The 57671-nt window shown below is 29.1% G+C and carries 44 protein-coding genes and 15 tRNA genes (1 of these 59 running past the window's edge); 55 read left to right on the forward strand and 4 right to left on the reverse strand.

The features are described 5' to 3' along the window. Positions 1-531 precede the first annotated feature (531 nt). The 19 genes from HMPREF9709_RS02015 (at position 532) to HMPREF9709_RS02105 (ending at position 28309) form a co-directional block, all read left to right on the forward strand. Positions 532-1440, forward strand: coding sequence for a class C sortase (locus HMPREF9709_RS02015; protein WP_005397461.1), 909 nt, complete (start codon positions 532-534; stop codon positions 1438-1440). Positions 1441-1607: 167 nt separating this feature from the next. Continuing rightward, positions 1608-2297: a cell division ATP-binding protein FtsE gene (ftsE, locus tag HMPREF9709_RS02020; RefSeq protein WP_005397463.1), complete on the forward strand. Its 690-nt coding sequence runs from the start codon at positions 1608-1610 to the stop codon at positions 2295-2297. Continuing rightward, complete coding sequence (gene ftsX, locus HMPREF9709_RS02025) at positions 2284-3210, forward strand: permease-like cell division protein FtsX (RefSeq protein ID WP_005397465.1); 927 nt, start codon at positions 2284-2286, stop codon at positions 3208-3210. Before ftsE ends, ftsX begins: the two co-directional genes overlap by 14 nt. Next, positions 3200-4639: a murein hydrolase activator EnvC family protein gene (locus tag HMPREF9709_RS09490; RefSeq protein WP_005397467.1), complete on the forward strand. Its 1440-nt coding sequence runs from the start codon at positions 3200-3202 to the stop codon at positions 4637-4639. Before ftsX ends, HMPREF9709_RS09490 begins: the two co-directional genes overlap by 11 nt. 211 nt (positions 4640-4850) lie before the next feature. Next, positions 4851-6101, forward strand: a complete 1251-nt coding sequence (locus HMPREF9709_RS02035; RefSeq protein WP_005397469.1) for a S41 family peptidase — start codon at positions 4851-4853, stop codon at positions 6099-6101. Positions 6102-6120: 19 nt separating this feature from the next. After that, positions 6121-8097: an excinuclease ABC subunit UvrB gene (gene uvrB / locus HMPREF9709_RS02040; RefSeq protein WP_005397471.1), complete on the forward strand. Its 1977-nt coding sequence runs from the start codon at positions 6121-6123 to the stop codon at positions 8095-8097. A gap of 8 nt (positions 8098-8105) precedes the next feature. Continuing rightward, entirely contained in the window at positions 8106-10931 is a 2826-nt protein-coding gene (uvrA, locus tag HMPREF9709_RS02045) for an excinuclease ABC subunit UvrA (protein WP_005397474.1), read from the forward strand. A 223-nt stretch (positions 10932-11154) separates the two neighbouring features. Further along, positions 11155-12090 (forward strand): metal ABC transporter solute-binding protein, Zn/Mn family, encoded by a 936-nt coding sequence (locus HMPREF9709_RS02050; protein WP_005397475.1) that lies wholly within the window; start codon positions 11155-11157, stop codon positions 12088-12090. Positions 12091-12105: 15 nt separating this feature from the next. Further along, the gene (locus tag HMPREF9709_RS02055; RefSeq protein ID WP_005397476.1) at positions 12106-12816 is read left to right on the forward strand and encodes a metal ABC transporter ATP-binding protein; all 711 of its coding nucleotides are present in this window, start codon (positions 12106-12108) and stop codon (positions 12814-12816) included. A 3-nt stretch (positions 12817-12819) separates the two neighbouring features. Further along, on the forward strand, positions 12820-13668 hold the full coding sequence (locus HMPREF9709_RS02060) for a metal ABC transporter permease (RefSeq protein ID WP_005397477.1): 849 nt from the start codon (positions 12820-12822) through the stop codon (positions 13666-13668). Further along, complete coding sequence (locus tag HMPREF9709_RS02065) at positions 13668-14498, forward strand: metal ABC transporter permease (protein ID WP_005397479.1); 831 nt, start codon at positions 13668-13670, stop codon at positions 14496-14498. Before HMPREF9709_RS02060 ends, HMPREF9709_RS02065 begins: the two co-directional genes overlap by 1 nt. A gap of 14 nt (positions 14499-14512) precedes the next feature. Further along, on the forward strand, positions 14513-15166 hold the full coding sequence (locus HMPREF9709_RS02070; protein WP_005397481.1) for a metal-dependent transcriptional regulator: 654 nt from the start codon (positions 14513-14515) through the stop codon (positions 15164-15166). Between the two features lie 314 nt (positions 15167-15480). Further along, positions 15481-19125 carry a DNA-directed RNA polymerase subunit beta gene (rpoB, locus tag HMPREF9709_RS02075; protein WP_005397486.1) on the forward strand — a complete coding sequence of 1215 codons (3645 nt, stop codon included), beginning with the start codon at positions 15481-15483 and terminating at the stop codon, positions 19123-19125. 24 nt (positions 19126-19149) lie between these two features. Next, positions 19150-22731 carry a DNA-directed RNA polymerase subunit beta' gene (gene rpoC / locus HMPREF9709_RS02080; protein ID WP_005397492.1) on the forward strand — a complete coding sequence of 1194 codons (3582 nt, stop codon included), beginning with the start codon at positions 19150-19152 and terminating at the stop codon, positions 22729-22731. A 138-nt stretch (positions 22732-22869) separates the two neighbouring features. Continuing rightward, positions 22870-23277, forward strand: coding sequence for a 30S ribosomal protein S12 (gene rpsL, locus HMPREF9709_RS02085; RefSeq protein WP_005397493.1), 408 nt, complete (start codon positions 22870-22872; stop codon positions 23275-23277). A 118-nt stretch (positions 23278-23395) separates the two neighbouring features. Continuing rightward, positions 23396-23866: a 30S ribosomal protein S7 gene (gene rpsG, locus HMPREF9709_RS02090; RefSeq protein ID WP_040463796.1), complete on the forward strand. Its 471-nt coding sequence runs from the start codon at positions 23396-23398 to the stop codon at positions 23864-23866. Positions 23867-23891: 25 nt separating this feature from the next. Further along, positions 23892-25985 carry an elongation factor G gene (gene fusA, locus HMPREF9709_RS02095; RefSeq protein WP_005397495.1) on the forward strand — a complete coding sequence of 698 codons (2094 nt, stop codon included), beginning with the start codon at positions 23892-23894 and terminating at the stop codon, positions 25983-25985. Positions 25986-26050: 65 nt separating this feature from the next. Beyond that, the gene (gene tuf / locus HMPREF9709_RS02100) at positions 26051-27244 is read left to right on the forward strand and encodes an elongation factor Tu (RefSeq protein ID WP_005397496.1); all 1194 of its coding nucleotides are present in this window, start codon (positions 26051-26053) and stop codon (positions 27242-27244) included. Between the two features lie 447 nt (positions 27245-27691). Then, the gene (locus tag HMPREF9709_RS02105) at positions 27692-28309 is read left to right on the forward strand and encodes a thymidine kinase (RefSeq protein WP_005397497.1); all 618 of its coding nucleotides are present in this window, start codon (positions 27692-27694) and stop codon (positions 28307-28309) included. A 268-nt stretch (positions 28310-28577) separates the two neighbouring features. Here HMPREF9709_RS02105 and rocF read toward each other — a convergent pair whose 3' ends face one another. After that, positions 28578-29486, reverse strand: a complete 909-nt coding sequence (rocF, locus tag HMPREF9709_RS02110; protein ID WP_005397498.1) for an arginase — start codon at positions 29484-29486, stop codon at positions 28578-28580. A gap of 129 nt (positions 29487-29615) precedes the next feature. Between rocF and HMPREF9709_RS02115 the strand changes: the two genes are divergently transcribed. The 28 genes from HMPREF9709_RS02115 to HMPREF9709_RS02250 all read left to right on the forward strand — a co-directional run bounded on the left by HMPREF9709_RS02115 (position 29616) and on the right by HMPREF9709_RS02250 (position 43820). Continuing rightward, positions 29616-31106 (forward strand): Mur ligase family protein, encoded by a 1491-nt coding sequence (locus HMPREF9709_RS02115; protein WP_005397499.1) that lies wholly within the window; start codon positions 29616-29618, stop codon positions 31104-31106. Between the two features lie 139 nt (positions 31107-31245). Continuing rightward, entirely contained in the window at positions 31246-32097 is an 852-nt protein-coding gene (locus tag HMPREF9709_RS02120; RefSeq protein ID WP_005397502.1) for a hypothetical protein, read from the forward strand. Next, positions 32081-33268 carry a TadA family conjugal transfer-associated ATPase gene (locus HMPREF9709_RS02125; RefSeq protein ID WP_005397504.1) on the forward strand — a complete coding sequence of 396 codons (1188 nt, stop codon included), beginning with the start codon at positions 32081-32083 and terminating at the stop codon, positions 33266-33268. The genes HMPREF9709_RS02120 and HMPREF9709_RS02125 overlap by 17 nt, the downstream gene beginning before the upstream one ends. Beyond that, on the forward strand, positions 33261-33965 hold the full coding sequence (locus HMPREF9709_RS02130) for a type II secretion system F family protein (RefSeq protein ID WP_005397506.1): 705 nt from the start codon (positions 33261-33263) through the stop codon (positions 33963-33965). The genes HMPREF9709_RS02125 and HMPREF9709_RS02130 overlap by 8 nt, the downstream gene beginning before the upstream one ends. Then, positions 33965-34825: a type II secretion system F family protein gene (locus HMPREF9709_RS02135; RefSeq protein WP_005397507.1), complete on the forward strand. Its 861-nt coding sequence runs from the start codon at positions 33965-33967 to the stop codon at positions 34823-34825. The genes HMPREF9709_RS02130 and HMPREF9709_RS02135 overlap by 1 nt, the downstream gene beginning before the upstream one ends. Positions 34826-34834: 9 nt before the next feature. Then, positions 34835-35023 (forward strand): Flp1 family type IVb pilin, encoded by a 189-nt coding sequence (locus HMPREF9709_RS02140; RefSeq protein ID WP_005397508.1) that lies wholly within the window; start codon positions 34835-34837, stop codon positions 35021-35023. Then, positions 35004-35510: a hypothetical protein gene (locus HMPREF9709_RS02145; RefSeq protein ID WP_005397509.1), complete on the forward strand. Its 507-nt coding sequence runs from the start codon at positions 35004-35006 to the stop codon at positions 35508-35510. Before HMPREF9709_RS02140 ends, HMPREF9709_RS02145 begins: the two co-directional genes overlap by 20 nt. Next, a complete protein-coding gene (locus HMPREF9709_RS02150) occupies positions 35507-38419 on the forward strand; it encodes a DUF5702 domain-containing protein (RefSeq protein WP_005397510.1) in 2913 nt (970 codons plus the stop codon). Before HMPREF9709_RS02145 ends, HMPREF9709_RS02150 begins: the two co-directional genes overlap by 4 nt. Continuing rightward, on the forward strand, positions 38420-38866 hold the full coding sequence (locus HMPREF9709_RS02155) for a hypothetical protein (RefSeq protein ID WP_005397511.1): 447 nt from the start codon (positions 38420-38422) through the stop codon (positions 38864-38866). Then, a complete protein-coding gene (locus HMPREF9709_RS02160) occupies positions 38838-39899 on the forward strand; it encodes a hypothetical protein (protein ID WP_005397512.1) in 1062 nt (353 codons plus the stop codon). The genes HMPREF9709_RS02155 and HMPREF9709_RS02160 overlap by 29 nt, the downstream gene beginning before the upstream one ends. Positions 39900-39930: 31 nt before the next feature. Beyond that, positions 39931-40389: a prepilin peptidase gene (locus HMPREF9709_RS10410; RefSeq protein WP_169311903.1), complete on the forward strand. Its 459-nt coding sequence runs from the start codon at positions 39931-39933 to the stop codon at positions 40387-40389. Between the two features lie 8 nt (positions 40390-40397). After that, positions 40398-41645, forward strand: coding sequence for a WG repeat-containing protein (locus HMPREF9709_RS02170; RefSeq protein ID WP_005397516.1), 1248 nt, complete (start codon positions 40398-40400; stop codon positions 41643-41645). After that, entirely contained in the window at positions 41638-42267 is a 630-nt protein-coding gene (locus HMPREF9709_RS02175) for a DUF6382 domain-containing protein (RefSeq protein ID WP_005397518.1), read from the forward strand. Before HMPREF9709_RS02170 ends, HMPREF9709_RS02175 begins: the two co-directional genes overlap by 8 nt. Before the next feature lie 147 nt (positions 42268-42414). Next, a tRNA-Glu gene (locus HMPREF9709_RS02180) sits at positions 42415-42489 on the forward strand. Between the two features lie 6 nt (positions 42490-42495). Continuing rightward, positions 42496-42571, forward strand: a tRNA-Val gene (locus tag HMPREF9709_RS02185). Positions 42572-42584: 13 nt separating this feature from the next. Next, positions 42585-42661, forward strand: a tRNA-Asp gene (locus HMPREF9709_RS02190). A gap of 45 nt (positions 42662-42706) precedes the next feature. After that, positions 42707-42782: transfer RNA gene (locus HMPREF9709_RS02195), tRNA-Thr, on the forward strand. 7 nt (positions 42783-42789) lie between these two features. Then, positions 42790-42875, forward strand: a tRNA-Tyr gene (locus HMPREF9709_RS02200). A gap of 32 nt (positions 42876-42907) precedes the next feature. Further along, positions 42908-42981, forward strand: a tRNA-Gly gene (locus HMPREF9709_RS02205). Between the two features lie 3 nt (positions 42982-42984). Further along, a tRNA-Arg gene (locus tag HMPREF9709_RS02210) sits at positions 42985-43061 on the forward strand. 7 nt (positions 43062-43068) lie between these two features. After that, positions 43069-43144 (forward strand) — tRNA-Gln (locus tag HMPREF9709_RS02215). Positions 43145-43149: 5 nt separating this feature from the next. Further along, a tRNA-Lys gene (locus HMPREF9709_RS02220) sits at positions 43150-43225 on the forward strand. A 23-nt stretch (positions 43226-43248) separates the two neighbouring features. Further along, positions 43249-43337, forward strand: a tRNA-Ser gene (locus tag HMPREF9709_RS02225). Between the two features lie 7 nt (positions 43338-43344). After that, positions 43345-43435, forward strand: a tRNA-Ser gene (locus HMPREF9709_RS02230). A 34-nt stretch (positions 43436-43469) separates the two neighbouring features. Next, a tRNA-Phe gene (locus HMPREF9709_RS02235) sits at positions 43470-43545 on the forward strand. Between the two features lie 24 nt (positions 43546-43569). Further along, positions 43570-43645, forward strand: a tRNA-Trp gene (locus tag HMPREF9709_RS02240). Positions 43646-43650: 5 nt separating this feature from the next. Beyond that, positions 43651-43727 (forward strand) — tRNA-Ile (locus HMPREF9709_RS02245). Between the two features lie 16 nt (positions 43728-43743). Next, positions 43744-43820 (forward strand) — tRNA-Ile (locus HMPREF9709_RS02250). Between the two features lie 1068 nt (positions 43821-44888). On the opposite strand, the gene HMPREF9709_RS02255 is transcribed toward HMPREF9709_RS02250, so the two are convergent. Both HMPREF9709_RS02255 and HMPREF9709_RS02260 read right to left on the reverse strand, forming a co-directional pair. Then, positions 44889-45281: a hypothetical protein gene (locus HMPREF9709_RS02255; protein ID WP_005397520.1), complete on the reverse strand. Its 393-nt coding sequence runs from the start codon at positions 45279-45281 to the stop codon at positions 44889-44891. A 5-nt stretch (positions 45282-45286) separates the two neighbouring features. After that, positions 45287-45568 carry a hypothetical protein gene (locus tag HMPREF9709_RS02260; protein ID WP_005397523.1) on the reverse strand — a complete coding sequence of 94 codons (282 nt, stop codon included), beginning with the start codon at positions 45566-45568 and terminating at the stop codon, positions 45287-45289. 333 nt (positions 45569-45901) lie between these two features. Here HMPREF9709_RS02260 and HMPREF9709_RS02265 point away from each other — a divergent pair, with 333 nt between their 5' ends. The 6 genes from HMPREF9709_RS02265 (at position 45902) to HMPREF9709_RS02290 (ending at position 53261) form a co-directional block, all read left to right on the forward strand. Further along, complete coding sequence (locus HMPREF9709_RS02265; RefSeq protein WP_005397524.1) at positions 45902-47824, forward strand: BglG family transcription antiterminator; 1923 nt, start codon at positions 45902-45904, stop codon at positions 47822-47824. A gap of 101 nt (positions 47825-47925) precedes the next feature. Next, on the forward strand, positions 47926-48360 hold the full coding sequence (locus HMPREF9709_RS02270; protein WP_005397525.1) for a PTS sugar transporter subunit IIA: 435 nt from the start codon (positions 47926-47928) through the stop codon (positions 48358-48360). Positions 48361-48370: 10 nt separating this feature from the next. Then, entirely contained in the window at positions 48371-48652 is a 282-nt protein-coding gene (locus HMPREF9709_RS02275) for a PTS sugar transporter subunit IIB (RefSeq protein ID WP_005397531.1), read from the forward strand. A 1-nt stretch (position 48653) separates the two neighbouring features. After that, on the forward strand, positions 48654-49928 hold the full coding sequence (locus HMPREF9709_RS02280; RefSeq protein WP_005397533.1) for a PTS ascorbate transporter subunit IIC: 1275 nt from the start codon (positions 48654-48656) through the stop codon (positions 49926-49928). A 1-nt stretch (position 49929) separates the two neighbouring features. Continuing rightward, complete coding sequence (locus HMPREF9709_RS02285; RefSeq protein WP_005397536.1) at positions 49930-50601, forward strand: tryptophan synthase subunit alpha; 672 nt, start codon at positions 49930-49932, stop codon at positions 50599-50601. Positions 50602-50798: 197 nt separating this feature from the next. Next, on the forward strand, positions 50799-53261 hold the full coding sequence (locus HMPREF9709_RS02290; RefSeq protein ID WP_005397538.1) for a glycoside hydrolase family 3 N-terminal domain-containing protein: 2463 nt from the start codon (positions 50799-50801) through the stop codon (positions 53259-53261). A 280-nt stretch (positions 53262-53541) separates the two neighbouring features. On the opposite strand, the gene HMPREF9709_RS02300 is transcribed toward HMPREF9709_RS02290, so the two are convergent. Then, positions 53542-54180 (reverse strand): hypothetical protein, encoded by a 639-nt coding sequence (locus HMPREF9709_RS02300; protein ID WP_005397545.1) that lies wholly within the window; start codon positions 54178-54180, stop codon positions 53542-53544. A gap of 406 nt (positions 54181-54586) precedes the next feature. Here HMPREF9709_RS02300 and HMPREF9709_RS09495 point away from each other — a divergent pair, with 406 nt between their 5' ends. Both HMPREF9709_RS09495 and HMPREF9709_RS02310 read left to right on the forward strand, forming a co-directional pair. Further along, positions 54587-56710: a serine hydrolase gene (locus tag HMPREF9709_RS09495; protein WP_005397546.1), complete on the forward strand. Its 2124-nt coding sequence runs from the start codon at positions 54587-54589 to the stop codon at positions 56708-56710. Positions 56711-57633: 923 nt separating this feature from the next. Next, positions 57634-57671 carry the start of a MurR/RpiR family transcriptional regulator gene (locus HMPREF9709_RS02310; protein WP_005397547.1) on the forward strand. 808 nt of this gene lie beyond the right edge of the window, so only the first 38 of its 846 coding nucleotides appear in the window; the start codon lies at positions 57634-57636; the stop codon falls past the right edge of the window.

The raw sequence follows: 57671 nt of genomic DNA on the forward strand, positions 1-57671 counted from the left end.
AAATTCTATATAAGAAGTGAAGTGGAATTTTTCATATACGCACAATGCTGCAAATATAACAGAAAATTCTATATAAAATAGTGTGGGTAAAGGGTGTGATGTGGGAAAAAGATTTACAAATTTTATGTAAGGAGTAGAGAGGAATTTTTAGATAAATACCGTTTAAATATTGGGTCAACTACGGAGCAAAATACAAATTTAGGGATAAGCTCTGTTTAAATATTGGGTCAACTACGGAGTAAAATACAAATTTAGGGATAAGCTCTGTTTAAATATTGAGTTTACTACGGAGCAAAATGCCGATTTACTTATATGCTCCGTATAAATAATTTTTATCTGCGTTTACAATTACAACTTACAGTTACAATTGTAAGATATTTCTAATAATAACATTCTATTTCTTTATTAAATTATCTAAAATTTATTTTTTTTTTGATATAATTAATACAAATAAAATTTGTTAGTGTAATATGTTTTAGATGCTATTTGGAAAATGAAAGATAATGTGATTCGGGTATTAAAGAGGATTATATGAAGAAGAGAAAAATTTTAGGATATTGTTTGATGATTGTGGCGTTAATTATTCCTATATATATGTTGACTAGTATGTCTATTGATAGGTTTGCGCCCAATAAAGAGTATTCTAATTATGCTGAGAGCAGTAAGAAAAATGTTCAGGAATATAAGATAATTAAGTCAAAAATCAAGGATTATAATAAAAAGTTGACCGAGGGAGATGCTAGTATAGTTGATCCATTTAGTACTGAGGATTATAAGCCTGCGTATGATTTTAGTGAGAATGATGAGGACTTTATTCTTGGGTATGTTAAGATTCCTAGGCTGGATATTAATTATCCTTTAAAACTTGGAACAACGGAACCTAATATAAGATATGGGTTTGGGCATGTGGATGGTACGTCCCTTCCAGATACTGGTCCAGGAACTAGGAGTGTGATTGCTTCACATAGGGTTACAAGGACAGCATTGATGTTGTATTATATCAATGAGATACAAGAAGGTGATGTATTGCTTTTGGACTTAGGTTATAAAGTGATTAAATATAAATATAAAAGTACTGAAGTGATAGATCCATCTGAATGGGAGAAACTTTTACCTGTTGAGAATGAAGAGTTGATTACAATTTTAACTTGTGATCCTCCTGTTCCACCTTTTAATAAGAGGATACTTGTAAGTTTTGAAAAAGAAGAGGAGCTAATTTCTAAGGAATCAAATATAAAAAAAGAGGAAAATAAAGTTAAGTCTGAAGTTGTTTCAAGGGAAGAGTTGACAAAATTTTATGATGAAGAGAAATTGCCGAAGGAACAAAATAATGCAAATGTGCAAGTTTTACCAAAAGTAATTTTAGCTGTTGCAATTATTTTATGGCTATTGTTATTTATTTTGATTGTTAGATTTATCAAGATTTTAAGAAAAAGATAGAGAATGTTATATATAAATCGAGATTTCAAGCTGATTTTCATAGTTTGAGGTCTCGATTTTTACAATTATTACAAAAATGTTAAAGTTTAAAATTTCCTAACGATTTTGAAATACTATTTTAACCTTTTTGTAACCTTTTGTGATATAATTCGTTCTAGGTGGTTAATATGATTGAATTTGAAAAAGTTACAAAACAATATTCTAAACAAATTGTTGGTATTAAAGATGCATCTTTTCACATTGAAAAAGGTGAATTTGTTTTTATAACTGGTCCAAGTGGTGCTGGAAAATCCACAATCACAAGGCTGTTATTAAAAGAAATTGATCCCGATTCTGGAAAGATTTACTTAGATGGTAAAGACATTACTAAAGTGTCTAGGAGAGAGATTCCAATAATTAGGACAAAAATTGGAGTTGTTTTTCAGGATTTTAGATTATTACAAAATAGATCAATTTACGAAAATATAGAATTTGTTTTAGATGTAAAAGGTTATTCCAGAAGTGAAAAACAAAAAACAATTGACAAAGTTTTAGATTTAGTTCATTTAAAACACAGAAAAAAGGCATTACCAAATGAATTGTCTGGTGGGGAAAAGCAAAGAGTTTCAATAGCTCGAGCATTATCTATTAGCCCTGAGGTTATCTTAGCGGATGAGCCTACAGGTAATCTTGATCCAGTGACAGCATGGGAAGTAATGCAATATTTTGAAGAAGTTAATAAATCTGAAGGTACTACTATTATAATTAATACCCATTCTAAAGAAATTGTAGACAGGATGAATAAACGTGTTATTACAGTTTCTAGTGGTCACATTATAAGGGATTCTGTAGGAGGTTATTTATATGAAAGCAATTAGAAGGCTTATAAATACTCTTAGAGAAGGTATCAAAGGTATATGGAAACATAGACAACTTGGATTGGTTTCAGTAACTTCTACATTTTTTACACTTTTTGTTATAGGGATTATTATAATAATTACTGTGAGCATAAATAGTATGGCTCTACAAGTACAAGGTAAAGTAAATGATGTAGAAATATTTATTAAAAACGGATCGACTGAAATACAAATTGAAGAGTTGAGACATAAAATTGAAAATGACGGTATAGAAAAAACTGTGAAATTTAGATCATCGGAAGAAGCTCTTAAACTTATGAAAGACAGTTGGGGAGAAAATTCTGAGTTGCTAGAAAACATACAATCTGATGGCTTATTGCCAGCTTCATTTGTTGTTCAATTATCTGATATTAGTCAAGCTGAAAAGTTTGTTAAATCTTTAGATGGAGAACCAATAATCGAAGATGTAAATTACTACAAGGATTTAGTAAATCAAGTATATAAACTATCAAATTATTCTAAAATATTCGGTTCAATACTTGTTCTTGTATTAATTTTTGTTTCACTATTTGTTATTTCTAATACAATAAAATTAACTGTAGTGTCGAGAGCACATGAAATTGGTGTAATGAAAAATGTAGGGGCTACAAACAATTATATTAGAATTCCTTTTATTATAGAGGGAGTTTTTTATAGTGTATTTGCATCGGCATTATCATTTTTAGCAGTATATTATCTATACGATTTTATTTATACAAAATTCGGTGTCAAAATAATTGAAAACTTTTCAATTATTAATTTAATTAAACCGGAATTATTAAAAACAAGTTTATTACAAATTTTCTTATCATTAGGATTTGGTATTGGAGTTTTAGGCTCAATATTTTCAATAAGAAAGTATTTGATTGATAGAGAGGTTAAATATGTCAAGTAAAAAAATAATAATTAAAATAGCATCATTTATTTTAGGCGTTACTTTTTATTTAGGAAGCGTTGCTTCAAGTTATGCTTCAAGCGATTTACAAAGAAAACTAGATGAATCTAGAAATAATCTACAAAACATTCAAGAAAATATTGATAAAAAAGATAATGAAATTAATTCATATAAAAACGAATTAAATACTAACAAAAATCAAAAAGTTAACGTTAATGAAGAACTTAAGAAATTAAAAGATGAAAAAGCTTCATTAGAAGAACAAATTAATTTCATTAATGCGCAAATTCAAAACACTTTAGATAAAATCTATGATATCAAAAGTGAAATTCAAGCGGTTGAATCAAATATTAGTTTGAAAGAAAAACAAATTAAAAAGCTTGAAAAAAGAATTGCGGATAATACAAAGCTACTAGAAGAAAGATTAATAGCTATGTATAAAATGGGTGATGCACAAAAAATTGAAATATTATTATCATCAAATGATATAAATGATTTCTTATCAAGAAATAAGATGATGACTACAATTACTCAGTATGATCAAAATTTAATTAATTCATTAAAAGAAGATAGAACAAAATTAAATAAATTAGTTACAGAGTTAAATGGTCAAAAGAAAGTTCTTGAAATTTCAAAGAAAAATGCTGAGAATGAAAAGAAAGAATTAGAAAATCAAAAATCCATTCAAGCTAAATTGTTAATACAAGTTAAAGAAAAAGAAAATCAAAATTTTGAAAGACTTTCAGAATTAGAATCAAAAATTTCAGAATATGAAGATTATCTAAATGAAAGATTGTCAAGTAAAGAAAAACTTGAAATGGATAAATCTGATTTAGAATTCGAAATTAAAAACCTAGAAATTGAAATTCAAAGAGAAATTGAAAGAAAACAAAGAGAAAAAGAAGAAGCTGAAAGAAAAGAAAGACTTGCAGCTGAAAGAAAAGCTAAAAGAGAACAAGATGCTAGATTAGCAGCACTTGCTGAGAAAAAGAAAGAATTAAAAGAAGTAGAAGAAAAAATCGATAACTATACTCCTCATTCTACAAGATTAGCTTGGCCAGCAGGAGTAAGATATATATCAAGCTATTATGGTTGGAGAACTGCTCCAATTTACAGTGGGGCACAATTCCATGCTGGAGTTGATATTGCGGGTCCACTTGGTACACCACTTTATGCAGCAGAAGAAGGTACAATTATCTATGCTGGATGGAGAGGAAATTATGGTAATTGTGTAATCATTGACCACGGAAATGGTATGACTACAAGATATGGACACTTAAATGCAATAACAGTAAGTGTAGGACAAAGAGTTTCAAGAGGAGAATACATAGGACCAATGGGAACTACAGGATATTCAACAGGCTCACATGTACACTTTGAAGTTAGAATTAATGGAGCTACAAGAAATCCATTAGATTATATAAGATAATATTTTTTATTAAAAGAGCTGTTGCAAAATAACTTTTTAGTTATTTAACAACAGCTCTACTTTTAGGTTTCAATATTTCAAAACATTTTAATATTCCAAAAAAATAATCATTCTAAAACAGTCCTTTTAATCCTAAAAATAAGTAAATTATAAATTTATTTTATATAGTGATATAATAAATAAGAATAATTTTAGCTTAAGGAAGGTAATTATGTCAAAAAAAATAAAAAATGTTGTAATTGCATCCCTTTTTGGTTTAGCAATTATCGTTAGTTATATGATGGGTACAAAGTCATCAAATCTTATGACTATTGGCAATCAAAATGAGACGGTTTCAATAGGTAATAAAGAAATAAAAGATATGCTTAATTTAAAAGGTGATTTAGATTATAAAAAGATAATAAAAAACATCGATGAATTAGAAAAAATCATTAACACATATTATTTAAATAAATATAGTAAAAAAGATTTAGAAGAAGGTATTTATAAAGGAATAATGGAATCACTTAAGGATCCATATTCCGTATATTATGATGCAAAAGAATTTAAAGCATTAAATGAACAAACCACAGGCGCATTTGGTGGGGTGGGTATACAAGTTAGCCCTACTGAAGATAATTATATAGAAGTTATTTCTCCATTAAAAGATACGCCAGCTGATAAAGCGGGTATAAGATCTGGAGATATTATAATGCAAATTAATAATCAAACTTATACAGGCTCGCAATTAGAAGATGCGGTTAAAGTGATGAGAGGAAATCCGGGTGAAGAAGTAAAACTTACCATTTTAAGAGGTAAGGGTGCATCTAGAAAAACACTTGAATTTGTAGTTAAGAGAGAAATAATTAAAATGGAATCTGTTCATGCAAAAATGATTAATGACAATATTGGGTATATATTATTAACAGGGTTCCAAGATGAAACAGATGAGGATTTTAAATCTGCAATTAAAGATTTAAAAGAAAAGGGAGCTAAGAAATTTATCCTTGATTTAAGAAATAATCCTGGTGGGTTATTAGATGTAGCTTTAAGTATTGCGGATGAATTAATGGACAAAGCAACTGTGATTTCTGTAAAAGATAAAAATGGAAATAAAGAAGACTATAAGACAGAAGATGGAAGTGAAAAATTTGAACTAGTAACATTAATTAATGAGGGCTCTGCTTCAGCATCAGAAGTATTATCTGCTGCATTGAAGGAAAATGGAAGAAGCAAAATAGTAGGTGCTAAATCATATGGTAAAGGTATTATTCAACAAATTTATCCTGTGAATAATATTAATCCAGGAGATGGACTAAAAATCACTATTGCTGAGTTTTTCACTCCAAATGGAAATAAAATACACGGAGCAGGTATCTCTCCAGATTATGAAGTAAAGATACCAGAAAGTGTGACAAATATAGGTGTTGAACATTTACAAGATGATACACAATTAAAGAAGGCGATCGAATTATTAAAATAGTAAATAGAAAAGAGAGATAATGGCAAATTTCAACTTACAATCAAAATTTAAGCCTATGGGAGATCAGCTAAATGCTATTAATAAATTGGTTGAAGGTTTAAATAAAGGGGACAAATATCAAACATTGAAGGGTGTAACTGGGTCAGGAAAAACTTTTACAATGGCAAATATCATTCAAAAAGTTAATAGACCAACACTTGTTTTAGCTCACAATAAAACATTGGCTTATCAGTTATATCAAGAATTTAAAGAGTTTTTTCCAAATGATTCAGTAGAATATTTTGTTTCATATTATGATTACTACCAACCAGAGGCTTATGTTTTTGCAACGGATACTTATATTGCAAAAGATTCATCTGTTAATGATGAGATAGATAAAATGAGACACTCTGCTACGGCAGCGTTATATGAAAATAGAAATGTAATAATTGTTTCTTCAGTTTCCTGTATTTATGGTTTAGGGGATCCGATTGATTATGAAAATTTAACGGTATCACTTCGACCAGGTATGGAAATTGAGAGAGATGAAGTGCTAAAAAAATTGGTCAATATCCAATTTACAAGAAACGATATTGATTTTTCAAGAGCAACATTTAGAGTTCGTGGGGATATAATTGATATTTTCCCTGCGAATGCTACTGAAAATATTTATCGCGTAGAATTTTTTGGCGATGAAATTGATAGAATTTCAGAAATAAATTATTTAACTGGGGAAATTATAAATCATTTAAAACATATTTTAATTTTCCCAGCTTCTCATTATGCGACTTCAAGAGATAAAATTTCAGCAGCGGTTAAGAGTATAGGTGAAGAGCTGCAAGATAGATTAAAATGGCTAAAAGATAATAATAAACTTGTTGAAGCTCAAAGATTAGAGCAAAGAACAATTTATGATATGGAAATGTTAACCGAAGTAGGTTTCTGCTCAGGTATTGAAAACTATTCAAGACATTTATCACAAAGACTAGCTGGTTCACGTCCATATACTTTGCTTGATTATTTTGACGAAGATTGGTTATTAATGGTTGATGAATCTCATGTTACTTTGCCGCAAGTTAGAGGTATGTATGAAGGGGATAGATCTAGAAAACAAAATCTTGTCGATTATGGCTTTAGATTACCATCTGCATTAGATAATAGGCCATTAAAGTTTCATGAATTTGAGAGCTTGATCAATCAAGCTATCTTTGTGTCTGCAACTCCGGGGCAATATGAAAAAGAACATCAAACTATAGAAGTTGAACAAATAATTAGACCAACAGGATTACTTGATCCTCTAATTGAAGTAAGACCAACAAAAAATCAAATTGATGATTTGATAAATGAAATCCAAGCAAATACAGAAAAAGGATATAGAACATTGGTTACAACTCTTACAAAAAGAATGGCAGAAGATTTAACCGATTTTATGAAAGATCATGGAATGAAAGTTACATATCTACATTCTGATGTTGACACAATTGAAAGAGTTGAGATACTTAGAGATTTAAGAATTGGTAAATTTGATGTACTTGTTGGTATTAACCTTTTAAGAGAGGGGCTTGATTTACCGGAAGTTTCACTGATTGCGATTATGGATGCAGATAAAGAAGGATTTTTACGTTCTGAGACATCGCTAATACAAACAATCGGTAGAGCGGCGCGAAATGTTGAAGGTAAGGTAATAATGTATGGTGATTCAATAACTAATTCAATGGAAAGAGCCATTGAAGAAACAAATAGAAGAAGAACCATTCAACAAAAATACAATAAGGATCATGGAATTGAGCCAAAGACAATTATTAAAGATATAACTGAAATTTCAACAATATCAATGGCAGCTGAAGATATGGATGAATACAATCTAGAAACATCTTCTATTGACTCAAACAAATTACATGATATTATTATTAATCTTGAACAAGAAATGATGAAAGCGGCAGAAATTTTAGATTTTGAAAAAGCAGCAAGTTTAAGAGATCAAATTAGAAAATTAAAAAATGAATACGGAATTTAGGGGTTAGAATGAGTTTAGAAAAAATAACGATTAAGGATGCCAGAGTAAATAATCTTAATCATATCAATCTAGAATTACCTAGAGATAAAATGATTGTATTTACGGGCTTATCAGGATCTGGAAAATCTTCTTTAGCCTTTGATACAATTTACGCAGAAGGGCAAAGAAGATATGTTGAATCTTTATCTTCTTATGCTAGACAATTTCTAGGTCAAATGGATAAACCTGATGTAGAATCGATTGAAGGTCTTTCTCCATCTATATCAATAGATCAAAAGACTACAAATAGAAATCCGAGATCTACAGTTGGTACAGTGACAGAAATATATGATTATTTAAGATTACTTTACGCGAAAATTGGTATACCACATTGTCCTGTGTGTGGAGAAGAGATTAAAGCTATGTCTATCGATCAAATGGTTGACAGAGTTATGGCATTAGAAGAAAAGAGCAGGATATTAATACTTTCACCTGTTGTAGTTGCAAAAAAAGGTGAACATAAAAAAATCATAGATAATATTCAAAAACAAGGTTTCACAAGAGTGAAAATAGATGGTGAAGTCATTGATTTATCTATTGATGAAGTAAAAATTGATAAGAATAAAAAACATGATATTGAAATTGTAGTAGATAGACTTGTAATAAAAGAGGGGATTGAATCAAGACTTTCTGGTTCATTAGAAACAGCACTTGAACTTTCTGAAGGTGGAAGAGTGCTTATAGATGTGGTTGGAAAAGAAACATTTATCATGTCTTCATCATTATCATGCCCAAATGGACATATGTCATTAGGTGAAATTTCTCCAAGAATATTTTCATTTAATGCACCATTCGGCGCATGTGAGGCGTGTGATGGTATAGGATATCACAAGTCAATTGATATAAACTTAGTGCTTCCAGATAAGTCACTAACATTAAATGAAGGTGCAATTAAACCTTTTGCTAATTCAAAAAAGGGGACATATTATTATGAAATCATAAAAGCGATAGCTAAAAGATATAATTTTGATATGGATACTCCTTTAGATAAAGCTCCAAAAGAAATGATTAATGAATTGCTTTATGGTTCTAAGAAAGAAGTCACATTTACTTTCAATTCTCATTTTAGACATCAAGGGAAATCTACAACAATTTTATGGGAAGGTGTTGTTGAAAATCTATCAAGACGACACAGTCAATCATTTTCAAATGCGATGAAGGAAAAAATTGAAGATTATATGGCTGAAGTGACATGTGAAAAATGTCATGGTCAAAAACTTAAAGATGAAGTTTTAGCCATCACGATAATGGGAAAAAACATAATTGAAATAACAGACTTATCAATAAAAGAAGCTTATGACTGGGTAAGTAATATTGATTTAGATAAATCATCAATGATTATTTCAGAACCTATAGTTAAAGAAATAAAGGCAAGATTAAATTTCTTAATAGAAGTTGGTTTAGATTATCTAACAATGTCAAGAGCTGCAGGAACTTTATCAGGTGGAGAATCTCAAAGGATCAGATTAGCTACTCAGATTGGAGCTGGACTAGTTGGTGTGGTTTATGTGTTAGATGAACCAAGTATTGGATTACATCAAAGAGATAATGAAAAGTTACTTAAATCTTTAAGAAATCTGACAAGTCTTGGAAATACATTGATAGTAGTAGAGCATGACGAAGATACTATGAAAGAATCAGATCTTATAGTAGATATTGGACCTGGTGCTGGTGTGCATGGTGGAAATGTCGTAGCCTATGGAACCTATGATGAAATAAAGAAAAATAAGGATTCAATAACAGGGCAATATCTTTCTGGGAAAAAATTTATTCCAGTTCCAGAAGAAAGAAGAAAACCAAAAGGATTTATTGAAGTTAAGGGTGCTAAACAAAATAACTTAAAGAATATTGATGTTAAATTTCCTTTAGGAGTATTGACTTTAATTACAGGAGTGTCAGGATCTGGGAAATCTTCATTGGTAAATCAAATTTTTTATAATGGATTAATGAAGAAGCTACATGGATCTAGATTAAAAGTTGGGGATCATAAAGAAATCATTGGAGGAGATCAAATTGATAAGATAATTCAAATTGATCAAAGCCCAATTGGTAGAACTCCACGTTCAAATCCTGTAACATATACCAAAACTTTTGATAATATAAGAGATGTATTTGCTCAAACAAATGAAGCAAAAATTAGAGGGTATGATAAAGGTCGATTTTCATTTAATGTTAAAGGTGGTAGATGTGAAAATTGTAGCGGTGATGGTGTAATTAAAGTAGAAATGCACTTTTTACCAGATGTCTACGTACCTTGTGAAGTATGTAATGGTAAGAGATATAATAGAGAAACATTACAAGTTAAGTATAAAGATAAAGACATTTCAGATGTATTAAATATGACGGTTGAAGAAGGTTTAGAATTTTTTAAAGCTCATGAACCGATACGAAGAAAACTTCAAACTCTATATGACGTTGGATTATCTTATATAAAATTAGGCCAACCTTCTACAGAATTATCTGGGGGGGAAGCTCAAAGAATAAAACTTGCGTCTGAGCTTGCAAAAGTTTCAACAGGTAATACTCTGTATGTGTTAGATGAACCGACCACAGGTCTTCATACTGCGGATATCCACAAACTTATAAAAGTATTAAATGAATTGGTCGAAGCTGGAAATACAGTTGTTGTAATAGAACATAATCTTGATGTTATAAAAACAGCAGACTATATCATTGATCTTGGTCCAGAAGGTGGAGATAAAGGTGGAGAAATTGTTGTAACAGGTACTCCAGAGGAAGTTGTAAAAAATAAAAAATCATATACTGGAAAATTCTTAAAACCATATTTAAAATAAAAAAGAGAATGAGTTAACGTGTTTTGATAATGCGTTGACTCATTTTTTATTATCTAGTTTACTTAGTCTTAAACTCTTGAAATCATTGCTGACGATATCCCAAAATATATATTTAGGTAAACCTAATAAAAATATTTGACATATCAAATTTAAATGATATAATTTTTTTATCATATGAAAATAAAACAATTGGCCAATTCATAATTTTAATAAGGAGATTTTTATGAAGAGAAAATTATTAGCATTGTTTTTAGTTTTATCATTAATCTTTGTAGGTTGTCAAAAAGGTGGAGAACAAGCCAAAAAGAGTGATAAAAAACATGTCACTGTAACTACAACTTTTATTAATGATATGGTTAAAGTGTTAGCAAAAGATTATGTTGACGTTGAAATGATAATCCCAGCAGGAGAAGATCCACATCTATATGTAGCAAGACCAGATGATTATAAAAAAATTAAAAATGCAGATTTATTGTTATATCACGGATTACATTTTGAAGGAAAGATGAATGATATCTTAAAAGAAAAAGGGGAAGCTATTACAAAAAGTTTTTCAGAAAGTGATATTGGAAAAATGGAAGAAGATGGTAAAACTGAAATAGATCCACATTTTTGGTTTGATATCAATTTATACAAAACAGCATTTACTGAAGTAAAAGATTCATTATTAAAATTGTTATCTGATTTGCCAGAAAAAGATAAAAATATGATAAATGAAAACTATGAAAAATATACTAAGGAATTAGACGCATTAGATAGTGAAATAAAAGAAAAGATAGCTCAAATTCCAGAAAATCAAAGATATTTAGTAACACCACATGATGCTTTTAACTATTTCTCAAGAGCTTATGGTATGAAAGTAGTTGCTCCACAAGGTGTAAGTACTGAATCCGAAGTATCAAATGTTGATATAGAAAAAACAGCTGACTTTATTGCAAAAAATAAAATTAAAGCAATATTTGCTGAAAGTACAACAAATCCTGATAGAATGATTAAATTACAAGAAGTAGTTAAGTCTAAAGGTTTTGAAGTTAAAGTTTTAAGTGGAGAAGGTAAAGAACTATTTTCTGACTCACTAAGTGGTGAAGGAGAAAAAGGAAGTAATTATCTTGAAATGTACAGACATAATGTAGATTTAATTGTAGATAATTTAAAATAAGAAAGATGGTAAAAAATGAGACAAAATATTATTGAAGTAAAAGACTTAAATGTCTCATACGATAAAGATATAGCGTTAGAAAATATAAATATTGAAATTCCTAGTGGTGTAAGATGTGCCATTATTGGTCCAAATGGATCAGGTAAGTCCACTTTATTGAAATCTATATTAGGATTAAAAAATATCGATAAAGGCGAGATTAAAGTTTTTGGGGAAAATATAGGTAGTGTTAATTCTAAGATTGCTTATGTTCCTCAAAAATCAACTGTAAATTGGAACTTTCCAATTACAGTATTGGACGTTGTTATGATGGGAAGATATTCAAAAAAAGGTTTATGTGTAAAAAATAAATCTTTAGATAAAGAAATAGCCATTTCAGCATTAAAAGAAATGAAAATGGAAAATTTTGTAAATAGACATATCTCAGAACTATCGGGTGGACAAAAGCAAAGAGTCTTTATTGCAAGAGCATTGGCACAAGATGCAGATTTATACTTATTAGATGAACCTCTAACTGGAGTTGATATAAAGACTGAGGAAATCATACAAAATATATTTATAGAGCTTCAAAAAAAAGGTAAAACTATTGTCTCTGTCCATCACAATCTATACACAATAGATAAATATTTTGATTATTTGATTGTGTTAAATAAAACCTTAAAGAAGATCGGTTGGGTTGAAGATTCAAATCCTGAAGAATATATTCAGCTTGCATTTAAGGGGTAGGATATGAAGCTAATTTTCAATTATTCATTTTACATTATTGCGATAGGTACAGTGTTATTAGCCATTGCATCAAGTCTAGTCGGAAGCTTAAATGTTTATAAAGGACAAAGCTTGATAGGTGATGCGATGGGACATGCCGCTTTTCCAGGAATTATATTAGCATTTATGTTGTCATCAAGTAAAAATGTCATTTTTATGCTAATCGGTGCGGCATTATCCGCTGGACTTTCATATATTTTGGTTGAAATGAGTGGTAAAAAATCAAAAATAGATTTAAATTCAAATTTGGCTATTTATTTATCTGGTTTTTTTGGATTAGGTTTAGTGTTAAAAACATATATTTTAGGAAATGCTAATTTTAGAGTTTCTAGTCAAGCTGGCTTAGATAATTTTATCTTTGGTCAAGCAGCTTATATGTTAAAATCAGATATTTATTTAATAGCTATAGTTGCTGCTATATGTTTAATATTAATTACGATATATTATAAAGAATTTAAGATAAGTTTATTTGATTATGAATATGCTAAACTGGTAAATTGTCCAGTTAAAAAACTAGAGACTATACAATTATTAATGACAATATTAATAATTGCGGTGGGGATAAAATCGGTAGGTGTTGTATTGATAAGTTCTTTCTTAATAATCCCTAATATCATTGCATCACAGTGGTCGAAAAAATTTATTAATGTACTGATAATAGGGGCGTTGATATCCTCCCTAGCTGCTTTTATCGGTACATATTTATCCTCCGCCATAAACGATTTTTCTACAGGGCCAACAATAATCATTATATTAGGTTTTTTCTGTATCTTTTCTTTTGTTTTTGGTAAAAAAAGAAGGGAGAAAAAATAATGATCAATATAATTTCAGTCTTAATTTTAGCATCTATGTCATGCAGTTTACTTGGTGTGTTTATCGTACTTAGGAAAAATGCCATGTTAATAGATGCGATAGGTCATACAGTCTTACTTGGTATAGTATTAGCCTATATGTTGGTTAGAGATTTGGATTCTCCATTCTTGATTATTGGTGCTACTTTAATCGGAATGTTAACTGTAATATTAGTAGAAATGCTTGGTAATAGTAAACTTGTAAAATCTAGTGATGCAATAGGTGTTATCTACCCTATATTATTGTCAATTGCTGTAATTATCATAAGTAAATATTTTAAATCAACTCATTTGGATACAGATATAGTTTTATCAGGTGAAGTTGTATTTTCAAGCTTATCAACTATAGATATATTTGGATTGAGCATACCAAAACCTATAATAAAATCATTAATTTTACTTTTGGTTATTTTAAGTTTTATTAAAATTTTCTATAGAGAAATAAAGATATCTATTTTTGATAATCAGTATGCGAAACTAATAGGAATTCCTGTAGGTATTATTTTTTATACTATTATGTGTTTAACATCACTGACTGCTGTTGTTTCTTTTGATATATTTGGTTCGATTTTAGTGATATCCTTTTTTGTTGCGCCTGCTGCAACGGCACTTTTATTTTCAAAAGACTTAACTAAATGTTTAATCTTATCTGTTGTATTTGCTACTGTATCATCTATTGTAGGTGGTTCGATTGCGATACTATATAATTTGTCAATTTCAGGCATGTGCGCTTTAATAAATATGATTATTTATTTTTCTGGTATAATATATACGAACAGTAGAAAAAAATAATTAGTGAGGACAAAATGGAAATAATACCAATAAGAGAAGAATATTTGATTTCTATTTTTAAGCTTTCAGAAACTGGCCAATCTGTGACAAATAAAAATTTAAGTGATAGATTAGGTTTGACTCCTCCTACAGTATCTGAAATGATAAAAAAGCTTAAGAAAGAAAATTATCTAAAAGATAAAAAAACAATAGAGTTGACAGATGAGGGTAAAGAGTTAGTAAAAAAAGTTTTATCCAAACATAGACTTTGGGAATATTTCTTTACAGAAGTGTTGAAATTTAACTGGAAAGATGTTCATGATAATGCAGCGCTATTTCAGAGTGTGACCAATGATGAACTATTTGATAAATTAAACGAATATCTTGGTTACCCAGATAGATGCCCCCATGGTGCTGTAATTTATTTAAATAGTGAAGAAAGAAATGATGATCTTGTTAAATTATCACATGCTGATAAAGATAAAGAATATTTGGTAAGAAGAATAAAAGATGAAAGAAGTTTACTAGAATATATCGATACTTTAGGTATAAAACTAGGAGATAAAATAAAGATTGAAGGTTATGAACCTTTTGATCAATCAGCTATTATACTAAAAGCTGGTCAAAAAATTAGAATCTCGCCAAAAGCGACTTCAGAAATATTCTTAAAAGAGTTAAAAACGAAATAGAAACTTTATAATGAAATGTGATTTAAATGTAAACAACAAAATATTATAGAAATAATACAATAGAAAAATAGAGAAAATTTTCATGCAAATTTAGTGTTTTTGCTAATACTAATGGTATGAAAATTTTCTTATGTTACAAAAAAATAATATTTTAAATAAAAGACTTGACTTTTCGAATATGAAGTGATATATTTATTGAATACTAAATAAAAAAATGATAATGGGCTTGTAGGCTATTTTTTTATTTTTGAAGAAAATTGTTACTAATAAACGGCCAAGAATCCGCTAAATATACTAAATGAGAGGTGGCATATATGAATAATCATACAACTATGTATGGTAGAAGAGAAAGAGAAAGTTTTTCTAGAATTCCAGTATCTTTAGAATTGCCTAATTTACTAGGTATTCAAAAAGAAAGCTATGAGTGGTTTTTAAAAGAAGGACTTAAAGAAGTGTTTGAAGATATTTCTCCAATCATTGACCATTCAGGCAATATACATCTACAATTTTTGGATTATTATTTTGATGATGAATCAAAATATTCTGAGCAAGAGTCAAAAGAAAGAGATGTAACATATTCTAAAAAGATGAAGGTTAATATACGTCTTATAGTTTTAGAAGATGGCAAACCTAAAGAAATAAAAGAACAAGAAGTGCTTATAATGGATGATTTCCCACTTATGACAGAAAACGGAACTTTCATTATAAATGGTGCAGAAAGAGTAATAGTTTCTCAATTAGTTAGATCTCCAGGAGTATATTATAGTCAAGATTTTGATAAAAATGGTAAAAGGACTATTTCATCTACAGTTATTCCTAATAGAGGTGCATGGATTGAGTATGATACTGATGCCTATGGTGCTTTGACAATTAGAATTGATAGAACAAGAAAGTTACCAGCTACAACATTTATTAGAGCATTAATTTTAGATTCTGATGAAGAAATTAGAGAGTTATTTGGTGAGTCTCAAGTATTAAATGATACTTTAGAAAAAGAAATTTCAAGAACTAAAGATGAAGCTTTAATAGAAATTTATAAAAAATTAAAACCTGGTGACCCAGCATCTGTAGAAGCTGCTACATCATTATTGACAAATCTATTCTTTGATCCAAGAAGATATGATTTATCAAAAGCAGGTAGATATACTTTCAATAAAAAATTAGCTATTAGGAATAGAATAAGAGAAACATATGCAGCAAATGATATCGTTGATGAATATGGTGAAATCTTAGCTTCTAAAGGTGATTTTATCACTTTAGATAAAGCTATTGAAATTGAAAATGCCGGCATTAATTCAGTTGATGTAAAAACAACAGAAGATAGTGAAGAAACAATTAGAGTTGTTGGTAACCACTATGTAGATATCAATCAATTTGAAGAAATAAAAGATTTAGATTTATCAGAATTGAGATTGTCAGAAAAAGTATTCTACCCAGAAATGGTTAGAGTTATTGATGAGTTTACAGATGAAATGTCTGATGAAGATAAAGTAAAATTAATTGCAAAAAATAAAGACACAATAGCATCAAATACAGTTACACTTGAAGATTTAATAGCAAGTTTTTCATATCAATTAAATCTATATCAAGGTATTGGAAAGATTGATGATATTGACCATTTAGGTAATAGAAGAGTTAGATCAGTTGGTGAATTGTTACAAAATCAATTTAGAATTGGTTTATCAAGAATGGAAAGAGTTATTAGAGAAAGAATGACAACTTCTGATCCAGATATGTTAACTCCACATAGTTTATTAAATAATAGACCTGTGGCTGCTGCAATTAAGGAATTTTTCGGTTCATCTCAATTATCACAATTTATGGACCAAACAAATCCAATTTCAGAATTAACACATAAGAGAAGATTATCAGCATTAGGACCTGGTGGTTTGTCAAGAGATAGAGCTGGATATGAAGTGCGTGACGTTCATACTTCTCACTATGGTAGAGTATGTCCAATCGAAACACCAGAAGGACCAAATATCGGTCTTATCACATCTTTAACAACTTATGGTAGAATCAACGAATACGGATTTATTGAAACTCCATATAGAAAAGTTGAAAAAGGTACTGGTAGAGTAACTAACGAAATTCATTATTTAACAGCTGATGAAGAAGATATTTATATCAAAGCTCAAGCCAACGAACCACTTGACGAAAATGGTGTATTCGTTAATGAAAGAGTTTCATCAAGAGGATACAATGCGGTAAACGACGTATTTCCAAAAGAAGATATTGACTATATGGACGTTTCACCTCAACAAATCGTATCTGTAGGTGCTTCATTGATACCATTCTTAGAAAACGACGATGCTACTCGTGCGCTGATGGGTGCAAACATGCAGAGACAAGCTGTACCTTTATTAAAGGCTGAAGCTCCAATTATAGCAACTGGTATTGAACACAGAACTGCTAAAGACTCAGGAGTTGTAATCGTAGCAAGAAATTCTGGTGTGGTTGAAAAAGTTAGTGACGAACATATCGTTATTAAAAAGGATACCCCAGATGAAAATGGTAAATATGATGAATACACAGTATTGAAATTTAAGAGAGCTAACCAAGGTACAACAATTAATCAAAGACCTATTGTAAAACAAGGTGATAAAGTTAACAAAGGCGATATTATTGCTGATGGTCCTTCAACAGAAATGGGTGAATTAGCATTAGGTAAAAATATCTTGATAGCATTTATGACTTGGGAAGGTTATAACTACGAAGATGCGATGTTATTAAATGAAAAATTAGTTATTGATGATGTTTTAACTTCACTTCATATTGAAGAACATACTGCAGAAGCTAGAGAAACTAAATTAGGACCTGAAGAAATCACAAGAGATATACCAAGTATTGGTGATGATATGAGAAAGAATCTTGATGATGAAGGGGTTATTAGAATCGGTGCTGAAGTACAAGCCGGAGATATCCTTGTTGGTAAAGTTACACCAAAAGGTGAAACAGAACTTTCACCAGAAGAAAGACTTTTAAGAGCTATTTTTGGTGAAAAAGCTAGAGAAGTTAGAGATACTTCATTAAGAGTACCTCATGGTGAAACAGGTGTTGTTGTAGATATTAAGAGATATTCAAGAGATAATGGTGATGAATTATCACCAGGTATAAACAAAGTAATTAGAGTATATATTTGTACAAAGAGAAAGATCACTGTTGGGGATAAGATGTGTGGTCGTCACGGTAATAAAGGGGTTGTTTCCAGAATATTACCTGTTGAAGATATGCCATTCTTACCAAATGGTGAACCGGTACAAATCGTATTAAATCCTCTAGGGGTACCTTCACGTATGAACATTGGACAAGTACTTGAAGTACATTTAGGTATGGCAGCTAAAAGACTAGGATGGCATGTTGCTACTCCAGTATTTGATGGTGCAATGGATTATGATATTGAAGAAGCATTAGAAGAAGCAGGATTAGATAGGACAGGTAAGATTCAACTTCGTGATGGTAGAACAGGTGAACCATTCGATAATAAAGTAACTGTTGGATACATGTATATGTTGAAACTTCACCACTTAGTAGATGAAAAGATCCATGCTAGATCAACTGGACCTTATTCACTTGTTACACAACAACCACTTGGTGGTAAAGCACAATTTGGTGGACAAAGATTCGGTGAAATGGAAGTATGGGCACTTGAAGCTTACGGTGCAGCACATACATTACAAGAAATGTTAACAGTAAAATCTGATGATATTATCGGAAGAGTAAAAACTTATGAAGCAATAGTTAAAGGTGAAAACATTCCTGAACCAGGAACACCAGAGTCATTCAAGGTATTAACAAAAGAATTACAATCATTAGCTCTAAATGTAAGACTTTTAGATGAAAATGGTGAAGAAGTAATTTTAGCTGAAAATACTGAAGAAAATGACGATTATCGTCAAGTTGAAAGAATGGCAGATAAAGAAAGTGAAGATTATCCTGAACAATCATTTATTAAGTAGAGTTACAGAAAGGAGTACTTCTTAATGACAAGTTTTAAATCCATGCAAATTGGCTTAGCCTCACCAGAAATGATGAGAGAATGGTCAAGGGGAGAAGTTAAAAAACCTGAAACTATAAACTACAGAACATTAAAGCCTGAAAAAGAAGGACTATTTTGTCAAAAAATATTTGGTCCAACAAAAGACTATGAATGTGCTTGCGGTAAATATAAAAGAATTAGATATAAAGGCGTAATTTGTGAAAAATGTGGTGTTGAGGTTACAAAATCCAAAGTACGTCGTGAAAGAATGGGACATATCGAATTAGCTACACCAGTATCACATATCTGGTATTTCAAAGGCATTCCATCAAGAATGGGACTGCTTTTAGATATGAGTCCAAAATCACTTGAAAAAGTATTATATTTTGCAAACTATGTTGTTACAGACCCTGGTACATGTGATGAAGTAGCATATAAACAAATTTTGACAGAAACAGAATATAATAAATTATATATTGAATATGGTGATGAATTCCAAGCTGAAATGGGTGCTGAAGCTATCGAAAAATTATTATCACATATTGATTTAGATAAAACACATGCAGAATTATCTGAACAATTAGAAACAGCTTCAGGACAAAAGAAAGTAAGGATATATAGAAGACTAGAAGTTATTGAATCCTTTATTCAATCTGGTAATAGACCAGAATGGATGTGTCTGCGTGTATTACCTGTAATTCCACCAGATATCAGACCAATGGTTCAATTAGAAGGTGGTAGATTTGCTACTTCTGATTTGAATGATTTATACAGAAGAGTTATCAATAGAAATAACAGGTTGAAGAGATTATTGGAAATTGGTGCTCCAGATATCATTGTAAGAAACGAAAAGAGAATGTTACAAGAATCTGTTGATGCATTGATTGATAATGGTAGAAGAGGTAAACCAGTAACAGGTGCTTCTAATAGACCATTAAAATCACTTTCAGATATGTTAAAAGGTAAGACAGGTAGATTTAGACAAAACTTACTTGGTAAAAGGGTTGACTATTCAGGACGTTCAGTAATCGTTGTTGGTCCAGAATTAGCATTTTATCAATGTGGTTTGCCAAAAGATATGGCATTAGAACTATTTAAACCATTCATAATGGAAAGATTAGTTTCAAATGATGATGCTAAAAACATTAGATCTGCTAAAAAATTAATAGATAGAAAAAATCCAGTGGTTTGGGGTGCTTTAGAAGAAGTAATCAAGGACCATCCAGTATTGCTTAACCGTGCTCCTACACTTCACAGACTTGGTATTCAAGCGTTTGAACCAGTTTTAGTAGAAGGTAAAGCTATTAAATTACATCCATTAGTATGTAATGCTTATAATGCCGACTTCGACGGGGACCAAATGGCTGTTCACGTACCATTATCTGCTGAAGCTCAAGCGGAAGCTAGACTATTAATGATGTCTACAAACAATATACTTGCTCCAAAAGATGGGAAACCAATCACAACACCTACACAAGATATGGTATTGGGTTCATATTATTTAACATCTGATTTTGATGCAGAAGATACAGATTATTTATTTAGTGATTATGAAGAAATGATTAAAGCACTAGAAAATAAAATTATTCATCTACATTCAAGAGTAGGAGTAAAAGTTAAGAGAAGTGAAGATGATAAAGGACAAATTGTTAAATCAACAGTTGGTAGATTTATTTTCAATCACGAAATTCCTCAAGATTTAGGTATTGTAGATAGAAAAGTTAATCCTTATGGGCTAGAAGTTGACACATTGGTAGACAGTAAAATGCTATCAAAGATTATTGATAAATCATTCCATAAATATGGAAATATAAGAACAGCAAGATTGCTTGACTATATCAAGAAGAGAGGTTTCAACTATTCAACAAGAGCATCAATCTCAATAGGAATGGCTGATGTTATTGTTCCAGAAGAAAAAGCTTCAATTATTGATGCTGCAGATGAAAAAATTGTTGAAATTGAAGAACATACAGAAATGGGTATGTACACCGAAGAAGAAAGATATAATCAAGTTATCAGAACATGGGAACAAGCTACAGAAGATGTTACAAATGCATTGATGAAGAACTTGCCAGATTCAAATTCAATTGCAATCATGGCGAGATCTGGTGCTAGAGGTTCAGTAAGACAAATTAGACAATTAGGTGGTATGCGTGGACTGATGGCATCTACAACTGGTAGAACAATTGAAATCCCTGTTAAGGCGAACTTCCGTGAAGGTTTATCAGTACAAGAGTTCTTTATTTCAACTCACGGTTCTAGAAAGGGACTTTCTGATACTGCGATTAGAACTGCCGACTCTGGTTACTTAACAAGAAGATTGGTAGACGTATCTCAAGATGTAATCATTAGAGAAGAAGACTGTGGTACAGATTCTTATATAGTAGTAAAAGATATCTTAGAAGGTAAAGAAGTAATTGAAAAATTAAGAGATAGAATCATTGGTAGAACATCATTTGAAGATATCCTAAATCCAATTACTGGTAAGATTATCGTTCACAAAAATGAAATAATTACTGAAGAAATGGCCGACGAAATAACAAAAGAACATGTTATGGAAAAATTCGGTGGTGAAACAGAAATTATTAAAATTGAAGAAGTTAAGATTAGATCAGCACTTGAATGTAAAACAGAACATGGTATCTGTTCAAAATGTTATGGTAGAAACTTGGCAACTGGTAAAGAAACTAATATCGGTGAAGCTGTTGGTATCATAGCTGCTCAATCAATCGGTGAACCTGGTACACAACTTACAATGCGTACATTCCATACAGGTGGGGTTGCCGGAGGTGGAGCAATCACTCAAGGTCTTCCAAGGGTTGAAGAGTTATTTGAAGGTAGAAAACCAAAAGGACAAGCAATTATTGCGAGAAATTCTGGTATTGTACAAATTGATGACTCTGAAGAAAGAATTAAAGTATTTATTAAAGATGATGAAGAAACTTCAAAATACATCCTTCCATTTAATGTAAATCTAAGAAAAGACATTGTTGATGGAGAATATATTGAAATAGGTACAAAATTAACTGAAGGTTCTGTAAATCCACATGAATACTTAGAATTATTAGGTACACAAGCGGTTCAAGATTATATCATTAAGGAAATTCAAAAGGTATATAGATTACAAGGGGTAGACATTGATGATAAGCATATTGAAATTATCATTAAACAAATGCTACAAAAGGTAAATATCTTAGATCCAGGTGAATCTGACTTATTAGTTGGTACATTACAAAATAGAAGTTATGTTGAAAAAGTGAATGCTCAATTAAGAGAAGAAGGTAAAAAAGAAGTAGAATACGAACATGTATTGCTTGGTATCACAAAAGCAAGTATTGCTTCTGATTCATTCTTATCTGCTGCTTCATTCCAAGAAACAACAAGAGTTCTAACAGATGCATCAATCAAGGCTAAGACAGATGATTTAATGGGATTAAAAGAAAATATCATTATTGGTAAACTAATCCCTGCTGGTACTGGTATAAGCAGATATACAAAAGTAGAAGATTCTGATGAAAATGAACCAGAGGAAGTGGAAGAAGAAGTTGAAAATCAAGACGAAAAGGCAAATGCAATTAGCGAATAGCCTAAATGCTTGACATTAAAAAATAGTAATGATAAAATAGTTTAGTCAATGGGCATATTGTAGTCAAAATCACAATATGCCTTATGACAAACATCAACGATTGTTGATATATAAATATAAAGAAAAGGAGGTGCTAGAATGCCTACAATTAACCAACTAATTAGGAATAATAGAAAAACTGAAAAGCAAAAATCAAATACTCCTGCATTAGGTTACAATTTTAATACATTACACAAAAAGGAAACTCCTGTTAACTCTCCACAAAAGAGAGGTGTATGTACATCTGTAAGAACTGTAACACCTAAAAAACCTAACTCAGCTTTACGTAAAGTAGCCAGAGTAAGATTAACAAATGGAGCAGAAGTTCTTTCTTATATTCCAGGTATCGGACACAACTTACAAGAACACTCTGTTGTACTTATAAGAGGTGGTAGAGTAAAAGACTTACCAGGGGTAAGATACCATATCATTAGAGGAACATTAGATACAGCCGGCGTTTCAGGTAGAAAGCAAGGTAGATCTAAATACGGTGCTAAAAAGGCTTAATAGCAGCACAAATTAAATAGTAGAGTGCTTTTGTTTAGATTTATATATCAACAATGCACTGTCGACTTGAGATAGTCGAGTACCAATGAATTATTTTTATGGTAAGGAGGGAAGAAAAGTGCCAAGAAAAAATAGTGTCCCAAAAAGGGAAGTATTACCTGATCCAGTTTACGGTGACAGAGTAGTAACAAAATTAATTAACAATGTTATGCTTGATGGTAAAAGAGGTATAGCTCAAAAAATAGTATATGGCGCGTTTGAAAAAATTGCAGAAACAACTGGCGAAGAAGCTTTAGAAGTTTTCCAAAAAGCAATGAACAACATCATGCCTCTTCTAGAAGTTAAAGCTAGAAGAATTGGTGGTGCAACATATCAAGTGCCTATGGAAGTTAGACCTGCAAGAAGACAAACTTTAGCTTTAAGATGGTTAGTGTTATATTCTAGAAATAGAGGCGAAAAAACAATGACTGAAAGATTAAGCAAAGAGATTTTAGACGCTTCTAACAATACTGGTTCAAGTGTAAAGAAAAAAGAAGAAATGCACAAAATGGCTGAAGCTAATAGAGCTTTTGCACATTTCAGATATTAATAGTTAAATTAATAAGGAGAAAACAGTGCCAGATATTAGTTTAGAAAAAATTAGAAACGTCGGAATAATGGCTCATATTGATGCTGGTAAAACAACAGTAACAGAGAGAATATTATTCTATACAGGTAAAATTCATAAAATGGGTGATACACACGACGGTACAGCAGTAATGGATACCATGGATCAAGAAAGAGAAAGAGGTATCACAATTGCTTCAGCTGCTACAACAGCTTACTGGAAAGGAAATAAGATTAACATTATCGACACTCCAGGGCACGTTGACTTTACAGTTGAAGTAGAAAGATCCTTAAGAGTTCTTGATGGTGCGGTAGCATTATTTGACGCTAAGAGCGGTGTAGAACCTCAATCAGAAACAGTGTGGAGACAAGCTGATAAATATGGTGTACCAAGAATTTGTTTCATTAATAAAATGGATGCAACTGGTGCAGACTATTTAATGGCTGTTAATACAATTAAAGATAAATTAAAAGCTAATGCAGTTCCAATAGAATTACCAATCGGTAATGCACAAAGTTTTAGTGGTATTATCGACTTAGTAGAAATGGATGCAGTAGTTTATGACGAAAATGATGAAACTGGTGAATCAGCAAAAGTTGTTGAAATCCCAGAAGAATACAGAGAACAAGCAGAAGAATACAGAAATTACTTAATCGAAGCTGTAGCTGATTCTGACGAAGAAATTATGATGAAATTCTTAGATGAAGAAGAAATTACAGTTGAAGAATTAAGAGCAGCAGTAAGAGTATCAACATTAAATAGAGATATCTACCCAGTATTATGTGGTTCAGCATATAAGAAGAGAGGGGTACAATCTTTAATCGATGCAATGGTATACTACTTACCAGCTCCAAATGACATTCCTGCTATTAAAGGTACATTACCAAAGAAAACTGAAGAAGAAGAAACTGTTGAAGCAGAAAGACACTCAAGTGTTGAAGAACCATTTGCAGCACTAGCATTTAAGGTAGTAGCTGATGAATATGTTGGTAAATTAACATACTTTAGAGTGTACTCTGGTGAAATATCTTCTGGTTCATATGTATATAATTCTACAAAAGGTAAGAGAGAAAGAATAGGACGTATCCTAGAAATGCACTCAAACCAAAGAACAGAATTAGAATCAATTTCAGCTGGTAATATCGGTGCAGCAATTGGATTAAAAGATACAACAACTGGTGATACATTATGTGATCAAAATAATCAAATTATTCTTGAAAACATGGAATTCCCAGAACCAGTTATCTCAGTTGCTATCGAACCAAAAACAAAAGCATCTCAAGAAAAAATGGGTATTGCTTTAGGTAAATTAGCAGAAGAAGATCCAACATTTAGAACATTTACAAATCAAGAAACAGGACAAACAATCATCGCAGGTATGGGTGAGTTACACCTTGAAGTTATAGTAGATAGATTGTTAAGAGAGTTCAAAGTAGAAGCTAATGTAGGTAATCCTCAAGTATCATATAGAGAATCTATCACAAAAGAAGCAGAAGCAGAAGGTAAATTTGTACGTCAATCTGGTGGTCGTGGTCAATACGGTCATGTAAGATTGAAAGTTAAACCAAATGAACCAGGAAAAGGAATTGAATTCATCGACGCTATCGTTGGTGGGGTAGTTCCAAGAGAATACATTGGTTCTGTTGAAAAAGGTGTTAGAGAAGCTTGTGAAGCCGGAGTATTAGCTGGATATCCTTTATTAGATATCGAAGTTACATTATACGATGGTTCATACCACGAAGTTGACTCATCTGAAACAGCATTCCAAATTGCTGGTGCAATGGGATTAAGAGCTGCAGTTGAAAAAGCTGGTCCAGCTTTATTAGAACCAATTGAAAAAGTTGAAATAGTTACTCCAGAAGAATATCTTGGTGATGTTATGGGAGATGTTTCTTCAAGAAGAGGTAGAGTTGATGGTATGGGAACAAGAGAAGGTGTTCAAATCGTAGATGCATTCATTCCTTTATCTGAAATGTTTGGTTACGCAACATCATTAAGATCAAATACACAAGGTAGAGCAACATATTCAATGCAATTTGACCACTATGAACAAGTTCCAAATAGCATTAAAGAAAAAGTACTAGAAGGAAAAAAATCATAATTTATTATTAAATTTATAGTATATATAGTATAATATAAAATATAAAGAAAATTTGGGAGGAAGAAATGGCAAAAGGTAAATTTGTAAAAGAAAAACCACACGTAAATATCGGTACAATTGGTCACGTTGACCACGGTAAAACAACAACTACAGCTGCAATCACAATGGTATTAAACAAAAGATTTGGTACAGGTGAAGCTATAGATTACGCAAATATCGATAAAGCACCAGAAGAAAGAGAAAGAGGTATTACAATCAATACTTCTCACGTAGAATACGAAACAGCTAACAGACACTACGCTCACGTAGACTGTCCAGGACACGCTGACTACGTTAAAAACATGATCACAGGTGCTGCTCAAATGGACGGTGCTATCTTAATCGTATCAGCTGCTGACGGTCCAATGCCTCAAACAAGAGAACACATCTTACTTGCAAGACAAGTTGGTGTGCCAAGAATCGTAGTATTCTTAAACAAAGAAGACCAAGTAGATGATCCAGAATTAATCGAATTAGTAGAAATGGAAGTAAGAGAATTACTTACAGAATACGAATACGATGGAGACAACACACCATTCGTAGTTGGTTCAGGATTAAAAGCTATCCAAGATCCAGACGGAGAATGGGGAGATAAAATCGTTAAATTAATGGAAGCTGTTGACGAATGGATTCCAACACCAGAAAGACAAACTGACAAACCATTCTCAATGCCAGTAGAAGACGTATTCTCTATCACAGGTAGAGGTACAGTAGCTACAGGTAGAGTTGAAAGAGGTGTTGTTAAAGTTGGTGATAACGTAGAAATCGTTGGTTTAGTAGACAAACCTGAAACAGTAGTAGTTACAGGGGTAGAAATGTTTAGAAAACAACTTGACTTAGCTGAAGCTGGAGATAACATCGGAGCATTATTAAGAGGTGTTACAAGAGACGGCGTTGAAAGAGGACAAGTTTTAGCAAAACCAGGAACAATTAAACCACATACAAAATTTGAAGGTGAAGTTTACGTATTAACAAAAGAAGAAGGTGGTAGACATACTCCATTCTTCTCAGGATACAGACCACAATTCTTCTTAAGAACAACAGACGTTACAGGTGATATCCAATTACCTGAAGGTGTTGAAATGGTTATGCCTGGAGATAACGCAACATTCACAATCTCATTAATTTCTCCAATCGCGATCGAAGAAGGTTTAAGATTCGCTGTTAGAGAAGGTGGTAGAACAGTTGCTTCAGGAGTTGTTTCAAAAATTATTGAATAATTCTAGATAACTAAGAAGAGTATTGAAGAAATTCAGTACTCTTTTTTTGATTGAAAAAATGTGTTGTGGATGAGCTATATAGTGTTTGGAATTCGGCAATAGGTTGAAGTAAAGTAATTGCCTAATATATATGAATAACATTTAGGAACCGATATTACTTGGTTATTTTAAAATATTATTTTTACCAAGTAGTAAATATATCAAATTTACTTGGTTATTTTAAATAATTGTGATATACCAAGTAAAATGGTTGAAATTTTTACTTTGTAAATTTCAAAATCTTAAATAACCAAGTAAATCTAAAATTTAATATAAAAAAACTAAAGAGTGTTAATTGTTAAATTAGATTATATAACTACAAAACTATTTCTAAATTCTTAAACAATTTCAATTTAATAATCCATTATTCTTTGCTATAATTAGTATAGTAAATTTTTAGGAGATATTATGGCTAAGTTATATTTTAGATATGGTGCAATGAATTCAGGAAAATCAACAGCTCTTATGCAAGTGGCTCACAATTACGAAGAAAGGGGTATGGCGGTAAGGGTATTGAAGCCTGCTATTGATTCGAAGGGTGATGATAGTGTAGTTTCACGTTTGGGTATAAAGAGAAAAGTTGATTATAGAATAGAAAAAGATGATAATTTATATGAAAATTTTTCTAAAATAGAGGGAGGTCAAAATATTTCTTGTATTATCGTTGATGAAGTACAATTTTTAACGGCTGATCAGATTGATCAATTAATGAAGATTGCAGTTTTGAAAGATGTACCAGTTATATGTTATGGATTGAGGACTGACTTTAAGACAAAAGGCTTTGAAGGTTCTGAAAGATTATTGCTTATTGCACATTCAATTGAAGAATTAAAGACAATTTGTAGATGTGGAAGAAAAGCTATCTTTAATGGACGTAAAATAGATGGTCTTTTTGTTTTTGAAGGAAGCCAAGTAGCTATTGATGGTGAACAAAAAGTTGAGTACGAATCAATGTGTGCAAAATGCTATTTTGAACGTTTAGAAGAGGAGTCAAGACGTTTGGAAGGCGATCAAATGACCTTTTAATATATGATTAATTTTCAATTATTTATATGAGTATCGTCTATAATGAATCCTCTAAATATTTTAGAGGGATGTAAAAAATATAGGCGGATATAATAGCATTGTATAGAAAAATAAAGGGACTGTTGCAAAACAATCTCTTTTATGAGTAAAAAAATGTGTTGTCTTTTCAAATTGGCAATATGTTGATAAAAGATTAAATAATAAAAGAGGAGCTATGCAACTACTAAAAGTAATTTTGCACCAGCTCCTTTGTTATTGTTGAAACTTTTTAATACTTTCCTAATTCTTCAGCAAATATATTTAACATTTTAAGTACTGAATTTAATGTTATATTTTCTATATCTTTCTTTGGATTATATTCAACAAAGTCGATTGATTTAATTAATTTTGTTTGGATAAGTTTTCTAATAATTATCTCTGATTGTTCATGGTCAAATCCATCTTCAACTGGCGTACCTGTTCCTGGTACTAAGCTTATATCCATTGAGTCTATATCATAGCTGAAATGGACTTTATTAATGCCTTTATTGTTTATATCGTCAATAATTTCGTTAAGGCATTTATTTACACCTTTTGTGTGTACATCATCCATATACCACACATTCACACCGTATTTATCTATAATGTCATATTCGCCTTCATCAACACTTCTTGCTCCTAAAATATAGATATTTTCTGGTTTAATTTTATGTCCTTTGAAATATACATTTGTCAATTTGTCATCACCTAGCCCAAAAGAAGCTGCAAGTGGCATACCGTGAATATTTCCTGAAGGAGAGGTTTCTGTATCATTTATATCTGCATGTGCATCAACCCAAACTATTGCAAAATCATCTCCTAAAATACTTGAAACTCCAGCTAATGACCCGATTGCAAGAGCGTGATCTCCACCAATTACAAATGGCATATTACCTTTTGAAAGTGAGTCGTGGACTTTATCAGCTAGATCTTCAACGGCATTCGTTACAGGAGATAAATATTTGATACTTTCATGGTCTCTATATTTCTCTTTTTCTGATATAATTTCTACTTTAGTATCTTCTTTTACTTCTGTGATGATTCCATTTTTATTAAAAATGTCTTCAATTCCTTCTTGTATTATTTTATCTGGTCCAAATTCCACGCCAGGTCTATCAGAACCATAGTACATGGGAACCTTTATAAAATCAATTTTCAATTTGTTCTCCTAACAATTTATATTATTAATTTGATTTGTTGAAAATGTAAATCTCTAGTTATATAATTAATAGAGTATTTATTTAGAACAACTATATTATATAACAATAAAAGTAAAAATGGGGAAAATATGAAAAAGTTACAAGAGTTTATTAATTTATTAAAAGAAACAGATAATTTTGTGGAAAGTCAAGGAGATAACTTAGCAATTGAAAATATTTCTTATGACTCTAGAGATGTACAAGAAAATACTTTATTTTTCTGTAAAGGATTAAATTTTAAGGATGAATATCTAGTGGATGCAAAAGAAAAAGGCGCGAATTCATACATTTCAGAAAAGAAGATGAATGTAGATCTGCCTTATATTATTGTAAAAGATGTTAGAAAAGCGATGATGGAAATATCGAGATTCTTTTATGATTTTCCAGACACAAAAATAAAAACTATAGGTGTTACAGGTACAAAAGGAAAATCCTCAACAGTTAAATATGTAAAAAGCATATTAGACAGCTATTTAATAAAAAATGGAAAGAAACCAGCAGGAATTATTTCTACTATTAATACTTTTGATGGTATTGAAGATATATCTTCATCATTAACAACACCTGAGGCAATAATGTTATACAGATACTTAAATAACGCCGTAAACGCGGGTTTAGAGTATATGGTAATAGAATCATCCTCTCAGGCGTTTAAATACGATAGAATGAATAATATTGACTTAGATGTGGCAGTATTTCTAAATATAGGAGAAGATCATGTAAGTGATATTGAGCATCCTACATTTGAAGATTATTTTAATTCTAAATTAAAAATATTCGAAAGAACACAATTTGCAATTTATAATAAAGATGCGGACCATATTGAAAAGATTGAACATTCTATTCAAAAAAATAAAGCTGAATCTGAATCATTTTCTACTAAAGTAAATGCAGAAGCTAAATTAATTGATTATAGTTTCTTAGAATCAGGACTTAAAATTAAATTAGATTATAAAGGTGAAGAAATTGAAGTTAAAATACATCAATTAGGGACATACAATATTGAAAATGTACTAGCTGCAGTGATGATTGCAAAACATTTTGGCGTGGATAATGAATCAATTAAAGAAGGTCTTGATAATACAGAAATTAGCGGTAGAGAAGAAGTTTTCGAATCAAACGATAAAAAATATATAATGTTTGTTTCTTACGCTCATAACGAACTTAGTTTTGATAAAGCATACGAATTTATTGAAATAAAATACCCAGAATACAAGATAGTTTCTATTTTTGGTAATAGTGGAAAAATGGCGAAAAATAGGATTGAAGGTAATTCTAGATCAGCTGCAAAACATTCTGACCATATAATTATCGTGCCAGAAGATTCAGAATATACGGAATATGACGTTGTATATGAAAGATTGGCGCAAGAAATAGGTAAATATACTGATAATTTTGAAAGAGCAGATTCAAGAGAAAATGGTATTAAAAAAGCTTTTAATGATGCAAAAGATAAAACGGTATTTTTCGTAGCTGGAAAAGGCTCAGAAGACTATCAAAAAGAATATGGAAAATATATACCAATAAAAAGTGATACAGATGTAGCACGTGACATCATTGAAGAATATAACAATAAATAGAAAAGTAAACTATGATTTATCTTTGATAAAATAAGATAAGTCATAGTTTTTTTATACAAATTTAAATTGTTAAATCCAGTTAACAATTTTGACAGTTTTTATTTTTCAAATTCTGCTAATATATATTTAGGAGGTAAATTTGAAAAATATAGAAATACTGATGCAAGATAACTTCTATGCAAATAATTTAAATACACTATTAAATACAATGTTTGAAGATATTAATTCTAGATTGATTTCTAATTTAGAAGAGAGAAGTAAAAAATCATTATTAATTGTTGACGAAGAAATACAAAATAATATTTCAATTTTTTTATATCTAAATGAAGAGAGAAAATATAAAAACATTGATTATATCTATAAATTGATAGTAGACAAATATAAGGATATTGAACTTGAGACAACAAAACAGGAAATTATAACATTTGTAAATCTAAGCCAAATGAACTCTATAAATGAAGAAGCTACAGAATTTGCAAAGTATTATAGTAAAAAACATAATACATTATTAATAAATTTTAATAGTTTTGGAAAGTATAAACCTGTTGAAAATGAAATTAGTTTAGATTCTTTATTGTTTATTATCGATAATAAGAAAGATATTTCTGTAAATAAACTTGAAAATCTCTCATATATAAGTTCTTCTAATATGCCATTTGAAACAGAGAAATTAGAATATATAAAATACATTTTAGATATATTAAAATATCAACATTATAAAAAAATATTAATCGATCTTTCTTTTAATATTTCTTCAAGAAATATTGAAATTCTAAAAAACTCAGACTTAATTATTTTCTATAACAACGACTCTAGTGAAAGAAAATTTATTGAATCATCAAAATCATTTATTAAAAATCAACTAAACCACAAATATAAAGAAGTTAATATAACAAAAACACAGGAAGAATATATTTTAGAGATAAATAATTTATATTTTAATCTAAAAAATATTGATGAAGTGGTAAAAATTTATGATCAATATAAATGAGATAAAAAAAGGAATTTCACCGGATGAGTTTATTTTATTAAATGATAATCAGATATTTCAAAGACTTAATATTATCGTTTTAGAATATATCAATGATAAAAGCTATAAGTACAATCTTGATGAGATAAAGCAAATCGTAAATGATTTATATAGTGAATATAGAGGTCTAGGGATATTAGACAAATTTCTAGCTGATGATAGCATTAACGAAATAATGATAAATTCATATAAGGAGATTTATTTAGAAAAAGATGGGAAAATTATAAAAAGTAGGTATTCTTTTTCAGATAATGATGATTATATGAGAATTATTCAGAAGATGGTTAGTGAATCTGGTAGAGAAGTTAATATTTCTAATCCAATAGTAGACATAAATCTCAAAGATGGTTCAAGAGTAAATATTGTATTAAATCCTATTTCAAAGGATAATCCTGTTGTTACAATTAGAAAATTTGCAGAAAAAACAATTACCCTAAACCAATTAATAGAATTTAATACAATAGATGAAAAAACTGCCGAATTCATCTCAGATTTAGTACAGTCTCGATACAATATTATGATTGGAGGCGGGACATCATCAGGAAAAACAACGTTCTTAAATGCATTATCAGAATACATTTCTAAAGATGAAAGGATAATCACTATCGAAGATTCTAGAGAATTAAAGATCTTAGATAATGATAATTGGATAAGCTTAGAATCTAGACAACCAAATAGTTCAAATAAAGGCGCTATCACTATAAAAGATTTGATTAAAAATTCTTTAAGAATGCGTCCAGATAGAATTATTGTTGGTGAGGTTAGATCTGATGAAACTTTAGACATGCTTCAAGCGATGAATACTGGCCATGATGGTTCATTATCTACTGCTCACGCAAATTCATCAAAAGACATGATTTCTAGATTAGAAACTATGGTGTTGCGATCAAGCGAAAACATTCCTATAGAAGCAGTAAAGAGAATGATAAATTCCTCAATTGAAATAATCATTCAACTTAAGAGAGTTAGTTTATCAAAAAGAAGAGTTATAGAGATTTCTGAAGTTTTACAGGATGAGAATGGAAAGACGGTTATTAATATTATATTTAAATATGATTATAAATCAGATAAATTAAAGAAAGTTGGCAATTTAATAAATGAGGAGAAATTATTGAGGCGTAAGAATGTTTAACAATAAAAAAATTATTTCATTTCTGATTTCTACTTCTATTATATTTTTATATTCTATTACATTTTTCCATAATTTTATTATTTCAATATTAATATCGATAATCTTAAGTGTTAGAGCTCATAAATTATTTGAAACGATCTTAGAAAAGAAAGATATCAAACAAAAGAGAATTATGTTTAGAGAATTTCTTGATATCTTCCATACTAATATTATTTCTGGGCAAAACTTCTATAATTCATTAATTTTGACATCAAGAGAAATCAAATATATATTTCAGGAAAATATTTATATAATTAAATATTTAGATGAAATGATTTATGATATTGAAAATGGGAAGAAAATTGAAACATCTTTAATAGAATTCAAGAAAAAATCAAATTTAGAAGAAATTAGTATATTTGTAGATAGTATTATTATTTCTATAAAATCTGGGATAGATATTTCAAAAGTTGTTGAAAATAGTAAAAACATGTTAACGAATAATATTAGTTTGGAGCTAGAAATGACCACGATAGTAGAAAATTCAAAAAGAGATTTTATTATAATGTGCTTATTACCCCTAATAGTTCTACTTACTATAAGCTTTACGTCAACTATGAATCTTACATTAATAGATTACATAATTAGAGGTATAGTGTTCGTTATGTTTATCATTGCTTTTTATATCGGAAATAAAATTGTAAATTTGGAGTTCTAATGACAAAATACATTTCACTAACAATAGCGACCATCATGCTTATAATTTATATTTTTACCACAGTTATTTATTTTAAAAATATAAAAATATATGAGAAAGAAAAATACTTTAATAATATTTATATCAATCAATTATATTCAACTATAGGTTTTATTGTTGAAAAATACCAAAATAATATTATTAAATTCATAAACACTAAATTGATAATCTCTATAAAAAATATGTATGGAGAGAAAAATCTTTCAAATAAAATTAAAATACATTCCACAAAAAAACTCAATCAAATATTTTTTATCTCTATTATATTTTTTATTGTCAATTCTTTTATAAATAAGTCTTTGGTCTTATTGCTCACAATTATTTTCATTTTCTTATATTCTAAATTATTAGATAATAAAGAAATAAAAAAATATAAAAACTATCAAGATAATTTTAAAAAAGATCTTCCAGCTTTTATTTCAAGACTATATCTTTTAATACAATCAGGACTAAATTTAAGAAATTCAATAAAATACATCATTGAAAATACAGAAGGGGAGGTGTCAAAAGATTTTAGCACTGTACAAAATTTAATTGAAAATGGCATGTCGGAAATAGAAGCATATAATCAAATACTGCTAAAAAGTGATGATATCTTAATTAGAAAATTTATCTCCAATATTATTCAAAACTTGCAAAAAGGAGGTGATGATTTAGAAGATTTATTACAAATGATAAAAAAAGAAAGTGATGAATTTAGAAGATCACAAATAATTCTAAAAACTCAGGAAGCAAATAGTAAATTACTAATTCCAAATTTAATGATTTTTTCTGGGATATTAATTATTGTTATGGTTCCAATATTACTAAATATCTTATAAGGAGGATTTATGATAAGAAATCATTTTATTAATATCATCAATAATGTGATATCTAATAAAAAAGGCGAAATAAACATGATTGCAATAGTTTTAATTTTAATAGTAGTAATAATTCTAGCTGTAATCTTTAAGGAGGGAATGGAATCTTTATTAAAAACTATGCTTCAAAGAGTAGAAAATGATATCAATACTTTTTAAGAAAATAATAAAAAATGAGAAAGGAGGTGCAGAATTCGTCGAATCATCCTTTGTATTTCCAACTATTCAAATTTTTATTTTATTATTGATAGTACTTTCCCTTAACACTATTGAAAAAATTTATACTTTTGAAAAAGTATATAAAGAAAGTAGAGATGAATTTTACAGTAAGCATAAAAAGACAATTTCCACTTCAGAAGATTTGTTTGAGCAATATAAAAATTCGTCAGATGTAAAAGTAAAAGACAGAAAATTTAATTTAGATAAAAAGAATTCTTTGTTTAATACGATGGTACATTCATATGAAAAAGACAAAATGTATTTATCAACAAACAAGATGGATACCGACGATATAATAAGGAAATTAGATTTTATGAAAGAAGTATATCTTGATATCAAAGACTTAGATAGTTTTAAGAAATTAGGGAATTTTACAACGACAATAAATAATATGAAAGATAATTTGATGAAGAAATTGAAGAAATGATAAAAAGTTCAAAAGGTACAATTTCAGTGTTTTTAGCTTTAATTCTTTTGCCGATATATAGCTTTGCGTTAGTTTCAATGGATATAGCAAAAATATTTGTTGCAAATAATCATTTAAATATGGCGAATGAAATAGCTAGTTATTCTGTTGAATCATCGTTTAATGATAAATTATATGAAAAATATGGAATATTTGGAATCGACAAAGATAAAGAATTTATCAATCAATATGTGAACTATTTATTAAAAGAAAATATTGAAAAAGAAGAAAGTGATATTTACCATGCAATGGTTGATGATTCGAATGTTAATATTGAAAATTCTGATTTATTGATTGCAAATGACAATTTAGAAAGTCAAATCCTTGAATATATGAAATTGGTTGGACCGTATAAAATAACGAATGGAGTACTTAATTTATTTAATATTTCTATGAGTTCAAGACAATATACTGAGATATTAAATAATAAAATGGATTATGAGGAGGAGTATTCCAAAGCAGTAAAAAGTATAGATAATTTAGTTAATAATTTTATATTATATGATAACAATTTTTCAAATATAAATAATGATGTATCTAATTTAAATACAAATTTAGAAAATTTACGAAAAAACACAAAAGATATAAAAACAAAATTTTCTAAAATTGAAACAAAAACTTTAGATAAAGATATGGACATTAATAAGATAAATGAAAAATCAAAAATGTTATTAGATAAAAAACATGAAGATATAATTATTAAAATTTACAAATTAACTAATACTGATAAGAAACATACTGAAAACAATGAATTCATTGAATTGATAAAGAAAAATAAGGACTTTTTAGAAGAGATTTATACCTATTCTAAATTGTGGAATATAGATGATAAATTAATTGTTGATGATAAGGATTTTGATATTTCTATTGCATTAGATAAGATTGTTAAATATAATTCTGAAATTGTAAAAACATATGATAAACAGATAAGTATCGCTATTTCAGAATATAATTCAAATAATAATTCTCTAAAAGAAAAGTTAAAAACTTTTGAAATAACATATAAAAATATAATATCTGAACTTGAAAATTTTAGCAATAGCTCGGTAGAGTTGCAGGAAAAACTGGATAAATGGGGCGAATCCATCAAATCAATGGAACAAAGTGATATAAAGAATAATTTTAATTCTGAATATAAATCTACAAAAATTAGTTTCACAAAAGAAAATATTGATAAACTGTTGGAAAAATTAAAAAATAATGAAAAAACTTTGCATGATATTAATGAGGAATTAGATAGAAATACAGATATTTTTAAAATTGATCCATTGAAATATAATTCGGATAATGATAAAAAGTTTAACTTAAATAATTTAGGTAAATTACCTTCATTAAACAATTTTAAGATTTACAAATTCGCAATGGAAAGAAATAAAAGTGATACCATAGAACATTCCCAAAAAAAGGTTGCAAAAGAAAATAAAAAGAATATAGAAAAATTTAGTGAAAAAGCTAAAAAAGACTCAATAGAAAAATCTAAAGGCTCAATTTACGACTATATAGATAAAGAAAATATTGATAAAATTTCTGAAATATCAAATGAGAAAAGCCCTTTGTTTGATAATAATACTGATATTAAAAACTATAAGAAAATTATTAATTTTTCTTCAGAAATAATTCCTTCTAATGATACCAATATAATTGATAATTTATATTTATCTCAATATATTATCGATAAATTTTATAATAAATTGAGCAAAAATGAAGAATTTGGAAGTCAAATAGAATATATTCTTTTTGGTAAAGACGATTTATCAAAAAATAATAATACAGTAAATAATTACATTTTTGGTTTAAGATTTTTACTAAATTCTCTATATGCATTTACAAATACAAATTTAAAACTGGAGGCTAATGCGATCGCTATTTCCATTGCTGGCTGGACTGGATTCGCCGTTCCATTGATAAGAACTTTAGTATTATCTGCGATGAGTTTTGGAGAGAGTGTTATAGACTTAGAAACTATAAACGATGATAAAGCCATCGAAACTTTTAAAAATAAAGCTTCATGGAAAGTTAGCGTAACGTCCTTACCATCTATATTAGGTAAAAAAGCTAAAGAAATTGTAGATACTGGATTAGATAATATTTACGATTCAATTATTAATTATAGTAATGAAGGAATCGACGTATTAGAGAAAAATGTGGATGAATTTACACATCAAACAATTGATGGGATTTCACAATCCATAATCTCAGAAATAGTTTCACCGGTTCAAAATGTAATGTTTAATAATATAAATCAAGAAGGTGCTAATTTAAAACAGGAAATTGAAGAGACTCTAAATGAAGTAAATTCAAACATACAAAATGAGAAAGGGGAACTATACAGCATTAAATCTAATATGTTCAACTTTGTAAAAGAAAATATTATGTCAAATATTGACAATTTTAAGCAAATAAATTTAGAAGAATATTTTGGCAAGTTGTCAAAAAATATTGAAGATAAAGTGAAAGGTGTTACTTCAAAATATTCTAATATATTAAAGGATAAAATAAATTCTTCAATTTCAAAAAATAAAATAAAACAAAAAGAATTGTTTAATAAATATGTTGATGATTACTTAGATAAATTAGGATTAAATAAAAAAATTACTAATATGGGATCTACAAGCGGTTTAAGTTTCAAATATAAAGATTATTTAACACTTGTAACATTATTTAGATTGATGTCAGGAAACAAATCGAAAATAATGGAAAGACTAGCTATCGTGATTGATTATGAAATGAAAAAAGAGTTTTCTGAATTTGATATTACAAAGGTTTTTGTATCATTTACGATAGATTCAAAATTAAGAATTAACACTGTTTTATTAAATAAATATATTTTCAAAGATTCAGTCGAAAATACAATAATTGGAGGTTATTAATTGAAGAAAGTAATTTTAATTGTTTTGAGTTTGATATTTATAACCGCATGTTCAAAACAAAATGAAGAAAATGTTAAAGATGGTTTTAAGAAAACGGATAAATATAATCAAACCATATATCTGCCTACAAATTGGGGAGTAAAATCTGGGATTTATGGAGATCATTATACTAATTTTGAAGATATAATTCTTATTCAAGATATTAAATCGGATATGACTGAAGAGCTAAAAACTTCATTAAATTTTTACCATCCTGGTTTAATTAAATTATTTGATGAACTGATTTTAGAACAAAAAGATGATCATTATGTAAGTATAATTACAAGAGAAAAAGTAAAATATCTTATTTCTAAAAAAATCAAAAATGAAGGTAAAGATGCTTTGCTTTCTATAGTATCCGATACTCAGGAAAGAGCATATGAATTATACAAACAAATCTTTAGATAAAAACAGTGGTTCAGCTACAATTGAAGCAAGTTTAGTATTTATTGTTTTCGTAGTTGGTTATTTGGTTTTACATAGTCTATCAATAAACCTTTTAGTAGAATCCATTACTAGAAAAGCCTTATTTGAAACGGGTATGGATATCTCTAGTTATATACAATTCATTGACTCCTTTGAAAAAATAGACAATATTAAAACTGAATCTATCAACTACGAAGACTATAAAGATATAATTATTGAAAACATCAATAATGAAAATAAGCTGATTAAAGATTTAATAAAACTTGCGAAGAAAGATATTTCAAATGAAACAAAAAGAGTAACTTATAGCAATATCACAAAAAAGATTTTAGAAAAGAAAATGGATTCAATTAAAAATGATGTAAATTTTGAAAATTTAGGTATAGTAAATGGAAAATCTGGCATTAAAGTGTCTGATATAAATGTATTAGAAAATTCTAACGCATTAGAAATAGCCATAAATTATACTTTTAATTTAGATAAATTTGGAATGTTTTCTTTAAAGAACAATGTTAAGCAATGCATTAACATTGGAACGTGGGCAAGAAAAGGTGGAAATGGTAATGATGCAAATTCGACTATTTGGAATGAATCTAATTTTATTAGAGGGAGATATTTTGCAGATCATTTAAGGAAAGAGCACCCTGGAATCGTTATAAAAAAGGGCAGTGGTGTAGATTTATTTGATGTAGAGAATAATACAATTATTCAAGTATATTCCTTAAATATTTTCAATAAGACATATAGTGAGAAAAAAGAAGAAAAACATTTTTTGAAAGAAGAGTTTTTTAAAACTGTTAAATCATACTATAAAAAACTATTACTAAATATAAAAAATATGAACAATAATTTTATTTCTAATGATGGAAAAAGTTATGAGATTTCAAACCCTAAAGAGAAATTAGTAATAGTATTACCAGAGGAGGCAAAGGAATTGTTTGATTTAAAAAATATTAAAAAAGAAATTGGAAATGTAGAGTTTCTATATATGGAAAAGGCATTAAATGATAATTAGCATTCTTACATATAACAAATTTAAAGAGGAAATGGAAAAAAGAAATTTATATTTACTCCTAATCATAAGTTTACTCTTTTACATTTTTTATAACAAAATAGAATACTTTATTTTATCAGTGATGTTAAATATCTCGATAATTGATATTAAAAAGAAAATAATTCCAAATGAATTTCTTATAATTCTTCTGCCATTCACTTTGCTTAATATAGACTTTTCTTTTAATGTATTTAAGCTTCTAAGCATCATATTTATTATTATTCTGATTCTTATTTCACATTTTACTCAGATTATAGGGATGGGAGATGTGAAATTACTGTCGATATTATATCTAATTAAAGGCGTTTATTTTATGCACGCATTTTTTATTAATATTTCGATAGTACTTTTCATATTCTCCTTAATTCTTGTAATCAAATCGAAATCAACAAAAAAAAGTTTTGCTTTGGCTCCAATAATTCTATTATCTTATATATTAACAATAAACTAGAGGTAAAAATGAAAAAGATATTTATATTCTTCTGTTCCATTCTTATAGCTGTTTCATGGTATTTAAATATAAATAGCGAGGTTACTATTATTAATAAGAGTAAAAACTATCTGCAAATAGCTAATAATTACTTTGATAAGGGCCTATATATTGATGCGATAGACTATTACAATTTGTCTTATGAAATAAAGCAAGAGAATGAAACTAAAGAAAAAATCTATGAAACATATTTGAAATTAAATGAATTCGATAAGGCATTTAATTATTTAAAAATGTTGAAAGACAAGAAAACAAAAAAGCAAAAAGAATTTTTAAATCATCTCCTTTCGATTGAAGAATATAGCAAATACAATTATTTCTTAAATCTTGTAGACAAAGAAACACAAAAAGAATTTGAAAGAAATAACTATTTTCTATATAAAGATTTAGAAATAAGTTTTGATGATATAAAATTTAATCCAAATAATGATATTATTTTTGCCAAACTTGGGGATAACTGGAATGTTATCAATAATCGTGGAAAATCTACAACTCCGAAGTATCTTGACATTTTATATAAAGATGGAGGAATGTTAACCGTTAATGATAAAAATTCAATTAAAGTAATCGATAAGGCTAATAATATAAGATCAAATATTACGGTTAATAATGTTATGGGATTTAAAGATGGATTTATGGTACAAATTAATGATAGTAAACAATCATATATCGATAGAACAAATAAAGAAGTCTCTCAAAGATATACAAAAGCGTCTAATTTTTCTAATAATACAGCAGTAGTCTTTGATGATAAAAATTATTTGATCAATAAAAATTTTGAGAAGAAGAAAGAATTAGAGGGCGGAGGATTTAAAGTTAATAAATTTAATGACGCAATTATTGACAATAAACTAATAGTAAAAATTGATAAGAAATTTAAAATTTATGATTTAATAAATGACAAATATTCAGCCTCATATGACGATATAGATTTTAGTTATGGTGAATGTATAGCAGTAAAGAAAAAATCGAAATGGGGTTATATCAATCAAGAATTTGAAGAGATTATTTCACCTAAATATGACTATGCTGAATCGTTTAGTGCTGGAATAGCAATTGTAAAAAATAAAAGAAAATATTTTGTGATAGATGAAAATGGAAATGAGCATAAAATAGGGAATAAACCATTAAAAACATTTAATAATGAAGGCATTAGCTTTATAAAGAAAGATAAAAAATGGAATATGATAAAATTAGTGAGGTATATAAATGATTGAAAAAAATTATAAAAAAGAAAATTCTAACACCATAGTGTTAAATATGATAAAAAATAATAAAATTGATAACATTTTAGACTATAAAATAAATGAAAACAAAATAATCTATAACATAGATGGAAAAATTTCATTAAAAGAAGTAATAGGGAATCAAATAAATTCCATTGAATTTATAAAGTTAATAGATTTAATATCAAAAATATTAATTACTTTAGAATCCTATATGATTTCAAGTAGTAACATATATCTGAATTTAGAGGATATATATATGACACAGTCAAGAGAATTATATTTAATGGTTAATCCATCATTAAATACAAATAATGATATAAAATCAATGTTTCAAAATATATACTTAAATAAAATAATCGAAACAAAACCAGATTCAATTAACTTAATCAAAATAAATAACTATTTCAATTCAAATGATTATTCTGTTTCTGGTTTAAGAAAAATGATTCTAAATATATCGAACGAAAAAAAAGATGTAGAAGAGGAAAAAAATTTTAAAAATTTAAATTCCACACCACAAAAAGCCAATAACAATAATTTAAAACCGCTTAAAAAAACCACTATATTTAGTCGTTTCTTTCAAACACAAAAACAAAATATAGTAAAATAAAAAAATTTAAAAAAAATTTGACAAAAATAATTTATTTATGTATTATATAAAAGTACTCTAAATGAACGAGTTACTTAAATAACGATTATAATAAAATAAATTTGACAAAAGTTTCGATTTGTTATATTATAATGTAGTCACATTAGTGGCCCTATGGTCAAGCGGTTAAGACATCACCCTTTCACGGTGGTATCCCGGGTTCGAGTCCCGGTAGGGTCACCAATATATGGGCGTTTAGCTCAGTTGGGAGAGCATCTGCCTTACAAGCAGGGGGTCATAGGTTCAAGTCCTATAACGCCCACCATATATTTTTTAGTGGCCCGGTAGTTCAGTTGGTTAGAATGCCAGCCTGTCACGCTGGAGGTCAGGGGTTCGAGCCCCCTTCGGGTCGCCAATAAATTAATCAATTAAATAATAACAGAAATATTTTGAATAGCATGCTGGTGTAGCTCAATAGGTAGAGCAATTGATTTGTAATCAATAGGTTGGGGGTTCAAGTCCTCTCACCAGCTCCAATTAAATGGAGGAGTTCCCGAGTCGGCCAAAGGGGACGGACTGTAAATCCGTTAGCTCAGCTTTCAGTGGTTCAAATCCACTCTCCTCCACCAATTTTATATTAGGGGTTCCTATTTAAGAATATGCGGGTGTAGCTCAGTGGTAGAGCCCCAGCCTTCCAAGCTGGTTGCGAGGGTTCGACTCCCTTCACCCGCTCCACTAGGACCTATAGCTCAGCAGGATAGAGCAACGGCCTTCTAAGCCGTGTGTCGGAGGTTCGAATCCTCCTAGGTTCGCCACAAATTTTGGGGTATAGCCAAGTCGGTAAGGCACAAGACTTTGACTCTTGCATTCCTAGGTTCGAGTCCTAGTACCCCAGCCATATATGACCCGTTAGCTCAGTAGGTAGAGCACTTGGCTTTTAACCAAGGTGTCCGGAGTTCGAGCCTCCGACGGGTCACCATTTTTTAATATTATGTTTAGTACGGAGGGGTACCGAAGTGGCCATAACGGGGCGGTCTTGAAAACCGTTAGCGTGAAAGCGCACGTGGGTTCGAATCCCACCTCCTCCGCCAATGTTTTGGAGAAGTACTCAAGAGGCCGAAGAGGACGCACTGCTAACGCGTTAGGCGGGTGAAACCGTGCGAGGGTTCGACTCCCTCCTTCTCCGCCATTTAAGTACTTCTTTTTTATAGATTTTGAGATTAGCCTGGATAGCTCAGTAGGTAGAGCAACGGATTGAAGCTCCGTGTGTCGCTGGTTCAATTCCGGCTCCAGGCACCAATAAATGGCCAACTTAATAGCCTTAGGGGTATAGTTCAGTTGGCAGAACGTTGGTCTCCAAAACCAAATGTCGAGGGTTCGAGTCCTTCTACCCCTGCCAAGTATGGACCTATAGCTCAGCTGGTTAGAGCGCACGCCTGATAAGCGTGAGGTCGGTGGTTCGAGTCCACCTAGGTCCACCACATTTTTTAAATATTTGGGCCATTAGCTCAGTTGGTTAGAGCGCACGGCTCATAACCGTTAGGTCCCGGGTTCAAGTCCCTGATGGCCCACCAAATATGACGAATTGCGAAACAGCTAGAAATAGCTGTTTTTTTGATGCTTTCAACATTTGTGAGCATTTAGAGTTTTTACCGTTATTACCTATTTGTACCTATAAATACCCCCTTGTACCTGATTTACTGGAATATTTACTGGAACATTTACTGGAACGTTTTATAACGTTTACTGGAACGGTCCAAATTCTCTGTGATTAAGTTATTATCAGGTACACATAGGTGCAAATAGGTGTTTTATCAAGGTTCCTCAATCTCAGTTAGTGGAATTCTATCAGATATTGATTAACCCATTTATTGGAAATTGTTGGATCATTCCATCTTTACATGTGTATTTTGAAATACTTTATTTACACATGTAAATTGTGTAAAAATCAAACAAAAAATGACACGCAATAATAATTGAAAAATGGTCCATATATATTAGTAATAGTAAAATTTTAATTCAGTTTTATTTTGTCTTTTTATTATTCTTCGAGCTTATAAATATTGATATTAGAGGTTATACCTCAGCAGGTATAGATAAAATATCATTTTATTAATCAACACTATTTTTTAAAGAACCATATTAAAGCTTACTTTTATTTTTACTTGGTTATTTCTTATTATTTAAATTTACCAAGTATTAATTTTGACCAAATTACTTGGTAAATTCATATATTTAAAATTACCAAGTAGTTTTTTCGATCAATTTACTTGGTTATTTTTAAATCCTCAAATTCCCAAGTAATTTTTTCTCAATATTTGTAAAAAAAATACTTTGTAAAATTAGTATTTTAAAATAACCAAGTAATTTTAACAAATTTACTACTTGGTAAAATAAATATTTTAAAATAACCAAGTAAATTGTTAATGATTTTTTTCTGATATAGATAAAAGTAGGGATATGGAAGATATTTTTAATATTGTTTAAAGAAGTATTTTACATCGATATTATTTTCATTTTAATAAACTGTTTAACATTAATACTGTAAAAAAGCTAAATTAAAAATAGTGTTAATGAGTTTTAATCATTAACACTATTTAGTGAAGAATTAAGATATTTTATAAATAATTCTTTAGCTAAAATTATTTAATTTTAAACCATAAGCTATCTTTGTAAACAAGATAACCATTATCATCTTTAGGGATTACTAGTCCAACTTTTCCTGTAGTTTCTCCACCTTCATAAACTTTAGCATGAAGATTATTATCAATAGATAAATAATTATTTGAACGATATTCAGAGAAATCACTCTTAAAGTATTTAAAGTCAGAATCGGATACTAAATAAGGTCTGTCATCTTCTGGTTCATATTTTACTAATTTATAATCAACATCAAAAATCAATGCTTCTTCATTTTTATCAAATTCATTAAATTGATTAGATTCTAAAGTTTTTTTCTTACCTTTTTCACCTCGTGTTAAATTTTTTAATTTTAAGTTAAAATCTATTCTATTTCCTAAATATTCTCCAGACAATTCTGCTAATTCATCGATATTATATGGATTTTTTCTTGTGTTTTTTTATGTTCTTTTTCTGGTGAATCATTGTTATTTACGGTCGAAGTATCATCTGTATTATTTGTTTCCTCGTTTAATAAATAATTTATTTGATCTTTTAATCCTTCAACTTGTTTTTTAAGTTCTTCATTTTCTGCTTCTAATTTTTTATAATCATTATTATTTTTTATATCAGCAGAAGCATTATTGTTACATCCTGTAGCTAATAATAAGCATACTAGTATAAGTGCGAATATTTTTTTCATATTATTCCTCCGAAAAAAATTATAATTTATTCTATTTTTTGTTTAATAGATATTGTGATTATATGTAAGTAAAGTAAAATATTATATTCATTAATAATTCTAATCATTTTACTTATTATTAAATTAATATTTATAAAATTCATTAATCCTTTTTTTTACGTTTTATAGGGGATTTATTATTTTTAAGCAAATAATTATAAATGAGCACATTTACAGTATAAACATTATTTAATAATAATGTATTAATTTTGAGCTATTAAATTCTTACATAATATGGGATAATAGAAGTGAATAGTAGAATGAAAGTTATTATTGCAATTAGTATTTAACACCATGAACATAAGACAAATAAAAATTTTAGAAAAATTAAATAATAGTGATAAAGAAACATATGAAGATTTTGCGTCTATTTTTAATGTTAGTTCAAGAACTATCAGAAATGATATAAATGATCTTAATGAATTGATGAGAAAACATTCATCAAAAATAATAAGAGATAATGATGGATATCTAAAAATACAAACAGAGAATGTAAGAGCATTTCAATCTTTTCTAAGAGAAATAAATAGTGATAATTTATTTGATTATTCTATTCCGAGTCATAGAATGGTATATATTTCGCTTTCATTATTAATGGCTAATGATTATATTAAAATGGATTCATTTCTTGATAAGTTATTTATTAGTAAAACTACTTTAAATAAGGATTTTGCTAGTGTAAAGAAAATATTTAAGAGATTTAAAGTTGGACTTAAAACAAAACCTGGATATGGGATAAAGGTTGTTGCAAATGAAAAGAGTATAAGGAAAGCAATATATTATTCGATTCAATTATTAAATGAAGAAACTTTGGTAATGGATTATTCAACAAATACGCCAATTATTAATAAAGAATATAATGAAATTATTGAGAATATTATAAAAGAAAAGATAAAGAATAAAAATATTAATATGTCTGATCTGGCATTTAATAATTTAGTTTTACATTTAGTCATTACTGTTGTTAGGATTAAAAATAAAAAATATATTGAATTGAATATATTAAAAGAAAATGATTTGATACAGTCCATTAGGAAAAATGAACATTTTAAAATATCAAAAGATATAGTTGTAGAAATTGAAAAAGTGATGGATATTAATTTCCCAGTAAATGAAATAATATATATTACTAGTCACTTAATGGGGATAAATATATTGAAAGATTTTTATATTGATAATAAGGAAATTGATTTTGATATATTAATTGAAAAAGTGATAGGAGGTATTTCACAATTAACTGGATTAGAATTTACAAAAGATGATGATTTATATTATGGCTTACTAATGCATTTAAAACCAGCTATTTATAGATATAAAAATAATATTTATTTGAAAAATCCTTTACTTGATTCTATAAAAATAAATTATGCACAATCTTTTGAATTAGCCGTACAAGCCGCGCAAATTATAAAAAACAATATTGATATTCAATTAAATGAAGATGAGATAGGATATTTGGCCATTCATATTGGTACTAGTCTAGAAAAGAATATAAATAATATTTCGATGGAAAAGTTAAGATGTCTAGTGGTATGCGCTACTGGTTTTGGGACATCAAGATTGATGAGATTAAAACTTGAAAGTCTATTTAATGATAAAATAGAAATTATTGATGTTGTTCAGGTTTATTCAATTTCTAATTATAGTTTATCTTCTTATGATTTCATAGTTTCAAATATTAAAATAGAAAATAATTTTAATAAAGATATAATTGTGATAAAAAATATTTTAGATAATGATGAGTATAAACGAGTAAGTAGATATATTGAATATAAGACAAACATTCTAAATTATATAAGTGAAGAAAATATATATCCATTATTAGATTTTAATAAACCTAAAGAATTATTGAAGTTTATATGTAATGATTTAGTATTAAGGTCACAGGTTAATAAAGGAATATATGAATCTATAATTGAAAGGGAGAAAATTTCAAGTTCAAGTATAGGAAATTTAATAGCTATTCCTCATCCATTAAATAAAATGTCTGAAAAAACTTTTTGGACAATTATTACATTAAAAGATGAAATAAGATGGGGCGATAACAATGTTAGATTTGTTATTTTATTAAATGTAGTAAACGAAGATAAAATGTATCTGGATACAATGTATGAAAATCTTTTGAAATTAATAAATAATAAAACTTATATTGATGAACTGCTAGAAATTAATGATTCAAAAATATTTTATAATAGAATAAAAGAAATGTTGGAATAGGAGTGTTTACTTCTATTCTTTTTTTTTTTTCAAAAAATATTGAAAAAGTAAACATTTAAGTATTTTATTATATCTATTACTATATAACTGTGGAGGTGAAGATGATCAAAGAAATTATAAATGAAAATTTAGTGGAAGTAAATATAAATGTTAAAAATAGAGAAGAAGCAATAAGAAAAGGTGGTGAATTACTCGAAAAAAATGGATTTATTGAAAAAAGCTATGTTGAGGCTATGATTGAAAATTTGAAAGAAAATGGAGCGTACATTGTTTTAGCTCCTGGTATAGCTTTTCCACATGCGCGACCAGAATATGGTGCAAAAAAAATAGGATTCAGCATTATCACTTTGGAGAATGCGATAGAATTTGGAAATAAAACAAATGACCCAGTTAAATTAGTTGTTTGTATAAGTGCAGTAGATCATGATACTCATTTAGAAGCATTTGCTGAGCTTGTTGATATTATGGCTGATGAAGAAAAACTAAATAATATTATGAATGCAAAAAATAAAAATGATATATTAAAAAATTTTTAAGGAGGTATAAATGTTGAAATTTGTTACTGTTTGTGGTGCTGGAGTTGGAAGTAGTATGATGTTAAGACTTTATACACAACAAATTTTAGATAGTGAACAAATTGATGGTACAGTAGAAGCATCAGACATTTCTTCTGTTAGCCCAAATGATTATGATGTAATCATAACAACTTCAGATTTTGCGGAAAGATTAAGAACTAACAATAATCATATTATTAGAATAGATAATATGATGGACAAAGAGTTTTTAAAGTCTGAAATTTTACGTGTTAAAAACGAATTAGGAGAATAGAATGAATATTATTTTATATTTGATTAATAATGTGTTTTCACAAGCGGTATTTATTATTGGCTTTGTGGCACTAATTGGATTAATTCTTCAGAAAAAAGAATTTCATCAAGTAGTTCCTAGTGTTATAAAAACTATGATTGGGTTTATGCTAATTGATACTGGTGGAAAATCTCTTGGAATGGCTCTTTTACCATTACAACCAATCTTAAGTAAAGTATTTAACTTAAATGTAAATGTTGAATCAATTGGTGAAGCTATGGGCGGTGTTTCAGAAATTGGCTTTGAAATGTCATTGATTTTTGCTCTAGGTTTCTTAATAAATATTTTAATTGCAAGATTTACGAAATGGAAGTTCATACATCTTAGTGCTCATGTTTCATTTTTCTTCTCTGGATTAATTGCAGCCTTATTAAAATATAATACTTCATTGTCCACGTTAGCGATAATAATAATTGGAGGAATATTATTGGGAATATATATGACATTTACATGTGCTTATGTATATCCTCTAATGAAAAACATTAAAGGTGGAGAAGGGTTTACTTTAGCGCATTCGAGTTCTATAGGGCTGTTAATAGGAGCTGGTGTAGGTAAATTAGTAGGAAACAAAGAAAAAGATATGGAAGACTTAAAACTTCCAAAATCATTAGGGTTTTTTAGAGAAATGACTATTGCATTAGCATTAGTAATGACTTTTCTATTTTTAATAGCATCCATAGCAGCTGGACCATCTTGGGTGATGGAAAATGTATCAAATGGTCAGGATATTTTAGTCTTTAGTATAATGAATGGATTGACTTTTGGAGTATGGATAACAGTTATCATTACAGGAGTAAGAATGTTGCTTGGAGAAATTGTACCTGCGTTCCATGGTATATCCTCAAAATTAATACCAAATTCAATACCTGGTTTGGATATTCCATTATTATTTCCAAATTATCCTACAACAGTAATCGTTGGTTTTATTTCAAGTTTAGTTGCGGGATTTGTAGGAGTAGTAATATTAGGTTTGATAAAATATCCAATAGCTGTGTTTCCAGCTCTAATACCAACATTCTTTACAGGTGCTATAACAGGTATTTTTGGTAATAGTACAGGTGGAAGAAGAGGAGCTATTGTAGCTTCTTTTGTGAATGGTTTAATTTTAATTTTTGGTCAAGCGTTATTACTACCTATGGTAGGTTCATATGATCAAATTATGAGAATTTTAGCTGAAACTGACTATGCTTTCTATGGACCACTGTTAGGTTTTATATTAAAAATGATAGGAATATAATATGAATAAAATAATACTATTTTTAACTTACGCTTATCCTAATAGGGAAAAATTTTTCAAAATATTAGACATGCTTGATAAAAACAATGTTTATGGTGTAGAAATAGGAATACCTTCAAGAAATCCGTATTTAGATGGAGAAATCATAAAAAAAGCTACAGAGAAAGTTTATATTAATGGTTTTAATGAAGATGAATTTATTTCAGATATAAAAAGAATATATAATAGATATAATTTTAAAAAATATCTAATGGGATATGACACTGAAATAAAAGAATACAGAATTAAAAAAATTTCTAAATACTATGATGGGATAATTGTGGTAGATAGTTTAAATAATATTAAACAAATACCTTTAGTAAAGCCTAATGAAAAAGTAAATATTGAAAAAATAAAAAATGGTAATCCCGATTTTATATATTTAATAAGTGGGGAAGGTAAAACTGGTTCTTTCCAAAAAACTCCAAATCAATATCTTGAGAATTTACGAACTATAAAAGAACATTTAGATATCCCTTGTTTCATAGGTTTCGGCATAACAACCAAATCAGATGTTGAAAACATTATTTCATCGGGCGCGGATGGTGCGATTATTGGATCAAAATTTGTTTCATTGGTAGATGATTTGGGGAAAGTTAGAGAATATATTATTGAATTAAAAGGCTCAAAGTAGCTATTAGAACTCTATGGTTAAATAGGGTTCTTTTTAGTTTATTTTGTAGAAATAAAATTTCAAAGTGGTGCAGAAAGTTGAAAACGTAAACCACGACATGTATAATAAAGTTGAAAATAATATAAAAAGGGGGTATTACTTAGTGAAATAGAAAGTGAATTTATGTATTCGATTTGATATTTTACTAAAAAACATATATGAAAAGAAAATTATTGTCTATTTTGTTAGCGTTCGTTCTTATATTTCAATTTATACCTTTAGGAACGGCAGAAGCTGCAAATACTTCAGGAAAGAGTGTTGACGAAATTGTGGCAGGCATGACATTGGATGAAAAAATCGGTCAGATGCTTATGGTGGAATTTAGAAACTGGAAAACAGCTGATCAAACAGAACTAAAACCTGTAACAGAATTGAATAGTGAAATAAAAGAGGCTATTCAAAAATATAAATTTGGTGGAATTATTTTGTTTGCTGAAAATGTAGTTGAAACAGAACAAACACGAAGATTAACCCACTATATTCAAGAAGCAGCAATTGAAGCTAAAATGCCTCCATTGTTACTTTCAATAGACCAAGAGGGTGGTAAAGTTGTAAGACTTGGTACAGGTACAAATATGCCTGGTAATATGGCTTTGGGAGCAACAGCAGATGAGGATCTTGCATATATTTATGGTAAAACTATAGGTGAAGAAGTTAAATCATTAGGTATAAATGTTAACTTAGCACCAGTAATGGACGTAAATAATAATCCTAATAACCCAGTTATTGGTGAGAGATCAATTTCAAGTGATCCTAATTTAGTTGCTAAACTTGGTACAAAAGTACTTTATGGTATTCAAGATACTGGAGTAAGTGCTGCTATAAAACATTTCCCAGGTCATGGTGATACTGCAACAGATAGCCACGTAGGATTACCAGAAGTGGATAAATCTTATGATGAAGTTTCTCAAATGGAACTAGTACCATTTTTCAAAGCTGCCGAACAAGGCGTAGATATGATAATGACAGCTCATATTTCTTATCCACAATTAGAGAAAGATAAGGCAATATCTAAAAAAGATGGTACAGAAATATCCATTCCAGCGACACTTTCAGATGACATTTTGACAGGTGTTATTAGAGATAAGATGAATTACGATGGAATTATCATTACAGACGCTATGAATATGAAGGCTATTTCAAGCCACTTTGGTGAAGAAGAAGCTATTCTTATGACTATAAAAGCTGGTACTGATATTCCTTTAATGCCTACATTATTACAATCTAAAGCTGATTTAGAAAAATTAGATGGCATTATTGCTGCTATAAAAACAGCAGTTGAAAATAATGAAATAACTGAAGAAAGAATAGATGAATCAGTTAAAAGAATTTTAGAGCTAAAAGAAAGAAGGGGAATATTAGATCTTGATCAATATAATATTCCATTAGAAGAAAAATTAACTACTGCATTGGAAACAGTTGGTTCAAGAGAACATTTTGAAAATCAAAGAATGATAACTCAAAGAGCTTTAACAGTTACAAAAAACAACGATAATACTCTTCCATTGAAACCAAAGGCAGGAGAAAAAGTTTTAATACTTACTCCATATGAAAATGAACTACCAGGATTTACTTATGGTTTTACTAATTTACAAAAAGAAGGAATTATCGATAAAGCTGTTAAATATGAAGTTAAACAATTTACAGATAAAACTACTTCAGAAGAAATAAGTGCACTTGTAGATAAATTTGATTATGTGATTGTGACAAGTGAAATTAGTGCTGAATCAAGATTAGCAAGCACTCACTGGTTATCCAATATACCTGATCAATTGACAACATTAGCTAAAAAAGCAGGAAAACCATCTGTCGTAATTAGTATCGGTAAACCATACGACGCTGATAGATATGACATGGCTGATGCTATGGTTTTAGCTTATGGAGCGAAGGGAATGGATCCTACAGAAGCTGGTAAAGATCCAGTTAAAGCTTTTGGACCAAATATTCCTTATTCATTAGATGTTGTATTTGGTAAAGTTGGTTCTACAGGTAAACTTCCAGTAGATGTTCCTGCATTAGATGATAACAATAAATATTCTGATGAAATAGCATACCCATTAGGTTTTGGTTTGAAAACTGATGCTAAAGATGATGAAGAACCAGAAAAACACGGATGGGAACAAGTCGGTGGTAAATGGTTTTACTACGATCATGGAAAACAAGCTAAGTCTGAATGGAAATGGATTGATAATACATGGAAATTCTTCAATTCAAAAGGTGAATCAATGACACAAACATATCACGAAAATGGCATGATTTGGTTATCCTTAGAAGGACCTCAAACTAGATATCAAAAAGGCTGGTGGACAAATCCAGACAATGGATATAGATACTTCTTTAGATTATCCTCAGGCACAATGGTTAAGGGAAGACAATGGATTGACGGAAATTGGAGATTCTTTAGAAAATCCGGTACATTAGCAACAGGCTGGCAAAAACTTCCATTAGGCTGGATGTACTTTAGACCAGGTACTGGTACTCAAGCATTTGGATGGCAATGGATTGACGGTGTTTGGAGATACTTAAGACCATCAACAGGTACAAGAGTATCTGGAAAACAATGGATTGATGGAAGATGGTACAACTTTACTGGCGACGGTAAATTAATAGGCAGAAGATAATTAGAAAAACTAAAAGGCTATTGGAGCAAAATTCCAATAGCCTTTAGTTTTTTTGGTTTATTTATCAGCTTTTTTTAACTTTTTGTAAAAACGGATAGTATAATATATCGAAACTATAGTTAAAATAATTGATATATAGAAAACACCTACAGCTCTACCATATTTATAAAAGGTTTTATCTCCCCATGTTTGAGCATAATAGAATCTTATTGCAAGAGTAAATATTAGAAATAGTATAGAAGAGATATAGTTAAGTTTGAACATTGTATTATTTAAGTTATTATTTGTACACACCTATAAAACCTCCTTCAATAAATTTTGTTACTTTATATTTATAGAATCCTGTTTTAGATCCGTCTTTTCTTATAGAATATCCTTCACGTGTTTCAATTCTCCATTTAGCTTGGTACTTTATATTACCTCTTGTATGTGGTGGAACCTTAAAGCTTTGACTTTTTGTTACTTTATGAGTAAGAGAAAGACCATTATATGAAAAAGTTAATTCTTTAGTGTTACTGAACTGCATTGTTGCACCATAAGTTCCACCAAATACCCATCCATCATTACCTAAAAGTAACTCATTAGATTTAATAAAACCTGTGTTATAATAACTTATTAATCTACTACCTGTAGAAACTATTGGATTATCTTGACAATATGGATATCCAGGCATACCTGGAGTGCATACTCTTCTAACGGAAATTTTGTTTCTGTTATTCATAGAATTAATAAAATTATATAAGTGTGCACTTTCTTCAAAAAAATATATATCATTATTTTCTTTATCTAACAATGTAGTATCATCAATAATCTCAAATCTATTAATTGTTAATTCTTCGTTTGAGTACGCGTAAACATTAGTATTAATTAAGAAAAATATCAATGCTAATGAAAAAAAAGTTTTAATTGTTTTATTCATATTTTCTCCTTTATTATTAAATTTTTCAATTTCTATACTTTTATATTTAAATTTTTAATTAATCATTTGATTTTCCTCCCTTCGTATTTCAAATAATAGTTAAAATATACAAAATGATATATAAATTAAATATATTAATTATTTTTATGATATTATTTTAACATTTTATTTTTGTTTTTTCAATTGATATATTAAATAATAAATTACAAAAAACTTTAATATATTTTATCTAAAATTTAACTTATTCCATTTCAAGAAATAATATTTCAAAATATCGATTTACTCTTGAAAACGATATGCCTTACTAATATAATCAAGTTGAAAATAAAATAAAAGGAGGAATTAGGGCTAAGTCTAAATTAAATACTTTTTATTTATTAATTTAGAATTTACCTAAAAAAATCATATGTTAAAAAGAACGTTATCACTATTATTAGCTTTTGCTTTAGCTATACAAGCCTTTTTTATTGCTGATGTGAAAGCGGAAGAAACTGATTTTAAAAATCCTGAGTTTATTGAATTACTTGATGAACTAATCTCATCAGAAAATAATTATGGATTATCAGGTGCACAGTTAGCTGTATATAAAGACGGAAATTTGATAAAAAATAGTGCTTATGGTTATATCAATAACTATAAAAACAAATTTGATGAAAATGGAGATGTTATTTTTGGTGACTTTGATATTCTTCCTAAAAATGAAAGAGTAAAAGTAACAGAAAATACTCTATTCGACCTTGCAAGTAATACAAAAATGTATGCAACAGTCTATGCAATGCAAAAATTAGCTTCTGAAGGAAAAGTTTCTTTAGATACTAAGATTTCAGAAATATTTCCTGAATTTTTAGAATTTGCTAATGAAAATGGCTGGAAAGATAAAATTGATGTAAGAATGGTTTTAAGTCATAGAGCAGGTTTTGCTCCAGATCCTCAATACCATAACGAAAAATTTGATGCGGTTGATCAAATAAAAAACGGGAAAAATGATTTATATTCTCAAGATAGAGAAAAGACATTTGAAATGGTAATGAAGACTCCGCTTAATACAGAACCAGACACTGATTGGGCATATTCAGATGCTGATATGATGTTAGCTGGTTTTATAGTTGAAAAATTGAGCGGAATGCCTTTAGAGGAATATGTTTCAAAAAATTTCTATAAACCATTGGGATTAGACAGGATAACATTTAATCCTCAAGAAGCTGGATTTAAAGTAAATGAATTATCTGCTTCAGAATTAAACGGAAATACAAGAGACGGAAAAAACTTCTTTAATAATGTGAGAACTACCATTGTAGAAGGTGAAGTACATGATGAAAAGGCCTATTATTCAATGGGTGGAGTTTCCGGTCATGCAGGATTATTTGGATCTGCGCAACAAATAGCATATTTAGCACAAGCTATGATTTATGATGGCGAATTAAATGGTGTTAAATTATTCGATAAGGAAACAATTGATAAATTTACAGAAGTTTCTCCATGGCATACTCAAGCAAATGGAGGATGGAGAAGAAAAAGCGAATCAGGTGGTGCAGCTGCATGGTATTCTGAATTTGCTCCTGCAGGTACAATCGGTCATACTGGTTGGACAGGTACAAATACAATGATTGATAAAGAAAATAAACTGACACTATCATTAAATACAAACTCAAGAAACACACCATTAATGCACCCTGGAACTAATGACTTCTATAACTATAATAGTAATATTAGTTCATATGGTCTAGTTTCAGAACTTATCTATAGAGCATTAGGATTAGCTGATGGGAAAGATGTAGATGAAGTGCTTATAAAAATCATTGAAGCAGACTATGTTGAAGATGTATCAAAAGAACTACCATCAAAGAGAAATACAATAAGATCTTTAATGGATGTACTAAAAGATAGAGCTAAAGGAAATAAAGTTTTAACAAATTACCTTGAATATGATAAAATTCAAAAACTAATTTCAGATTTAGAGCTTACAAAATATGAAGACTTAAAGAGAATCTCACTAATTGAAAAACCTGTAGAAAAACATGGCTGGAAACAAATTGGAAACAAATGGACATATTATGACCATGGTAAACAAGCTAAGTCAGAATGGAAATGGATCAATAAAACTTGGGAATATTTCAACTCCAAAGGTGAATCAATTGACCAAATCTATAAAGAAAATGGAATGCACTGGCTTTCTATCGCTGGACCAAATACAAGATACTACAAAGGTTGGTGGTTAAATCCTCAAAATGGTTCAAAATACTATTTCAGACAAAGCTCAGGTACAATGGTGAAAGGAAAACAATTCATCGATGGTAATTGGAGATACTTCAGAAACTCCGGAACAATGGCAACAGGATGGCAAAAACTTCCATTAGGTTGGATGTACTTTAGACCTGCGACAGGTACACAAGCCTACGGTTGGCAATATATAGATGGAGTATGGAGATATTTAAGACCATCAACAGGTACAAGAGTATCAGGTAAACAATGGATTGATGGAAGATGGTACAATTTTACATGGGACGGTAAGTTAATAGGAAAAAGATAAAAGTAATAGAAATGAGAAAAGAGGCTTCGGCCTCTTTTTTCTGATGAAATGGAATGAAATCTTTTTAAGTTATTATATAAAAAATTTCTATTCTAGTAAAATAGGGATAATAATTGTTTTGTGAAAATAAACTATTGTAGAATGATTAATTCAAGCTATACTTTTTTAAAAAATTATGGTCCGTAAATACCCTAGGGGGGTATTTAAAAGAGTATAAATTAAAAAATTATGGTCTTGATATACCCCTAGGGGGTATAATACGGACCATGTTTTTCAAATATTCCTTTTATATTAACATATAAAACTATAGATATATGGTCTTAAATATACTGGGGTTGGGTATTTTGGGATCATAGTCCTTAAGATTTTCTAGAATTTTATGGTCCTAAATATACCTAGGAGGGGTATCTAGAGACCATAAAAAATTGAGTATGGTCTAAAAAATACGGTAGGGGGGTATTTACGGAGCATAACATACGTCATAAAATACAATATTATATCATAAAAATTCAAAAATCGTAAAAACGCACCATAATAAAAACGCATTTTCGTAAAAACTCACCATTATAAAATCCCATAACAATACGTTCCAACAACTCTCATATCAAAAATTCTACAATTTTGCATTTCTACATATTTATATAACTATTACAACATCTCCAAACCAAAAAAATATACATTCCTCCGCTCTATAGTTTTCTATTCCTGCACATCTACATTCCAACATCTCCACACATCCTAAATCCATTCAATCAATAATCCCAGACTCTCCACCCACATATCTCCAAATCCCACTACATAACATTCCCACATCTCAATACTAAACTTTCCAATTTCTATAAAAACATTTTCATTTGTTTTAAACTATGTAATAATGTTATATAATATATTTAAGAAATAAAATTTACTAGTGAGGGAGAATAATGAAAAAAGTTATTTATAGATTGCAGACGTATTATAA

It is taken from the genome of Helcococcus kunzii ATCC 51366 (assembly GCF_000245755.1).
GTDB classification, from domain to species: Bacteria; Bacillota; Clostridia; order Tissierellales; family Peptoniphilaceae; genus Helcococcus; species Helcococcus kunzii.

Excerpts from the sequence above, each read along its gene's own strand:
- HMPREF9709_RS10410 (WP_169311903.1), top strand. The coding sequence starts at position 39,931 with ATGGAAAAAAGAAATTTATATTTACTCCTAATCATAAGTTTACTCTTT.
- HMPREF9709_RS02105 (WP_005397497.1), top strand. The coding sequence starts at position 27,692 with ATGGCTAAGTTATATTTTAGATATGGTGCAATGAATTCAGGAAAATCA.
- ftsX (WP_005397465.1), top strand. The coding sequence starts at position 2,284 with ATGAAAGCAATTAGAAGGCTTATAAATACTCTTAGAGAAGGTATCAAA.
- HMPREF9709_RS02035 (WP_005397469.1), top strand. The coding sequence starts at position 4,851 with ATGTCAAAAAAAATAAAAAATGTTGTAATTGCATCCCTTTTTGGTTTA.
- HMPREF9709_RS02140 (WP_005397508.1), top strand. The coding sequence starts at position 34,835 with ATGATAAGAAATCATTTTATTAATATCATCAATAATGTGATATCTAAT.
- HMPREF9709_RS09495 (WP_005397546.1), top strand. The coding sequence starts at position 54,587 with ATGTTAAAAAGAACGTTATCACTATTATTAGCTTTTGCTTTAGCTATA.
- HMPREF9709_RS02055 (WP_005397476.1), top strand. The coding sequence starts at position 12,106 with ATGAGACAAAATATTATTGAAGTAAAAGACTTAAATGTCTCATACGAT.
- rpsL (WP_005397493.1), top strand. The coding sequence starts at position 22,870 with ATGCCTACAATTAACCAACTAATTAGGAATAATAGAAAAACTGAAAAG.
- HMPREF9709_RS02125 (WP_005397504.1), top strand. The coding sequence starts at position 32,081 with ATGATCAATATAAATGAGATAAAAAAAGGAATTTCACCGGATGAGTTT.
- HMPREF9709_RS02060 (WP_005397477.1), top strand. The coding sequence starts at position 12,820 with ATGAAGCTAATTTTCAATTATTCATTTTACATTATTGCGATAGGTACA.
- HMPREF9709_RS02135 (WP_005397507.1), top strand. The coding sequence starts at position 33,965 with ATGACAAAATACATTTCACTAACAATAGCGACCATCATGCTTATAATT.
- HMPREF9709_RS02160 (WP_005397512.1), top strand. The coding sequence starts at position 38,838 with ATGAATTATACAAACAAATCTTTAGATAAAAACAGTGGTTCAGCTACA.
- HMPREF9709_RS02050 (WP_005397475.1), top strand. The coding sequence starts at position 11,155 with ATGAAGAGAAAATTATTAGCATTGTTTTTAGTTTTATCATTAATCTTT.
- HMPREF9709_RS02270 (WP_005397525.1), top strand. The coding sequence starts at position 47,926 with ATGATCAAAGAAATTATAAATGAAAATTTAGTGGAAGTAAATATAAAT.
- HMPREF9709_RS02280 (WP_005397533.1), top strand. The coding sequence starts at position 48,654 with ATGAATATTATTTTATATTTGATTAATAATGTGTTTTCACAAGCGGTA.
- rpoB (WP_005397486.1), top strand. The coding sequence starts at position 15,481 with ATGAATAATCATACAACTATGTATGGTAGAAGAGAAAGAGAAAGTTTT.
- HMPREF9709_RS02145 (WP_005397509.1), top strand. The coding sequence starts at position 35,004 with ATGATATCAATACTTTTTAAGAAAATAATAAAAAATGAGAAAGGAGGT.
- tuf (WP_005397496.1), top strand. The coding sequence starts at position 26,051 with ATGGCAAAAGGTAAATTTGTAAAAGAAAAACCACACGTAAATATCGGT.
- HMPREF9709_RS02150 (WP_005397510.1), top strand. The coding sequence starts at position 35,507 with ATGATAAAAAGTTCAAAAGGTACAATTTCAGTGTTTTTAGCTTTAATT.
- uvrA (WP_005397474.1), top strand. The coding sequence starts at position 8,106 with ATGAGTTTAGAAAAAATAACGATTAAGGATGCCAGAGTAAATAATCTT.
- HMPREF9709_RS02260 (WP_005397523.1), bottom strand. The coding sequence starts at position 45,568 with ATGAAAAAAATATTCGCACTTATACTAGTATGCTTATTATTAGCTACA.
- HMPREF9709_RS02070 (WP_005397481.1), top strand. The coding sequence starts at position 14,513 with ATGGAAATAATACCAATAAGAGAAGAATATTTGATTTCTATTTTTAAG.
- HMPREF9709_RS02130 (WP_005397506.1), top strand. The coding sequence starts at position 33,261 with ATGTTTAACAATAAAAAAATTATTTCATTTCTGATTTCTACTTCTATT.
- HMPREF9709_RS02015 (WP_005397461.1), top strand. The coding sequence starts at position 532 with ATGAAGAAGAGAAAAATTTTAGGATATTGTTTGATGATTGTGGCGTTA.
- HMPREF9709_RS02285 (WP_005397536.1), top strand. The coding sequence starts at position 49,930 with ATGAATAAAATAATACTATTTTTAACTTACGCTTATCCTAATAGGGAA.
- HMPREF9709_RS02290 (WP_005397538.1), top strand. The coding sequence starts at position 50,799 with ATGAAAAGAAAATTATTGTCTATTTTGTTAGCGTTCGTTCTTATATTT.
- HMPREF9709_RS02275 (WP_005397531.1), top strand. The coding sequence starts at position 48,371 with ATGTTGAAATTTGTTACTGTTTGTGGTGCTGGAGTTGGAAGTAGTATG.
- ftsE (WP_005397463.1), top strand. The coding sequence starts at position 1,608 with ATGATTGAATTTGAAAAAGTTACAAAACAATATTCTAAACAAATTGTT.
- HMPREF9709_RS02065 (WP_005397479.1), top strand. The coding sequence starts at position 13,668 with ATGATCAATATAATTTCAGTCTTAATTTTAGCATCTATGTCATGCAGT.
- HMPREF9709_RS02175 (WP_005397518.1), top strand. The coding sequence starts at position 41,638 with ATGATTGAAAAAAATTATAAAAAAGAAAATTCTAACACCATAGTGTTA.
- HMPREF9709_RS09490 (WP_005397467.1), top strand. The coding sequence starts at position 3,200 with ATGTCAAGTAAAAAAATAATAATTAAAATAGCATCATTTATTTTAGGC.
- uvrB (WP_005397471.1), top strand. The coding sequence starts at position 6,121 with ATGGCAAATTTCAACTTACAATCAAAATTTAAGCCTATGGGAGATCAG.
- HMPREF9709_RS02170 (WP_005397516.1), top strand. The coding sequence starts at position 40,398 with ATGAAAAAGATATTTATATTCTTCTGTTCCATTCTTATAGCTGTTTCA.
- rpoC (WP_005397492.1), top strand. The coding sequence starts at position 19,150 with ATGACAAGTTTTAAATCCATGCAAATTGGCTTAGCCTCACCAGAAATG.
- HMPREF9709_RS02300 (WP_005397545.1), bottom strand. The coding sequence starts at position 54,180 with ATGAATAAAACAATTAAAACTTTTTTTTCATTAGCATTGATATTTTTC.
- HMPREF9709_RS02265 (WP_005397524.1), top strand. The coding sequence starts at position 45,902 with ATGAACATAAGACAAATAAAAATTTTAGAAAAATTAAATAATAGTGAT.
- HMPREF9709_RS02115 (WP_005397499.1), top strand. The coding sequence starts at position 29,616 with ATGAAAAAGTTACAAGAGTTTATTAATTTATTAAAAGAAACAGATAAT.